This window comes from Staphylococcus sp. HMSC034C12 (assembly GCF_001835895.1).
Classification (GTDB): domain Bacteria; phylum Bacillota; class Bacilli; order Staphylococcales; family Staphylococcaceae; genus Staphylococcus; species Staphylococcus hominis.
Genome location: NZ_KV826330.1, coordinates 58,225 through 102,503 on the forward strand (window position 1 = coordinate 58,225; position 44,279 = coordinate 102,503).

Genomic DNA, 44,279 nt, shown 5'->3' on the forward strand with positions numbered 1-44,279 from the left:
TCCATGTAGATGAGTATCAAGATACAAATAAAGCACAATATACACTTGTTAAATTACTTGCAAGTAAATTTAAAAATTTATGTGTTGTAGGTGATTCTGATCAATCAATATATGGATGGCGTGGTGCAGATATTCAAAATATATTATCTTTCGAGGAAGACTATCCTGAAGCAAAGACCATTTTCCTAGAACAAAATTATCGATCAACAAAAACCATTTTAACAGCTGCAAATGAAGTGATTAAACATAATACTGAACGGAAGCCTAAAGGGTTATGGACTGCAAATAATGGTGGAGAAAAGATTAAATATTATGAAGCGATGACTGAACGTGACGAAGCAGAATATGTAGTTCGTGAAATTATTAAACATCGTAAGTCTGAAAAAGACTATAATGATATGGCAATTTTGTATCGAACAAATGCACAATCACGTGTGTTAGAAGAAACATTTATGAAATCAAATATTCCTTATACGATGGTTGGAGGCCAAAAGTTCTATGATCGTAAAGAAATCAAAGATCTATTAAGTTATTTAAGAATAGTGGCAAATAGTAATGATGATATTAGTCTTCAAAGAATTATTAATGTTCCTAAAAGAGGGATAGGACCATCATCAGTTGATAAAATTCAACGATATGCACTAGATAACAATATTAGTATGTTTGATGCATTAGGAGAAGTGGATTTTATAGGGCTCTCTAAAAAAGTGACTCAAGAATGTATACAATTTTATGAAATGGTTCAAAACTTAATTAAAGAACAAGAATTTTTAGAAATTAGTGAGATTGTTGAGGAAATACTTGAAAAATCAGGATATCGTCAAATGTTAGAACATGAACAAACAATTGAATCACGTAGTCGTCTTGAAAATATTGATGAATTTATGTCTGTACCTAAAGACTATGAAAAAGATACACCTTTAGAAGAACAATCATTGATTAACTTTTTAACTGATTTATCACTTGTCGCAGATATTGATGAAGCACAAATTGATAGTGGTGTAACGTTAATGACCATGCATTCTGCAAAGGGATTAGAGTTCCCAATTGTATTCTTAATGGGTATGGAAGAATCACTTTTCCCTCATATTAGAGCAATTAAAAGTGATGACGAACATGAGATGGAAGAAGAAAGACGAATTTGTTATGTAGCCATCACACGTGCAGAAGAAGTGTTATATATTACACATGCAACTTCTCGTATGTTATTTGGACGTTCACAAGCAAATCTACCATCACGCTTCTTAAAAGAAATTCCTGAAGAATTATTAGAAACACCAGCAAAATCAAAACGACAAACAATCACTTCTAAGTCAACTACATCGTCAAAACGTGGTTTTAGTAAACGTACGACTTCTACTAAAAAACAAGTATCTGCTTCAGATTGGAAGGTAGGAGATAAAGTGACACATAAATCATGGGGCGAAGGTATGGTGAGTAATGTAAGTGAAAAAAATGGCTCTGTTGAATTAGATATTATATTTAAATCTGAAGGTCCTAAGCGTTTATTAGCTCAATTTGCGCCTATCGAAAAAAAGGAGGATTAGTAAATGGATAACATTCAAAATCGTGTCAATGAACTGCATGATTTATTAAATCAATATAGTTACGAATATTATGTAAAAGATAATCCTTCTGTACCTGATAGTGAATATGACAAATTATTACGTGAATTAATTGACATTGAAAATGCACATCCTGAACTAAAAACTGACGATTCTCCAACAGTTAGGGTTGGTGGAGAAGCTCAATCATCATTTGAAAAAGTAAATCACGAAACACCTATGCTTAGTTTAGGTAATGCTTTTAATGAAGAAGAACTAAGACGTTTTGATGAACGTATTCGAGAACATATTGGTAAAGTGGAATATATGTGTGAGCTAAAAATTGATGGTTTAGCAGTTTCTTTAAAGTATGAAGATGGACGATTTGTGCAGGGATTAACGCGAGGAGATGGTACCACAGGAGAAGATATTACAGAAAATCTACGTACTATTCATGCGATTCCTCTTAAAATTAAAGAACCTTTAAATGTCGAAGTTCGTGGAGAAGCATATATGCCACGTCGTTCCTTTATGAGATTGAATGATGAGAGAGAAAAAAATGAAGAACAACCATTTGCTAATCCACGTAATGCAGCAGCAGGTTCTTTAAGACAATTAGATCCTAAATTAGCTGCTAAACGTAAACTAAGTGTCTTTTTATATAGTGTAAATGATTTTACAGATTTTAACGCTACTACTCAAAGTGATGCATTAGATGAATTAGATCGTTTAGGTTTTAAAACTAATCATGAACGTGCACGCGTAGAAGATATAGAGGGTGTACTAGAATATATTAAAAAGTGGACTAAACAACGTGAACAGTTATCTTATGATATTGATGGAATTGTTATTAAAGTGAATGATCTTGATCAACAAGACGAAATGGGATTTACTCAAAAATCTCCACGTTGGGCAATAGCTTATAAGTTTCCAGCCGAAGAAGTTGTCACAGAACTTAAAGATATTGAATTAAGTATAGGACGTACTGGCGTCGTTACACCGACAGCCATTTTAGAACCTATTCGTGTTGCGGGTACTACAGTTTCAAGAGCATCGCTTCATAATGAAGATTTGATTAAAGAACGTGATATTAGAATCGGTGATAGCGTTATAGTGAAAAAAGCTGGAGATATTATTCCTGAAGTCGTAAGAAGTATTATTGACCGTCGTCCAAATGATGCAAAACCATACCGTATGCCAACGCATTGTCCAAGTTGTGGTCATGAATTAGTGCGTATTGAAGGAGAGGTTGCGCTTAGATGTATCAATCCAAAATGCCAAGCTCAACTTGTGGAAGGATTGATTCATTTTGTTTCTCGACAAGCGATGAATATAGACGGACTAGGAAATAAAATTATTCAGCAACTGTATCATCATCAACTTATTAAAGATGTAGGTGACATTTTCTATTTAAATAAAGAAGATTTATTGCCTTTAGAACGAATGGGTACAAAAAAAGTAGAAAACTTATTAAGCGCTATTGAACATGCAAAACAAAATTCTTTAGAACATTTATTATTTGGTTTAGGTATACGACATCTTGGCGCCAAAGCAAGTCAAATTTTAGCAGAGAAATTTGAAACCATGGATCGTTTACTTAAAGTGACAGAAGAAGAACTGATAGCGATTCATGATATTGGAGATAAATTAGCACAATCTGTAGTAACGTATCTAGATAATGAGGATATTAAAGCACTTATTGAAAAATTAAAAGATAAAAATGTCAACATGACATATAAAGGTGTTAAATCCTCTGAAATTGAAGGACATCCAGAATTTCAAAATAAGACTATTGTTCTTACTGGAAAATTACAACAAATGACACGTAAAGAAGCAACAACATGGTTAGAAATGCAAGGTGCTAAAGTAACAAGTAGTGTAACTAAAAGTACAGATTTAGTAATAGCTGGTGAAGATGCTGGCTCAAAATTGTCTAAAGCTGAACAATTTGATACAGAAATATGGTCCGAATCACAATTTATTGAAAAACAAAATGAAATATCAGAATAGAGGAGAACGTAATGAAGCGGTTATTATTATTAGTTATAACGTCGCTTATGATATTGACAGCGTGTGGCAATGGGAATGATAAAAATAGTCAGTCAAATAATAAGCAACAAGAACAAAATTCAAATAATGTAAAAACAGTTGCCACTGATCAAGAAGTTCAAGGAGATAATTATCGTACAATCTTACCATTTAAAGAAAGCCAAGCTCGTGGAGTATTACAAGATAATATGGCTAATAGCTATAACGGTGAAGATTTCGAAAATGGTTTATTACATCTAAGTAAGTCTGTATTTCCAACTGATAATTTTTTATATCAAGATGGGCAGTATTTAGACAAAAATACAGTTAACGCATATTTAAATCCCAAGTATTCTAAAGACGAAATTGATAATATGAGTGAAAGTGAAAAGGAATCAAAAAAAGCTACTGAAAATTTAGGTCTTAATCCATCACATGATGGAGAAACTAAACCAGAAAAAATAGCAGAAAGTTCTCCTGCTTATTTATCTAATATCTTAGAACAAGATTTTTATGATACAAATGATACAAAAGGAAAAACAATTAAAGGCATAACAATTGGTCTTGCTATGAATAGTGTCTATTATTATCAAAAAGAAAAAGATGGAGAAACATATAGCAAATCGCTAGATAATAAAGAAATTGAAAAACAAGGTAAAGCAATGGCTCAAGAGTTACTTACACGCCTTAGAGCAAATAAAGATTTGAAAAATATTCCAATTCACTTTGCAATATATGTTCAATCGAGTCAAGATGCAATTACGCCAGGACACTTTATTGCTAATACTACTGTTGATGACAAACAAACTAAAATTAATAAATGGAATAAAATTGATGAGATTTCAGCACTTTTACCTTCAACAGAAGCAGAAAAATATGACAAAAATCTAAATAATAATTTTAAGCAATTTAATGATGATCTTCAATCTTATTTCTCTAATTTTACTCAAGCAATTGGAAAAGTGAAATTTGTAGATAAGAAACCTAATAAACTAGTGATTGATTTGCCAATCGATTACTATGGTCAAGCTGAAACAATAGGAATTACACAATATGTAACAGAACAAGCTAAGAAATATTTTGATAATATAGATAGTTACGAAATTCGTATAAAAGATGGTAACAATTCAAGAGCACTTATTAGTAAAACAAAAGATGATAAAGACCCACAAGTCCATATTTATAGTAATTAATCAAAAAGAGGTTGTGACACGTCGTGTCACAGCCTCTTTTTAATATTCAATAAATTAATTTATTTTTCGCGAACAATGGTTTTAACTTGATTTAACTGTTGTTCAATAGAATAATTTGATTTATAGGTGAAGATGCTAACAAGGTATGTAACGATTACACTACTAATAAAACCAGGTATAATTTCATACATACCAAATAGTTCATTAATATTAGCAAGTGGTTTAACCCAGACAATCCAAATAATGACTACGAGAGCTCCAGCAATCATACCACTTATCGCACCCGCACGTGTTAGTTTTTTCCAATATAAAGAAAAAAGAACAAGTGGACTAAACGCTGCACCAAAACCAGCCCAAGCATTTCCGACTAGGTTTAATATAGTGTCATTAGGAGACCAAGCAATAGCAAGAGCTACAATGGCTACAGCTAACACAGATAATCTGCCTACAAGTACAAATTCTTTTTGATGTGACTGAGCATGTTCTTCACCGCGAATGAGCTTATAGAAATCTTCTGTAAGTGAGCTTGAAGTCACTAATAATTGTGAAGAAATTGTACTCATAATAGCAGCTAGAATGGCAGCAAGTAAGAATCCACCTACTAAAGGATGGAAAAGAACTTGGCTCATTATAATAAATAATGTTTCTGGATCGTCCATTTTAATGTGATTTTTCGAAATAAAAGCAATTCCAGTTAACCCTACACCCACAGCTCCAAGTAAACCTACAATCATCCAACTTATTCCTAAGCGTCGTGCTTTAGGTAAAAGTTTGTGAGATTTAATAGACATAAATCGTACAATAATATGAGGCTGACCAAAATAACCTAATCCCCATGCAAATAATGAAATCATACCTAAAAAAGTAGTGCCTCTAAATAAATCCATATTAGTTGGTTTCATTTCAGCTACTTGATGGAATGTATCCCATCCACTAAGTTGCATCAAAGCAACTATTGGTACCATTACCATTGCGATAAGCATAATAACCCCTTGGAAAAAGTCAGTAATAGAAACAGCTAAATATCCTCCGAAAAAGGTATATAAAATGACAATAATTGCGACTGAAATAAGTCCCCAATGATAATTTAATCCAAATGCGCTTTCGAATAATTTACCTCCAGAAACGAAGCCAGAGTGCGTATATAAAGTGAAAAAAATAACAATAATAAGACCAGAAATAATTTTAATGATATTATGTTTATCATTAAGACGATTTTTGAAAAAATCAGGGAGCGTAATTGCATCTCCAGCAACTTCTGTATATACTCTAAGCCTTGGTGCAACAACTAGATAGTTAACATAGGCACCAATAGTTAAACCAATCGTAATCCATATTGCCGATAAACCTGTGCTATAAACTGACCCTGGAAGTCCCATAATCATCCAACCACTCATATCTGAAGCACCGGCTGATAAAGCAGTAATATATGGGCCTATATTTCTCCCACCTAACATATACTCACTTAAATTGCCGGTTGCCTGTTTATAACCATAGTAACCAATCACTAGCAGAATAATAAAATAGATTGCAATCATAATATAAGTCTGCCAGCTTGTGTTAGCATGAGTACCTAAATTTGCACCTAATACAAACATTGTAATTACCCCCTTTAAAACTTTTAAATTTATGTTTTTCAACAACATTGTACTGAAAAAAGAAGTGACGATTTTTAAATTAGTTACATGTAATATTATACAATGATATTTATAGATTAGAGAAGTAAAATTTTATCTATAAATAACAGTCTATTTCAATGTAATGATAAGTGTTAACGAGAATTATAGTATAGATAAAAAATAATTCATTTTATTATATAACGTTAATATTAATAAATTATTAATAGAAATTAATGTATATTTATAGATAACTATATAAATGAGTTACATAAGAAAGTTATTTTAATACTTAACTTTGCTAAGAATAGTTAATACACTGAGTATAATAAATATTTAGATTTTTAACTGAAAATTTGATACAATTTTATGATGAATGAGTAATAAGGAGGCTTTTTTAATAATGACTAAAGTTACACGCGAAGAAGTTGAACATATAGCACATTTAGCAAGACTTCAAATTTCTCCTGAAGAAACTGAAGAAATGGCTAATACACTTGAAAGTATCTTAGATTTTGCAAAGCAAAATGATTCAGCAGATACTGAAGGTGTGGAACCAACATATCATGTCTTAGATTTACAAAATGTGTTACGTGATGATAAAGCAATCGAGGGTATTCCTCAAGAACTTGCATTAAAAAATGCGAAAGAAACAGAAGACGGTCAATTTAAAGTACCAGCTATCATGAATGAGGAGGACGCTTAAGATGAGTATTCGTTATGAATCTGTTGAAACACTTTCAGAAATGATTAAGAGTAAAAAAATTAAACCTTCTGAAGTAGTTAAAGATATTTATGATGCTATTGAAGAAACAGATCCAACAATTAAATCATTTTTAGCTTTGGATAAAGAAAATGCAATTAAAAAAGCTAAAGAATTAGATGAGTTACAAGCTAAAGATCAATTTGAAGGTAAATTATTTGGAATCCCAATGGGAATTAAAGATAATATTATCACTAAAGATGTCGAAACAACTTGTGCAAGTAAAATGTTAGAAGGTTTTGTACCGATTTATGAATCAACAGTGATGAATAAATTACATCAAGAAAATGCAGTGTTAATCGGCAAATTAAATATGGATGAATTTGCAATGGGTGGTTCTACAGAAACATCTTATTTCAAAAAAACTGTCAATCCATTTGATCATCAAGCAGTTCCAGGAGGATCTTCTGGAGGTTCAGCTGCAGCAGTAGCAGCAGGACTAGTACCATTTAGTTTAGGGTCTGATACTGGTGGATCAATCAGACAACCAGCTGCATATTGTGGTGTAGTAGGTATGAAACCTACATATGGTCGTGTATCACGTTTTGGTTTAGTTGCTTTTGCATCTTCATTAGATCAAATTGGGCCAATTACTCGTAATGTTAAAGATAATGCGATGGTATTAGAAGCAATTGCAGGTGCAGACAAAAATGACTCTACAAGTGCACCGGTTGAAGACGTTGATTTTACTTCAGAAATTGGTAAAGATATCAAAGGTCTTAAAATTGCACTTCCTAAAGAATACTTAGGAGAAGGTGTTAGTGAGGAAGTAAAAACCTCTGTAAAACAAGCAGTAGAAACATTAAAGTCACTTGGTGCAGAAGTTGATGAAGTGTCATTACCAAACACTAAATATGGTATTCCTTCTTATTATGTAATTGCATCATCTGAAGCATCTGCAAACTTAGCACGTTTCGATGGTATTCGTTATGGCTACCATTCAAAAGAAGCGCAAACATTAGAAGAATTATACAAAATGTCTCGTTCTGAAGGCTTTGGAGACGAAGTTAAACGTCGTATCTTCTTAGGTACATTCGCATTAAGTTCTGGTTATTATGATGCATTTTATAATAAATCTCAAAAAGTTAGAACATTAATTAAAAATGACTTCGATAAAGTATTCGACAATTATGATGTTGTTGTAGGACCTACAGCTCCAACAACAGCGTTTAATTTAGGCGAAGAAATTGATGATCCTTTAACAATGTATGCAAATGACTTATTAACTACGCCTGTTAACTTAGCTGGTTTACCTGGCATTTCTGTGCCATGTGGCCAATCAAACGGACGTCCAATCGGTTTACAATTTATTGGTAAACCATTTGATGAGAAAACATTATATCGTGTGGCATATCAATATGAAACACAATTTAACTTACACGACGCATACGAAAAATTATAAGGAGTGGAAATAATGCATTTTGAAACAGTTATCGGACTTGAAGTTCACGTTGAATTAAAAACAGACTCAAAAATGTTCTCTCCATCACCAGCGCATTTTGGGGCTGAACCTAACTCAAACACTAATGTTATTGATTTAGCTTATCCGGGTGTCTTACCTGTTGTAAATAGAAGAGCAGTAGATTGGGCGATGCGTGCGTCAATGGCTCTAAACATGGACATTGCTACAAATTCTAAATTTGATCGCAAGAACTATTTTTATCCAGATAATCCGAAAGCATATCAAATTTCTCAATTTGATCAACCAATCGGTGAAAATGGATATATTGATATTGAAGTTGATGGTGAAACGAAACGTATTGGTATTACTCGTCTTCATATGGAAGAAGATGCAGGTAAATCAACTCATAAAGATGGTTACTCTTTAGTAGACTTAAACCGTCAAGGTACACCATTAATAGAGATTGTATCTGAACCAGATATTCGTTCTCCTAAAGAAGCATATGCTTATTTAGAAAAATTACGTTCAATTATCCAATATACTGGTGTATCTGATTGTAAAATGGAAGAAGGTTCACTACGTTGTGACGCTAATATTTCATTACGTCCTTACGGTCAAAAAGAATTCGGTACTAAAACTGAATTGAAAAATCTAAACTCATTTAACTATGTTAGAAAAGGTTTAGAATACGAAGAAAAACGTCAAGAAGAAGAATTATTAAACGGTGGTACGATTGGTCAAGAAACACGTCGTTTTGATGAATCAACTGGTAAAACTATTTTAATGCGTGTTAAAGAAGGTTCTGATGATTATCGTTACTTCCCAGAACCAGATATTGTACCTTTATATGTCGATGATGAGTGGAAAGAACGTGTGCGACAAACCATTCCAGAATTGCCTGACGAACGTAAAGCTAAATATGTTAATGAATTAGGCTTACCTGAATATGATGCACATGTATTAACCCTTACTAAAGAAATGTCTGATTTCTTTGAAGGTGCGATTGAACATGGCGCAGATGTTAAACTAACATCTAACTGGTTGATGGGTGGCGTTAATGAATATCTTAATAAAAATCAAGTAGATTTAGAAGATACAAAATTAACTCCTGAAAATCTTGCTGGAATGATTAAGCTTATTGAAGATGGAACAATGAGTAGTAAAATTGCCAAAAAAGTATTCCCAGAATTAGCTGAAAATGGTGGAGATGCTAAACAAATTATGGAAGATAAAGGTTTAGTTCAAATCTCAGATGAAGCTACACTATTAAAATTTGTTAATGAAGCTTTAGATAATAATCCACAATCTGTTGAAGATTATAAAAATGGTAAAGGCAAAGCTATGGGCTTCTTAGTGGGTCAAATTATGAAAGCTTCAAAAGGTCAAGCTAATCCTCAAAAAGTTAATCAATTATTAAAACAAGAATTGGATAAAAGATAATAGCTCATCTCATATGAGGTATTAAATATAAGTTTAAGATAAACTGTTCACAAAGCGTTTGAGATTGTGAACAGTTTTTTATTCATATTTCTAGAGAAAAGGATATTGGATTTCATTAGGATAGATAAGCAAAGTATTTAGTTTGTTCCTAGTGTCAAAAGAATGAAATATTCTTTACTTCGGTTAGTTTCTTACAACATTTGTACAACAAAATGATACCTACAAAAATTTAAAAGAATGGGTATAAATACTTTTAACTCATTCATAAATCATTTAATATAGTGTTATGTAATAAAAAGTAGAGGGATAACTTATGAGAAAACGAGCAAGAATCATTTATAATCCAACTTCTGGAAAGGAGCTATTTAAACGTACTTTACCAGATGTTTTAATAAAGTTAGAACGTGCAGGTTATGAAACAAGTGCTTATGCAACTGAACGAGAAGGAGATGCTACACTTGAAGCGGAACGTGCACTTGAACAAAACTATGATATTATTATAGCCGCTGGCGGTGATGGCACTTTAAATGAAGTTGTAAATGGAATTGCTGAACAACCCAATAGACCTAAATTAGGTATTATACCTATGGGTACAGTGAATGATTTTGGACGAGCTTTACATTTACCAAATGATATTATGGGTGCAGTAGATGTTATTATTAAAGGTCATACGACAAAAGTAGATATTGGAAAAATGAATAACCGATATTTTATAAATTTAGCTGCTGGAGGTAAGCTCACGCAAGTATCCTATGAAACACCTAGTCGCTTAAAATCTATTGTTGGACCTTTTGCATATTATATAAAAGGTTTCGAAATGTTGCCGCAAATGAAGGCAGTCGATTTGAGAATTGAATATGATAATGAGGTATTCCAAGGGGAAGCACTATTATTCTTACTAGGGCTTACCAATTCAATGGCAGGCTTTGAAAAACTTGTACCTGATGCTAAGTTAGATGATGGGTATTATACTTTAATTATCGTTGAGAAAGCAAACTTAGCTGAATTAGGCCATATCATGACATTAGCTTCTAGAGGTGAACATACCAAACATCCTAAAGTAATATATAAAAAAGCAAAATCAATTAATATTTCATCATTTACAGATATGCAATTAAATGTAGATGGAGAATATGGTGGTAAATTACCTGCAAACTTTTTAAATTTAAAACAGCATATTGAAGTTTGTACTCCTAAAGATATTTATAATGATGAGATATCTGAAAATCATTAAAGTATTTAAGAATTAAACGAATTAGGGAAAATGAAATAAGAAGTTAAAAAGAGGTTATCTATAATTTCTAGTTTGAAAAGGTAAGAAGTTATACGTACCTCTTTTTCATATGGAGTGAAAAATAATAGTGATGATTAATAAAAATGATGTAATAAAAGGAAAAGTGATAGATTTAACGCATGAAGGACATGGTGTGATTAAATTAGATCGTTATCCTATTTTTGTTCCTAATGTGTTAATTGATGAAGAAGTAGAGTTTAAGGTAATTAAAGTAAAGAAAAACTTTGCTATTGGTAAACTATTAAAAGTACTAAAACAAAGTGAGCAAAGAGTAACACCTCCTTGTATATATTATGAGAAATGTGGAGGATGCCAGTTACAACATATGTCTTATGAATCTCAGCTAAAAATGAAAAAACAACAAGTTGTTAATTTATTTCATAAAAAGGCGAAATTAGAGGAAACAGTGATTCACGATACTATTGGTATGAATCATCCATGGCGATATAGAAATAAATCCCAGCTTCCTGTAGGTAAAGATAAAAATAATAAAACGATAATGGGATATTACCGTCAAAGAAGTCATGACATCATTGATATGGATAGTTGCTTAATTCAAGATGAAAAACAACAAGAACTAATGAATGATATAAAACAGTGGTTAAATGAATTGAATGTAAGCATTTATAATGAAAAAAATAAAAAAGGGTTATTACGTCATGTAGTCATTCGAACAAGTCATTATACAAATGAAATTATGGTTATATTTGTAACAAATGGTTCTAAATTTAAAGAAGCTGAAACGCTAGTACATAGACTAACAGAGGTATATCCTGACATAACAAGTATTAAGCAAAATATTAATAATTCACATTCAAATGTCATAATGGGTAAGCAATCGATGACTTTATATGGAAAAGATAAAATTACAGACAAGTTAAGTGAAACTATTTTTGAAATTAGTGATCAATCGTTTTATCAAATTAATTCTGTTCAAACAGAAAAATTATATCAGAAAGCTATTGACTATGCTCAATTAAGTGGAAATGAAATTGTTTTAGATACATATTGTGGTATAGGAACGATTGGGCTTTACATGGCACCAGTGGCTAAACATGTATATGGTGTCGAAATTGTGCCATCAGCTATTGAAGATGCCAAGCAAAATGCTTTAATTAATCATTTTGATAATACAACGTTCGAATGTGGTAAAGCAGAAGAAGTGATAATTGAATGGAAACAAAAAGGAATAGAACCTGATGTTATCATGGTCGATCCTCCACGAAAAGGATGCGATCAAGTCTTTATAGAAACATTATTAGAGTTAGCCCCTAAGCGCATTATCTATATTTCATGTAATCCTTCAACACAACAAAGAGATGCTCAACTTTTAGCTAATCTATATCATTTAAAAGAAATAACACCAGTCGATATGTTTCCACATACAACACATATTGAAACTGTGGCCTTATTCGAAAGAAAAACAGTGTAATTAAATTAAAGTAAATGAGGAGAAGTTTATTAAAATAAGATTACAAAGGGTTTAAGTTATTTATAATCGCTTTCATTCTAACACTTCTACATGTATACTATGAAAGAGTTTTAGTGAAATGAGTGGAGGTTGACAGATGCACAAAATTGATTTATCACACAATCGAATCAAAATATCAAAATTACTTACCATTCAAGTTGTTATGATGTTATTTGCAATTTTATTTACATATAAGTGGGCAGTTAATTATGTTGATATTATTGAACAACGTTTTTTGACAAATGTCATTTATGGAATACTTGGTTTTATTGGAGTATTAATTATTCACGAATTAATACATAAATGTTTATTTTTTATCTTTTCTAAAGGACAGAAACCACAATTTAAATATAAAAATGGAATTTTGCTCATTTATTTGTCATCTAAATACTTTAATAAATGGCAATTTTGTGCAGTCATGCTTGCACCATTAGTAATCATTACAATAGGGTTAATGATTTCATTTTACCACTTTGCTTACTCTTCTATTATATTTATATCAAGCATACACATCGGATATTGTTTGATTGATATATATCTAGCAGGTATAACAATTATTAACAAATTTAAATATATTCGTTCTACTGATGAAGGTATCTTTATGTATCATCATTTGCCTATATCTATAAATAATGACTATGAATAAACATCTGCATAAGTCTTAATATTATTATAAATGCATTTATAAAGTGTTTTCTTTTAGGGTGCAGTATAATAGTATTGAGGCTTATTTTATTTAAAAAGGAGTGAGACAATGACAGAAAGGAGAATCGTTCATATTGATATGGATTGTTTCTACGCTCAGGTAGAAATGAGAGATAATCCTAAATTACAAGGAAAACCTGTCATTGTAGGTGGAAAAGCAAGTCATCGAGGAGTCGTTTCAACCGCTTCATATGAAGCACGTAAATATGGTGTTCATTCAGCAATGCCTATGTCGCAAGCACATAAACTATGTCCAAATGGGTACTATGTTAGAGCAAGATTTGATGTATATCGTGAAGTTTCAAGTAAGATAATGGAAATTTTTAAACAGTATACTGAAATTGTAGAACCTTTAGCACTAGATGAAGCGTATTTAGATATTACTCATTTAGTTAAACCTCATCGATCAGCATCAAAAATTGCTTCAAACATACGTAAAGATATCTTCAATAAAACAGGTTTAACGTCTTCTGCTGGTGTTTCTTATAATAAATATTTAGCTAAATTAGCTAGTGGAATGAATAAGCCTAATGGAATGATGGTTATTCATTATCAGAATGTGCATGACATACTAATGAACTTAGATATAGGTGATTTTCCAGGCGTTGGAAAAGCTTCTAAAAAAATCATGCATGAACATGATATTTATACTGGTAAAGATTTATATAGCAAATCGGAATTTGAATTGATTCGCTGGTTTGGAAAAAAAGGACGAGGACTTTATCAAAAAGCAAGAGGCATTGATGATAGTGAAGTAAAAGCAAGTAGGATTCGTAAGTCAGTAGGAACCGAACGTACTTTTTCAACAGATATTAATGATGATAAAGAGATTCTACAAAAAATATGGGAACTTTCTCGTAAAACATCTGAACGATTAACTCAATTGCAAAAATCTGGCACAACAGTTACTGTCAAAATTAAAACGCATCGCTTTGAAACTTATTCTAAACAAAGAAGTTTGAGAGAAGCGGTAAGTAAAGACATTGATATTTATAATATAGCTTATGATTTATATCATGAATTAAAAGACCCTGATGTACCTATCAGATTAATTGGGGTTACAGTAGGTCATCTAGAGCAATCAACATATCAAAATATGACCATTTATGATTTCATTTAAAGATAGAAATAGATAAGATGTTTTAAATTATCTATTTCTATCTTTTAAATTTTTACCATGAAATTGAAGCACACTTTGTAAGCTATCATAGTGTTTTAATAATCTATAAGTAATCATTGCGCAAGCTTTTGCGTCATTCAGGGCATCATGATGGCTATGAAAATTTAAGTTGTAATGGTTCATTAGATGTTTTAATCCATATCGATAAGCTTTGATCGTACGTCTAGCAAGTTGATATGAGCAGAAATAGGTAAGTGAGGGAACAGCTATGTTTAAATGTTTTAAGCTTTGATGTAATACACCCATATCAAAAGCAGCATTATGTGCCACTACGGGTAATTGATTTATAAATTGCAACATATATGGAAAGACTTCTTTAAAATCTGGCGCACCTTTAACATCCTCAGGATGAATACCATGAACATGAATATTTGTTTCCGAAAAATAGTCATGAGGATTAACAAGCGTGTAAAACGTTTCGACTATTTCGTTATCTACTACTTTTACCATGCCAACAGAACAAATACTTGTTCTTTTTTTATTTGCAGTTTCAAAATCCAAAGCTATAAATGAATTTTTAAGCATTCTATATTCCTTTCTAAATATTTAAAATGAATTATTCACAGTTTAACAGAAAGTACGATTTAAATATAAATAATTGCTTTTTTCATAATCTATAGATAACAGAGTAAAAAATAGATACGGAATTTAAAGTGAAAAAGTTATAATTAGAAGTGTATTGTGTTACTTTTAATTGAGAATATTTTTTGTTACTTTAGATACATGATATAATTACTCGAGTGAATTATGCGAGGAGGAAAGACATGAGACAATGGACAGCAACACACTTGGCTAAACTAGCACGCAAGATAAGTATCGCAGCAGGAAAAAAAGGAACTGATTTACCAGGTCAAATTGCTCGCAAAGTAGATCAAAATATTTTACGAAAGTTAGCTTCACAAGTTGATGATATTGTTTTTATCAGTGGAACAAATGGTAAAACAACAACTTCCAATTTGATTGGGCACACTTTAAAAGCAAATAATATTGAAATTATACATAATAATGAAGGTGCTAACATGGCTGCTGGAATTACTTCGGCATTCATCATGAAAAATGTAAAAGATATTAAAGTAGCGGTCATTGAAATTGATGAGGGTTCAATTCCAAAAGTATTAAAAGAAGTTACACCTTCAATGATGGTATTTACTAATTTCTTTCGTGACCAAATGGATCGATTTGGTGAAATTGATATTATGGTTAATAATATTGCAAAATCAATTAGTAATAAAGGGATTAAATTAATTTTAAATGCCGATGATCCATTTGTAAGTCGTTTGAAAATAGCGAGTGATACAATTGTATATTACGGAATGAAAGCCCATGCACATGAATTTGAACAAAGTACTATGAATGAAAGTAAATATTGTCCGAATTGTGGTAGATTATTAACTTATGATTATACCCATTATAATCAATTAGGACATTATCATTGTGAATGTGGATTTAAGCGTGAAACACCTAAATATGAAGTTTCACAATTTGAGGTGCAACCATTTATTGATATGGATGTGAACGATGCGCACTTTGAAATGAAAATTGCTGGTGATTTTAATGCTTTTAATGCACTTGCTGCATATTCAGTATTAAAAGAGTTAGGCTTAAATAATGATGCAATTCGTAAAGGATTTAAAACATACACTTCAAATAATGGTCGAATGCAATACTTTAAGCGTGGTCAAAAAGAAGCAATGATTAATTTAGCTAAAAATCCTGCTGGCATGAATGTGAGTCTATCAGTCGGAGATCAACTTAAAGAAAAAAAAGTATATGTTATCAGTCTGAATGATAATGCTGCTGATGGCAGAGATACATCTTGGATTTACGATGCGGATTTTGAAAAGTTACGTAATCAAAATATAGAAAAAATTATTGTAACGGGTACAAGAGCAGAAGAATTACAACTTAGACTGAAATTAGCTGAAGTAGATGTTCCAATTATTTTAGAGAAAGATATTTATAAAGCTACAGCTTTAACTATGAATTATGCAGGCTTTACAGTAGCGATTCCAAATTATACATCACTTTCACCTATGTTAGAACAACTTAATCGCTCATTTGCAGGAGGACGTTAGATATGTACGAATTAACAGTTTTTCATTTTATGTCGGACAAATTAAATTTATATAGTGATATAGGAAATATTATTGCTTTAAAACAGAGAGCAAAAAAACGCAATATTAATTTAAAAGTTATCGAAATTAATGAAACTGAGGGAGTTACATTAGAAAATTGCGATATTTTCTTTATTGGTGGGGGTAGTGATAGAGAACAAAGTATCGCTACTAAAGAGTTAAGTAAAATTAAAACTATATTAAAAGATGCAATAGAAGATGGAATGCCAGGTTTAACCATTTGTGGTGGATATCAATTTTTAGGTACTAAATATATTACTCCTGATGGTACAGAGTTAGAAGGACTTGGAATTTTAGACTTTTATACAAAGTCAAAAACAGATCGTTTAACAGGAGATATCGTAATTAAAAGTGATACATTTGGAACAATAGTAGGTTTTGAAAATCACGGTGGTCGTACATATCATAACTTTGATACATTAGGTCATGTAGTAACCGGGTATGGTAATAATGATGATGATAAAAAAGAAGGTATACATTATAAAAACTTATTAGGAACTTACCTACATGGGCCTATATTACCGAAAAATCATGAACTTACTGATTATTTATTAGAGAAGGCATGTGAACGTAAAGGAATTCCATTTACACCAAAACAATTAGATAACACTGAAGAAGAAGCGGCGAAATATGTTATTATTGAACGTTCAGAAAAAGAATAAAAACGTTGGATGACTTGAATTATTTCAATTCATCCAACGTTTTTTTATGCTTTAACAAATCGATTATCTAGTAAATTGTAGATAAGTAAAATTTCATAAATAACGTGACTCTTAATTTGATTCTTATCGAATTCTTCTAGTATTTTGACTGAAGATTTTAAAGTAGATATAGATTTAGATTCTCTTTTAAAAACTCCATCTAAAGGGATATTGTTGATACTATTACTAATTTTTATAATTGCCATTTTTTCCTCAGTAGTAAAACAAATATTTACGTTTTTTGGTAAATAAATAATATTTGATAAATGTGTAGCAAGAAGTCTATCAATATATGCTCTATTTGACATATCTTTTAATTGTTTCCATTTATCTTCGTTATTTTTATGATAGCGTAATTCATCTCGTTGATAATTCATTAAAGTATCTGTTTTTTTATTCATATTAGATAAGGTTGCTAATGATGTATTACTATTATCTGAATCAAATTTTCCTAATAATAATTCATGACATCTAGAAGCGAATAGTTCATACAAATTATTTTCTGAATGAATTAAGTTCTCTTCGATTTGATGATAATATTTAGGCGGTAATACGAAAAAATTTACTAATCCAGCAGTTACTAGACCAATTAAAGCTGTTAAGAGTCTTGAGAAAAAATTAAAAAGATAGGCTTCATGAATACCAGGTATCATAGCAACTGAAGTTAATACTGCAACAGTTGTACCAACTTGGAGATTTAATTTTGTACACGCTAAAATAGTAAAAATAGCACTAAAGGTGTAAGTAAATGGAGATTGATCGCCGAAGATATAAGTAAAAATAACTGCAAACAATGCACCTATGACGGTAGCAGGAAGTCGACGATAACCTTTTCGTAAAGAAGCTTTAGCAGTTGGTTCAATCGAAACAATTGCTGTTAAAATTGCAAATATAGGAGTTAAGTTTAATAGTAAACAAAATAAAGTTGTTAGAAAAGTAGCTAGCCCCGTTTTTATTGTTCTAGCGCCTATAATATGTTTATACCATTGATTCATATTGTTAAATCCTCTCAAAGAACGAACGTGATGATTATAATGTTAGAATAAGTTTAATATCAAGTTTGATGTAGTGAGACATCAAGTCAGTAGATATTACATTTCTTATTTAGTATATCAAAAAATTTTTGGTATAATAAGGTGGAATATTTTTTAAAAAGGAACGGGATAATATGATTGTAAAAACAGATGAAGAATTACAAGCGTTAAAAGAAATAGGATATATATGTGCAAAAGTGCGAGATACAATGCAAGAAGCAACTAAACCTGGGATTACTACAAAAGAATTAGACAATATCGCTAAAGAATTATTTGAAGAACATGGTGCAATCTCAGCACCTATTCATGATGAAAAATTCCCAGGTCAAACTTGTATTAGTGTTAATGAAGAAGTCGCTCATGGAATACCTGGTAAACGTATTATTCGTGAAGGGGACTTAGTTAATATAGATGTTTCAGCATTAAAAAATGGATATTATGCAGATACTGGCATTTCTTTTGTAGTAGGAGAAGCGGATAACCCTTTAAAACAAAAAGTATGTGATGTAGCACTTGAAGCATTTGATGCAGCAATGGCTAAAGTAAAACCAGGTACAAAACTAAGTAATATTGGTAAAGCGGTACATGCTACAGCACGTAAAAATGATTTAACTGTTATTAAAAATTTAACAGGTCATGGTGTAGGACAATCTTTACATGAAGCGCCAAGTCATGTTATGAATTATTATGATCCTAAAGATAAGACGCTTTTAAAAGAAGGCGTAGTCATTGCAGTAGAACCTTTTATTTCATCTAAAGCAACATTTGTTACTGAAGGCAAAAATGACTGGGCATTTGAAACTAAAGATAAAAGCTTTGTGGCCCAAATTGAGCATACTGTCATTGTTACGAAAGATGGTCCGATGTTAACAACAAAAATTGATTAAGAAAAATGAAGTTGAAAAGAAGTCATTTTGATGTCGTCGTCCCATACTGATAATGATTCCCCAACATAGAGATGTTCCATAAAGAACGTCTCTATGTTGGGATTCAGCGTCTCTGATGATGTTGAAAAAACTTGTGATAAAATGTATTTTCAAGAATTGTTAGTATATTAAAAAGAGTCCGGAACATAAAGTTTCTGGATAAGTGAAAAAAGACAATTTCTATGCCTAAGACAACAATGATGTCTTAGGCTTTTTTATGACCAACGTTGTTCTACTTTGCCAAATTTCCAAATAAGAGTGGACATAAAACATGTAATCAAAAATAAAGCTACCAAAATATAGCTTAATTAGTCAAAGTGAATCGACTGAACAATATTACAAAATACTCATTTTACTGAAACACCTAAAAGAACAGACTTTAAAAACACAACACCAAATAATAAATAGTTAGTATCAGCGATAAATGAAAAACTAAATTCGAACATGTGAAGTAAAATAATGTTTAAAATATATGGACACCATCTTAAATCACTCTTCTTAATGGTATTCAACTCATATCCTTATTTTTAAATTAAAATTAATCGTACTTAAGTATGAGAAGAAAATGGTTCCTAGGACTATATTAAGTAAGATTTCACTCATTTATAATAAAGTTTAGTAAACAACGAGGTGGTTCTATGAATTATTTAGATTTATATTTACAACACTTTTTAAAAATAATTATAAAAAATAATATTAATGATTATCGTTCATTATTAGATGATAAGCTTCAGAGTATGGAACGATATATAAAATATTTAAAAAATAAAAAAGAAAAAATCAATACTTTAATTGACAGTTTATCTGCTACACTAGAGAATAAGTATATTGATATGATAAATATGTACAATATAAAGAATGCTCAGGAAGTTCATAATAATGAAATAGATTTATTAAAACAACGATTAGATAAATTTGAAGCATATTATGCCAAAATTGAAGCTAATATTCATCGTTGTACGAAAGAATGTATTGCTGCAGAAGAACAATATTCAATAATTGAACAAATGAGTTATGTAGCTTAATTAAAATCAGGAGGCGACACATTGACACGTAAATATATATCTACTGAATTATTAATTATTTTTACAGCGCTAATGATTATCGCTAACTTTTATTACATCTTTTTTGAAAAAATTGGATATTTATTTATTTTATTATTAGGATGTATATTAATTTATGTAGGGTACCTTTACTTTCATAAAGTAAGAGGGTTATTGGCGTTTTGGATAGGAGCACTACTCATAGCGTTTACCTTGTTATCCAACAAATATACGATTATTATTTTATTTATATTTTTAGTAATAATCATTATTAGATACTTAGTTTTTAAATTTAAACCTTTGAAGATTGTGGCCTCGGAAGAAGAAGTGACCTCTCCTCAATTTATTAAACAACGTTGGCTAGGTGAACAACGTACTCCAGTATATGTATATAAATGGGAAGATGTGCAAATTCAACATGGGGTTGGAGATATTCATATTGATATGACAAAAGCAGCAAACATCAAAGAAAATAATACAATTGTAGTTAGACATATTTTAGGTAAAGTACAACTGATTGTTCCAGTTAATTATAATATTAATCTTCACATGGCATCATTTTATGGTACCGCTTATATAAATGGAGAAGCATATAAAGTAGAAAATAATCATGTCCAAGTAGAAGAAAAACCGAAAGAAGAAAATTATAGTGTAAATATATATGTATCAACATTTATTGGTGATGTTGAGGTGATTTATCGATGAATCACTATTTAAGAGCAATAGGATCCATGCTTATTTTAGTGTATAGCATGCTAACTGCGTTTTTATTTATAGATAAAGTTTTTGTAAATATTATATATTTTCAAGGAATGTTCTATACTCAAATATTTGGTATACCTGTGTTTCTATTTCTTAATTTAGTGATTATTTTACTTTGTATTATCGTTGGCTCTGTATTAGCTTATAAAATAAATCAGCAAAATGATTGGATAAAGAATCAAATTGAACACGCCATTGAAGGTGAAACGGTAGGGATTAATGATAAAAACATAGAACTATATAATGAAACAATTGATATTTATCAAATGTTAGTGCCTTTAAATCAAGAATTACAGCGATTAAGAATCAAAACTCAAAATTTAACAAATGAAAACTACAATATGAATGACATTAAAGTAAAAAAAATTATAGAAGATGAGCGTCAGCGTTTAGCAAGGGAATTACACGATTCAGTAAGTCAACAACTTTTCGCAGCAAGTATGATGTTATCAGCGATAAAAGAAACAGAACTAGAACCACCCCTTAACCAACAAATTCCAGTACTTGAGAAAATGATACAAGAATCTCAATTAGAGATGCGAGCGCTGTTACTACATTTGCGACCTTTAGGACTCAAGGATAAATCATTAGGGGAAGGTATTAAAGATTTAGTCATTGATTTACAAAAGAAAGTACCTATGAAAGTCATTTATGATATACAAGATTTTAAAGTGCCTAAAGGAATTGAAGATCATCTATTTCGCATTACACAAGAGGCAATTTCAAATACATTAAGACATTCTGATGGAACTAAAGTGACAGTCGAATTATTTAATCATCAAGATTATTTATTATTAAGAATTCAAGATAATGGTAAAGGCTTTAACGTAGATGAAAAAGTAGAACAAAGTTATGGATTGAAAAATATGAGAGAACGTGCATTAGAAATAGGTGCAACGTTTCATATCGTATCTCTACCAGATTCAGGAACTAGAATAGAGGTAAAAGCACCTTTAACGAAAGAGGAGGGTTAATATGACGATTAAAGTATTATTTGTAGACGATCATGAAATGGTTAGAATTGGTATTTCAAGTTATTTATCTACTCAATCTGATATTGAAGTAGTAGGAGAAGGATCATCAGGAAAAGAGGCAATTGAAAAAGCACATACGTTAAATCCTGATTTAATTTTAATGGATTTGTTAATGAATGATATGGACGGTGTAGAAGCGACGACACAAATAAAAAAAGATTTGCCTCATATCAAAGTAGTCATGTTAACAAGTTTTATAGAAGATAAAGAAGTATATAGAGCACTTGATGCAGGGGTTGATAGTTATATATTAAAAACGACAAGTGCCAGTGATATTGCAGAAGCAGTTAGAAAAACATATCGTGGAGAATCTGTATTCGAGCCAGAAGTTTTAGTAAAAATGAGAAATAGAATGAAGAAGAAAGCAGAATTATATGAAATGCTCACTGAACGTGAAATGGAAATATTGTTATTAATTGCTAAAGGCTATTCTAATCAAGAAATTGCCAGTGCTTCACATATTACAATTAAAACAGTAAAAACACATGTGAGTAATATTTTAAGTAAACTAGAGGTACAAGATAGAACACAAGCGGTTATTTATGCATTCCAACATAATTTAATTCAATAATAAAAAGCTCCTTATAAAGAAGTCAAAAAATGACTATCTCATAAGGAGGTTTTTCGTTAAAAGTTTTCTTTTCTATAGCTATTTATCTTTATCAAATTTATCTTTAATTTTATCAACAAAAGAGTCTTGTTCACTATGTTTATCATTGGGTGTAGGATCTACATCATAATTTTTTTCATATTTGGATGATGCTGTAGAATCGTATTCATATTTTGTATTCTCATTGTAATGATTTTCATTATTATCATCATGTTTTAAGGCAGCTTCTTCAGGTGTAGAACCTTTAATGACATGTCTTTGATGAATAATTGCATTAATTTCAGCACCAATAATGATAATGAAACATGTAATGTAAATCCATAGTAATAAAATGATGATTCCAGCAAGACTACCATATGTTTTAGAATAGTTGCCAAAGTTAGATAAATACCAACCAAATGCAAATGATCCTAATAACCATACAATAGAAGTAAAGATTGCACCAGGATAAACAGATTTAAACTTAGTTTTAACGTTAGGTGCTACTGAATATAATGTTAAGAATAAAATAATAATAACGATAAGTGGTAACAATATACGCACTAAATCAAATATCCAAGCGACTTGTTGATCTAAACCTAACGGACCAAATAGATGATCTTTAATAAAATTACCAAATGTAGGTAACGTTAGAGCGATAGCTAATACAATAGCCATAACAATTGTAAACAAAATACTTAATAATTTAAGAACAATAGGATTACGAGCATCTTCAACATCATAAGCAACATTAAATGAATTCATAATTGCTGTCATACCATTTGATGCTGACCAAATAGCTAAAATCAAACCGACTGATAATAAACTACCACTAGAGTTACTTGTAATATCTTTAAAAATTTTAGTAACAACATCAGCAGTCTCAGCAGGAGCATTTTGACTAACTAAGTCTTTAATTTGCTGAGGATCAATTTGGAATAATGGTAATAAAGTTAATAAAAAGATTAACATTGGGAATAAAGCTAATACAAAGTGATACGTCATTTGAGCCGCTAAACCTGAAGCATCATCTTTACCAATACGATAAACAAGATAAGATAAAAAATTAGAATTTTTAGTATATTTTGCAGGTTTATTTAATCTAGAAACGAAAAAAACTTGTTTATCTTTTTTAGGCTTTTTTGATTGAAATTCCTGAGGTTCTACGTATGTACGATCAACCTTTATTTTCTCTTTATTTTCTGTCTCTTTTTCCTTAATAGAGTTAAGGTACTTAGAGTTTGATTGATTTTTTTTTGACATAGGCGTCTCCTTAAAAATTAATTCTAAAATAAAGGCAAAACTACCTAAGTAAAAAGGAATTTTGCCTTTATTTTCTGTCAATTATATTTGATTAGCTAAGACGATTGTTTTTACGATTTACAAATGTATCTTTAGCATCTTTAATTGATTTTTCTAATTCTGGATTATTACGACGAATTTCTTCGATTGTATCTTTCCAATACAATACTTCATTTTTAATTGAAGTAATTTTAGAAGGTTTACGAGAACGATTACCTTCTTTAATGTCTTTAAATGATTGTACTAATGCATTACGTGTTGATTTATCTGCTAAAGTAGCAGCTCCACCAACGATAGCACCAATAATAATACCTGGAACAAATTTGTTTTCCATTTTAGTTACCCCTCTTTCAAATTAGCATCTTTTACGATGAAATCTATTAAATTGTCACAAGATGATTGTACCATGTCATATACACCATCAAAATTATTTGTGTAATAAGGATCAGGCACATCAGTCTCTTCCATGTTACTAAATTCTAGCAATTTGAACAATTGACCTTTAAGATTTGGATTGATTGATTTAATATTATCCACATTACTTTGGTCCATAGCGATAATATAATCAAAATCATCATCAGGTTCAAATAATTCACTAACAATACCATCAAAAGGTATATGGTGTTGTTTCAGAATTTTTTGAGTACCTTGATGAGGAGGTTCACCTAAATTCCAACGTCCAGTACCCCTAGAATGTACAATAACATCAGAAATACCGCGTTCTTTTAATCGTTGACGCATGATTGCTTCAGCCATTGTAGAACGGCAAATATTTCCAAGACATACAAAAGCTACATCTACCATCTTGTACTCCTCCAAACTTTAATATATAAACTATTTTATAGTTATTTTTAACATTTATAAAGCCATAATTTTACTAATTTCTATAAAAGTTTAATAAATTTTTATACTTTGATAAAATATGATAATAAAGAGGTGAAACAAATGGCACAGAATAATGAACAAATGATTAAAAATATTCGAAAAAAATTAAATATTGTAAATCAATCTTTAATTAATCCAGAAAAATTTAAAGATACAGATACAAAGGATATTAAAGACATTCATGATTTTGTTATGTCTAAAGATTCATTTTCACCAAGTGAAATTACAGCAATTGCTGATGAATTAGGTAATTTACGTCACGAGTAAGGAGAATTTAAATGGTCAATCAAGATTATCAAGACAAATTAAAACAATATGCAGAATTATTAGTAAAAGTAGGTATGAACGTTCAACAAAATCAACCTGTATTTATAAGAACTTCTGTAGAAACTATAGAATTAACGCGCTTAATTGTCGAAGTAGCCTATCAAGAAGGCGCTTCAGATGTAAGAGTGGTATATTCAGATCCTATTTTAGAACGTTTAAAATATGAAAATGAATCTGTTGATTATTTTGAAAACCATGCTGTTAAAGCTTATGATGTTGAAGAGCGTATGGATTATGCTCATAGAGGAGCAGCGAATTTAGCGCTTATTTCCGGTGATCCAGACTTATTAAATGGCATTGATTCAGAAAAATTAAAAGCATCTCAGTTTAATTATGGACAAGCATTCAAAGGGTATATGGAAGGTAGCCAAAAGAATGCATTTCCATGGGTAGTAGCTGCATTTCCATCTAAAGCATGGGCAAAACGTGTATATCCTAATTTGCCTGAAGAAGAAGCATACAGCCAATTTATCGATGAAGTATTTGAAATTGTACGTGTGGATGGAAATGACCCAATCACAAATTGGGAGCAACATGTGAAATCTCTAAGTGTACATGCAAATAAACTTCAAGAAAAAAATTATAAAGCATTACATTATATGTCTGAAGGCACTGATTTAACAGTAGGGCTACCAAAAGGACATATTTGGGAAGATGCAACGAGCTATGTAAATGGAAATCAACAACCATTTATTGCAAACATCCCAACGGAAGAAGTATTTACTGCACCAGATAGAAATCATGTAGATGGCTATGTAACTAATAAATTACCATTAAGTTATAATGGTAATATTATTGATGGATTCACTTTAACATTTAAAAATGGTGAAATTATCGATGTTAAAGCAGAAAAAGGTGAAGAAGTTTTAAAAGATTTAATTAGCACAGATGAAGGTTCTAAGCGATTAGGAGAAGTTGCTCTAGTTCCAGATGATTCGCCAATTTCAAATCGTAATACCATTTTTTATAATACTTTATTTGATGAAAATGCATCTTGTCATCTTGCTATTGGTTCAGCCTACGGGTTTAATATTAAAGGCGGTACAGAAATGTCTACTGAAGAAAAAATAGCAAGTGGATTAAATGATTCTAATGTTCATGTGGACTTTATGATTGGAAGTTCAGATCTAACGATTTATGGTATTTTAGAAGACGGCTCTAAAGAATTAGTTTTCGAAAATGGGAATTGGGCACAATAACTCATTTAAATTAGGAATAGGAGAAATAAAGTATGTCAAATTCTCAAGTTAATAAAAAATCTATGTCTGAATCAAAAAGTATTAAAACACGACAAGTATTTCCTCAAGATACCAATCATCACCATACAATGTTTGGTGGATCATTGATGGCTAATATTGATGAAATAGCTGCAATTACAGCTATGAAACATGCGAATGCACAAGTGGTTACTGCTTCTACTGACTCGGTGGATTTTTTAAGACCTATAAAAACAGGGGATATTACGTCTTATGAAGCAATGGTAAGTTACGCAGGGGCAAGTTCAATGGAAATTTGTGTGCAAATTATTATTGAAGATGTGCTAAATAAGGAAAGACATTTAGCAGCATTGAGCTTTTTAACATTTGTTGCCCTAGATGAAAATGGAAAACCAACACGTATTCCTAAAGTGTACCCTGAAACTAAAATAGAAAAGTGGTTCTATGAAGGAGCACCAAAACGTGTTCAACGAAGAAAAGAACGACGTGAAGAAAGTAAAAAAACCATTGAATTTTTATCTGAAGCACAGCACATAGAAGATATTTAAGATTTATAATAAAAGTCAATACATATGATATAAATTATATGTATTGACTTTAAATTATACGAAAGGGTTTTAGGGCCTTGTTTTTTAAAAATATTTCAATGTAAAATTACATATAAATACAAAGTATTTTGGTGAGACTCTTGAGGCAATAGGATAAGTTAAAGACTACAGGCTGAAGCTGTGCCCTAAGAAAGCGAGTCAACAATACGCAGTATTGTAAATAAAATAGCCAGTAAATGAGTTTACAATAAACTCATTTACTGGCTATTTTGCTTGGAATTATGTCTTAGTTTCTTTTAATTTTATTGAAAACTATGTTCAGTGTGCATTGTGATTTCATTTTCTCTAAAGTTTGTATTTGGATAATACATATTTTTAACTAATACATTTGGTCCTAAGCATTGGAAAGCTTCACAATGACAATTTAGAGATTTTGCTAAATCTGTTGATAACCAGGCATTAAATACATCTGTGAGCTTATCATGTTTAATATTAGAAATTGTTCCGTTTTCATCACCAAAATCTGTTACAATAACGTCTCCACTAAATACATTTACATTTAAGCGACTACGACCATCTGGGTCATTTCGAACAGTAACATTTTTTTCATTTCTTAATCGTTCAAGTAAAAGTTGGTCATTTTCATCGTTTATGCAAGGGTAGATTGGGAGAGTACCAAATAACATCCAAGTATTTTTATCACGAATGTCTAATAAATGATGAATAGCTTGCTTCATGTCTTTTAATGATAATACATTGAGTTGACTTGCAAAATCTGCTGGATACATAGGATGAACTTCATGACGACTACACTTCATATCATTAACAATTTCTTTATGTATGTTTTCTAAATGTGGTAGGGTATTTTGATTTAACATTGTTTCTGCTGAAACAAACATCCCTTGGTCAGATAATGTACTAGCATTATCTAGCATTTGTTCATATAATTTTAACTTTGCTTTTAAAGGAGGTTGTTTTTTCATTGCGCCAAAGCCCACCTCTGCAAATTCTTGGATGGTACCCCAATTATGAGAAATGTGCATGACATCAATATACTCAGCAATTTCTAGATATCGATCTTGAGGTAACGTTAAATTAGAATTCATTTGCACATATATGCCTCTTTGATGCGCATATTTTAATAATGGTTTAACAACATTATTTATAGATTTCTTTGAAAACATAGGTTCTCCACCTGTAATCGACATAGTACGTAAATTGGGAATTTCATCTAAACGTTGATAAATAAGATTCATAGGTAATGGATCAGGATCTTTTGTTTGTAATGTATAACCAACTGCACAGTGACTACATCTCATATTACATAAATTTGTTGTGGTAAATTCTACATTACTCAAAGTGAGTTGATCGAATTGTTTAATATCATTATAAGCTTCCCACGGATCATTATAAATTGAGATTGCTTGTTTAATTTTTGATGTTGTCATTATAAAAACTCCTAAACTTTTAAAACATTCTTCTTTATAAAATTACAATAAATATTATTAGAATTATATCTCTTTTTGTCAAATTTTGTTAGGATAGTTATGAATAAAAGCTAAAAATATTATATATAAGGAGTTAAATTCCGATGGATGAAAAACAAACTATTGAACAAATTAAAACAAGATTGTCTAAATTTTTAGAAGATATTGACCACGTTAATCCTGATGAAGTAAGTGTAAAAGATATTGATGAATGGATTGGATTATTAGATCAATTAGAAGAAAAAGTTAAGTTAGTTTCTAAGTAATTGTGGAGTATGAAAAAGTTTTTAACTAAATTTAATATTTATGTTTAAACCATCTTAAATTTGTCTATAATTAAATATAATAAAACGAAAGAAAAGGTGATTTTGGTTATGACTAAAAAAGTAGCAATTATTTTAGCTGATGAATTTGAAGATATAGAATTAACAAGTCCTAAAGAAGCATTAGAAGAAGCAGGATTTGAAACTGAAGTTATTGGAGATACTGCGAACGCTGAAGTTGTTGGGAAACATGGCGAAAAAGTTACAGTAAATGTAAGTATTGCTGATGCTAAACCAGAAAATTATGATGCAATATTAATTCCTGGTGGTTTCTCTCCAGATAATTTACGTGGAGATGCAGAAGGACGTTATGGAACATTTGCAAAATACTTTACTAAAAATGATGTTCCAACATTTGCTATTTGTCACGGACCTCAAGTTTTAATTGATACTGATGATTTAAATGGTCGCACTTTAACTGCAGTATTAAATGTTCGTAAAGATTTATCAAATGCAGGTGCCAATGTTGTTGATGAATCAGTAGTAGTTGATAATAATATTGTAACAAGTCGTGTACCTGATGATTTAGATGATTTCAATAGAGAAATCGTTAAAAAATTAAATGATTAATTTAAAATAACTTTTTGAAAGTTATATTTGAGCCTGAGACATGTGTAATTGTCTCAGGCATTTTTAATGTGTTGATAGTCGATGATTGAATTACAATGTAACTGTATTCTGGATAGGCTCCAATGAAACTGAGAATGTATCATTACAAGTCGTGTCAATTCATAAGCGTCTGATTGATTTGTTTTCCTTGTTTTCTAGAAATGGAGAAAATACGTTTTAAATGTTACTTTTAAAAATTCATATATTTATGAACTTAATATCGTTTTTTAAATCCGCTTATCCATCTTTAAAAAATCCTTCTCTATCTTCTTCAAAGTAACTTGAAAATTTGAGCGATATAAAAACCAATGATACACCTTGAGACTGATTTTTGATTGTTTATATAGATAAAAATAATACTTACTGTTAAACTCTCAATTATAGAGTGACCTTTAAGTAAAGGAGCAATCCCATGAAAAGAAGACAAAGAGATAACTATCCAAAAGAGAAAACAACTTATTATCAAAATGAGCCTTATTATAATACCTATTATCAACCTGTGGGTTCACCACCGAAAAAGAAGAAAAGTAAACGGCTCTTTCTAAGAATGTTTATTATATTTCTGATTATATTTGCTTTGTTTACTGGATTAATGTATTTTTTATCATCTAGAGCGAATGTCGATGATTTACAAACGATTGAAAATAAGAGTAATTTTGTATCATCAGACAATATGCCGAATTATGTTAAGGGCGCATTTATATCTATGGAAGATGAACGTTTTTCTAAACATCATGGATTCGATATCAAAGGGACAACACGTGCATTATTTTCAACGATTGGTGAACGTGAGGTACAAGGCGGGAGCACCATTACTCAACAAACTGTAAAAAATTATTATTACAATAATGAACGTTCATTTACACGTAAACTAAAAGAATTATTTGTCGCGCATAAAGTTGAACAGCAATACAGTAAAAATCAGATATTAAGTTTTTATTTGAATAATATTTACTATGGTAATAATCAATATGATATTGAAAGTGCAGCAAATTACTATTTTGGTGCAACTACAAATCAAAATAATAGTAGTTATCCGATTATTACTGTATTACAAAGTGCAATGCTAGCAAGTAAAGTTAATGCCCCAAGTGTATATGATATTAATAACGTATCAAATAATTTCAAGAATCGAATTAAAGTGAATTTAGAAAAAATGAGACAACAGAATTATATTTCTGACAGTCAATATCAAGAAGCCTTATCGCAACTTAATAATTATTAATATAGTAATATAACAATTTAATTAAATATAAACTAAGAGTGAGAATGAGAATAAATAAACTTCCATTTCGCTCTTTTTTAATATCAAATACTATATGTGTTAGATTTTCTGTTATAAAATAAATATATTATTAAAATACAATTTTTAATTAGTATGAGGAGAATAATGATGCCGAAAATTACTAAAATAGAAGTTCAAAAAAATAATAAAGAACGATTTAATCTCTTTCTTGACGAAGCATTTGAAATGGGAATTGATATAGATACACTCGTTAAATTCAATTTGAAAAAGAATCAAATGATAGATGCTGCAGAAATGGAAAAAATTCAAAAATACGAACACTATCGTCTAGGAGTTAATATGGCAATACAATATTTATCATATAAAAAACGAACTGAAAAAGAAGTTAGTGATTATTTGAAAAAGAATGATATTAATGAAATGGCAGTACAAAAAGTGATTGAATATTGTTATAAAGAGCAATATATTAATCATGAAGATTATGCTGAAAGTTTAAAAAATACAATGATCAACACAACAGATAAAGGACCTAAAGTATTTAAACAAAAACTATACCAAGTTGGAGTAGAACCTAATATTATAGATAGATATGTTAAACGATATGAAGAAGAGCAACCTATAGAATCTATCATTCATGTTGCTAAAAAAATAATGAAAACTAAAAAAGGTCCTGTTGTTAAAGTAAAGCAAAAAGTAATGCATAGCTTAATCCAAAAAGGATATACAATAGAAACTGCACAATATGTACTTAATGAGTTAGACTTTGCTCAAGACGAAGAAGTGCTAGATGACTTATTACAAAAGGATTTAGAAAAAGTTTATAATAAACAACGTCGTAAATATGATGGTAATACATTAAAAATGAAAACAATAGAAGCACTTATGAGAAAAGGATATAATTATGATAAAATAAAAATTAAATTAGCAGAAAGTGGTATTTTAGATGAGTGACAAAAGATTAAGTGAAATGTCTGAACAGGAATTGAGACATGAAATACAATTATGTAAAGAAAAAATGCGTAAAGCTGAAATGAATGGCATAATGAATGAATATGATGTTTATGAAAGTAAAGTCATTGTAGCTGAGAGTTATTTAGTCGATCGTTCTAAAATTAATATAGGCAGAATGTATAAATTAAATGATGGTAGTGAACAATACTTTAAAGTTGAACGTTTAAAAGGGGTTTTTGCTTGGGGTTATAGAATAAATAGTACGAATCCTGAAGAGGGTTTACCCATTGCATTATTAAAAATTTAGAAGGATGTAACACAAATGGGAAGTTCAATCGTTTTAAAATTATTAAATGTTACACAATACTATAGAAACCAAAAGAATAGAAAGTGGTATTTGCCGTTTGGATATGGCGCGGAAGACATAGAATTAAATAAAATAACTTTACACATTTATCAAGGAGAAGCTCTTGCACTCATAGGAGAACCTGGTTCATCCAAAACATTGATTGGAAGAATTATGGCACAAGATATTGCACCTGATAGAGGGAAAGTTGTACAATCAGCAAGTATTTATTATGGAGATATAAAAAACAAACATTTATTAAATATGTCTGTTAAAAGTTATATTGAAGAAACACAATGCTTATTTAATTACGAGACGTCTTCACATATTGTCGATCAAATTATTAAATATGCGCATTTAGATGATAATTCTTCGATTCAAGTGAATAAACTTAGTCACTCTGAGTATGCGCAATTGATTTTAAGTGTTGCAAGAGTTTGTAAAACAGAAATTATTATTTTAAGTCATATTCTCGAATATCTTGATGAAGCTTTTTTAAATAAGGCGAAACAACTTTCAAAAGACTATGTGTCTAATGACTTATCAATTATATTTGTAGACGATGATATTTCTAAAATATCTCAAGTAAGTAACTATGTTACATGGATTTCTCACGGACAAGTGCGTATGGAAGGGTCTTTAAATGACGTTTTACCAGTATTTAATGATCATGAAAGAGATAGATTAAGTATCGAAGATGAAGAAACACTTAAGAATTTTGATTTGGATTGGAAGAAAAGTAGAAGTAGATTGCCGGAAATGAGTTATAACTTTAAAAGAGTCGAACGATACAAACATGTTAAAGTTCCGGATTTTATAGTTAAATTTTGGACGCTTTTAGTTTCAACGTTAATCGTCTTAGTGTTACTTGGCGCACTGGTAGTGAATAATATAGGGAAAATTGAAATTCCTATCAACGAATCTCAGAAGAAAGTTCAAAATCAAGACACGGATTCTTTTGAAAATAAATTGTCTTATGGAATTGTTCTACATGATGAAGTGACATTATCAAATCATCAAGATATTGAAATGCCAAAATATTCTTTTGTGACGATTACTGGAGAAAGTGCTTCAAAATACCGCTTAATTGTCGATGATGATACATATGAAGTAGGTAAGAACAAAATTTATTATTTTAATCCTGCTGCATTATATGAAACGCATAAATTTAGTACTTTAGCGCCTTATATGAAGTCAAACTACAGTAAGTATGTTGATTATTTTAATACTCAATTACATAAACCACATAAGCAAGTGAAAAAGACGCTTGTTCCTGAAAAAGATCAACGATTTGTGGTGCCTATTACACAACAACCTATTAAAATGTTATTTAATGATGAGGATAAGTTAACTGGTTTTGTATTTCCTATAGTAGATAAATCAAAATTAGAGCGTAAATTTAATATTAAAAGTAATGTATGGATTTCAAAATTAAATAATGGATATTTAATTGCAGATATGAAAAATAGTAAATGGATTTATATCGAATTGTAGGTGTAAACATGATAGATAAGTTAATATTATATTTTAAACATTTTCCATCTCTTTTACATTTGGCTAAAGCAAAAGTAAAAGAGACTTGGAAATATGATGTGATTTTATTTTTAATACAATTAATTATCATTAGTATCATAATTGGAGTGATGTATTTATTTAATACAGAAGAAATTGAAAAGGCCCAATGGATATATCGAATGATTGCGTTCTATACTTTTGTAACCATTGCTTATATTATATATAAATCATTCAAATTATATAAGTATGATTATCTTATTGCTAAATCATTTCAACTCACACCTATTATTACGCCCATCCTTAATGCACTGATAGGGGCTATCATCATCTGTGTTTTATCATTGATTACATCAATCTTTAAGCCAGTAAACCTTGAAACATCGGTGATATCTTTTGTTTATTTTATACTAATGTCGATTATATTTATTGTTTTTATTTCAATAACATTAGGTTTATTGACTTTAATAAGTAAAAAAGTATTTAAATTTTATGTGGTAGCAACAATGGTGTTATTCTTTTTAGTACCTATCATTTTTATACCTAACAATAAGGCAAATATGATTGATCAAATATTAAAAATTAATCCATTATATTATTTGATTGACGGATTATCATCTTCAATTGTTTTTGGAGCTGTAAATATGTACAATATTGTGTATCATATTTATTTTATTGCTTTTTTAGTATTAATTGGAGTTATCAATTTTATTTTAACTCGACTTGTTGCCCATAAGAAATATGAATATATTTAATATATGAGTGAATCGTTATAAATAACATATATTTTTTATAATTTTATAATAATAACCCCTAAATGACTGTCAATAAGTCATCTAGGGGTTGTTTAAATTATAGTTAAAGTTAATAGATTAATGAGAGTACAATTTTTTTTGAAGTTTTTCTTCTGTAAATACCCATCCAATATAGGAATGGTCAATTTTTTGATCTTGAGTAAGATGTGCAATTGCTGCAAAAGAATAATGTCCTTTATTTAGATAACGTAAATCTATCAATCTTATCTCAGTTGTTTGATCATCAAGTTTACGTATTTGCCAACGATAGATAGAAGAGAATTTTAAAAACGTTCTTATTTCAGGATTACTTTTTATTTGCCATAAAAGTGTATCAGATGAGAATTGTTGACGTTTTACTTTATCACTAAACGTTATATTACGACCATAAGCTCTACCTACATAATCATAGCTTTCAGTTTGAATAGCTACACGCCATTCCATAAATTTCATAGTAGGTGCAACAAAAATTTTCACAGGATGATGTTCATCATGAATGAGTATCAACGCTTGAGATTTGATTATTGATTGCATTTTAAATCTAACGATATAATAAATAATTAAAACGCCAATAATTGGAAAGAACACTAGATATGGATGAATGCCTAATAACCATAGCGTGATTCCAATACATAATATTAAAAAAATAATTGGATCGAATGTATTGATTACACCGAGTTGTATCCACTTATTTGATATAGGTCTAAGTGCTTGTGTACCATATGAATTAAAGATATCTACAAAAACATGTAAAAAGACCGCTAACTGAGCCCACATCCATATATGAGTCACATCTACATGTGGAAAGATAACGTATATTATAAAAGCAAGTAATATTGGCCATAAAATCGTAAAGGGTATGGAATGTGTAATACCACGATGATGTGAAATATAAGTTGCATTATTTTTTAATTTTAAAACCGTATCGCCATCAGGTATTAAAGAACCCGCAATTAAAGTTGTTGCAGTAGCTGTCATAGAATGTGACATTGCTGGGTCTTGTGTAGCTAAAGCAGTTAGTCCAATGCCGATAGCAATATGAGTGGCTGTATCCATAAAAGTTCACTCTTTTCATCTTGATTTAATATATATTATAATCTAAAAATTAGAATAACAAAATTAAGATACTTATCAAATATTAGAAAGTATTATAACTTATAAATTTTTTTATGTAAGAGAAAGGATAATTTAATGTTAAATGAAACGACATTTAAAAATAATATTGTGACATGGTTTGAGAAAAATCAACGAGAAATGCCTTGGAGAGAAACAACTAATCCATATTATATATGGCTAAGTGAAGTTATGCTTCAACAAACACAAGTTAAAACGGTCATTGATTATTACAATAAATTTATTCATCGATTTCCTACAGTTAAAGCGTTAAGTGAAGCAGAAGAAGATGAAGTATTAAAGTATTGGGAAGGTCTTGGATATTATAGCCGTGCCCGCAATTTTCATACAGCAATTAAAGAAGTACATCATAATTATAATGGTGAAGTGCCATCATCCCCTAAAGTTTTTGGTGAATTAAAGGGAGTAGGTCCATATACTCAAGCAGCTGTAATGAGTATTGCTTTTAATCGCCCTTTAGCTACTGTAGATGGAAATGTGTTTAGAGTATGGACTCGACTTAATAATGACTATCGTGATATCAAATTACAATCTACTAGAAAATCATTTGAAAAAGAGCTTCAACCTTTTGTACAAGAAGAAGCGGGTACGTTTAATCAATCAATGATGGAATTAGGTGCAACAATATGTACACCTAAGAATCCGTTATGCCTATTTTGTCCAGTGCAGGAAAATTGTGAAGCATTTCGAAAAGGAACTACGTTAGAGTTACCTATCAAGACTAAAAAGCAAGCTAAGAAAATAATTAATCAGGAGGTTTTTTTAGTCAGAAATCAGAAAGGTCAATATCTGATTGAAAAACGTCAAGAAAAGCTACTTAATGGTATGTGGCAATTTCCGATGTTTGAAAGTCCTAATGGGATTCAAAAACTAGAATATAAGTTAAACCAGTCATTAACTTTAGCTGAGAACGCAATATTTCAATTAAAGCATCAATTTACACATAAAACTTGGAATTTAAATGTTTATAGTGTGATTGAAGATATAAATATTGAATCAGCACAATTACCAGACTTTATGGAATGGTTTGATTTAGAAAATCGAGACGATTATTCTTTTCCAGTATCAATGAGTAAAATATATGAGTTTATTGTTGGTAAATAGAAAAACATATTATCTCTCTATATCTCTTTAAAGAAGTTTAAAAAAATATGGTATAATTCGAATTGTAAAAACTTTAAAAGGTGGTGTGGAGTATGGTTAAAGAATCCATACCTAAAGAAGGCGAAAATATAAAAATCCAAAGCTATAAACATGATGGAAATATTCATAGAGTATGGTCTGAAACAACGATTTTAAAAGGAACAGATCACGTCATCATTGGTGGGAATGATCATACCTTAGTAACTGAAAGTGATGGACGTACATGGATTACTAGAGAGCCTGCAATCGTGTACTTTCATTCTGAGTATTGGTTTAATGTAATTTGCATGTTTAGAGAAGATGGTATTTACTATTACTGTAATTTATCTTCGCCTTTTGTATGTGATGAAGAAGCTTTAAAATATATTGATTATGATTTAGATATTAAAGTTTATCCAAATGGTAAATATCATTTATTAGATGAGGATGAATATGAACAACATATGAAACAAATGAATTATCCTCATGAAATAGACGTAATACTAAGAAGAAATGTAGACATTTTACAACAATGGATAGAACAGAAAAAAGGTCCTTTTGCTCCTGACTTTATAAAAGTTTGGAAACAAAGATATAAAAAAATTCGTAATTACTAAGCATAATTGAGGCAAATAGTAATTAATTAGTTTATAGTACTTGAGTAATAAATAAGAGGTTGAAACTACTTGCCTATTCTTAAATAAATGAGTTTATGAATAGAGGGTTCAACCTCTATTCATTTTTTGATAATAAAATTAAGGAGGAGTCAGTGTGATTCGACGATATTTAGAATTTGTCAAACCATATAAATATCGTATTTTCGCAACGATTATTATTGGAATTATAAAATTTGGTATTCCAATGTTAATTCCATTATTAATTAAATATGCGATTGATGGTGTCATTAATAATGGTACATTAACTACCAATGAAAAATTCCATCATCTTGCTATAGCGATAGGTATTACTCTATTTATATTTTTAATTGTGCGCCCGCCAATTGAATACCTTCGACAATATTTAGCACAATGGACGAGTAATAAAATTTTATATGATATTCGTAAGCAATTGTATGACCATTTACAAGCTTTAAGTGCTCGATTTTATGCAAATAATCAAGTGGGACAAGTTATATCGAGAGTAATTAATGACGTAGAACAAACGAAAGACTTTATTTTAACTGGGTTAATGAATATTTGGTTAGACTGTGTAACGATTATTATTGCGCTTTCTATTATGTTCTTCTTAGATATTAAATTAACACTTGCAGCAATTATTATTTTTCCTTTTTATATCTTTACAGTATATTTTTTCTTTGGACGTTTAAGAAAATTAACACGTAAACGTTCACAAGCATTAGCGGAAGTACAAGGATTTTTACATGAACGTGTTCAAGGTATGTCTGTAATAAAAAGCTTTGCAATTGAAGATAATGAAGCGAAAAACTTTGATAAAAAAATAAAAACTTTTTAAGTAGAGCGTTTCAACATACTTCATGGAATGCCTATTCATTTGCAGCTATTAATACAGTCACAGATTTAGGTCCTATCATTGTTATTGGAGTAGGGTCATATTTAGCAATCACTGGTTCAATTACAGTAGGTACCTTAGCAGCTTTTGTAGGATATTTAGAACAATTATTCGGACCATTAAGACGTTTAGTTTCTTCATTCACAACTTTAACGCAAAGTTTCGCCTCTATGGATCGTATTTTTCAATTAATGGATGAAGACTATGACATTAAAAATAAAAAAGGTGCACAACCTATTGAAATAAAAGAAGGACATATTGAATTAAAAAATGTAAGCTTTAAATATAATGAAGATGAATCTTTAGTTTTAAAAAATATAAATTTAAATATAAACAAAGGTGAAACAGTAGCATTCGTCGGTATGAGCGGGGGAGGTAAATCTACGCTTATTAATCTTATTCCACGTTTTTATGATGTAAGTGAAGGTGAAATTTTGATCGATAGTCATAATATTAAAGATTATTTAACAGGAAGCTTGAGAAATCAAATTGGACTTGTTCAACAAGACAATATTTTATTTTCTGATACTGTAAGAGAGAATATTTTATTAGGACGTCCTGATGCTACTGAAGAAGAAATAATCGAAGCAGCTAAAATGGCAAATGCGCACGACTTTATTATGAATTTACCGAATGGCTATGATACTGAAGTTGGAGAACGTGGCGTAAAATTATCTGGTGGCCAAAAGCAACGTTTATCTATTGCGCGTATTTTCTTAAATAATCCACCTATATTAATTTTAGATGAAGCGACAAGTGCACTTGATTTAGAAAGTGAAGCAATTATTCAAGACGCATTAGATGTTTTAAGTAAAGATAGAACTACACTTATTGTAGCTCATAGATTATCAACAATCACACACGCAGATAAAATTATTGTTATGCAGCATGGCCAAATCGTTGAAACGGGTACACATAAAGAGCTGATTGCTAAAAAAGGTGAATATGAACATTTGTATAGCATTCAAGATTTATAACTAAATAATGAATACTAAAAAAGACAAACTCAACTTTGATAGTTAAGTTTGTCTTTTTTAGTATTGATATTTAATTTTTATAAATCAAAGTCTTCATCTTGAATTTCAATATCTGTGTCATTACGATGATACGTAAAGAAACTTAATCTTAGTCTATCTAAATGCTCTAAATAATATCGATATTCTTCAATAGCTGCGATAATTTGCATGATATTCGAATATGAATATTCTACTTGATATGGATTTTGAATTAATTGATATTGAAAAGCATCCATAAGATTTTTCTTTTGAGGATTTAAAATTTGATTATCAAAATCATCTACATTATAACGCGCCTTTTTTGATAAACTTTTTAAAATTTGTTCATGATAGGCTGTTAATGAATCTAACTCTAATTTAATTTGAAATAATAAATTATGATTCGTATTATGCAAATCATTTTGATATCTAGCCATACGATTTAATACTTCGTAAGCTTGTCGAGTTGTTCCAACGACCTCTTTAAATAATATCTTTTTACGATTTTGTTGGAAAGCAGCTTTTCTTGTAAACGTACGTTCTTCGTGATAATAGTTATAGATTTGTTCTAATTTTATGATGCGAGATTCTAACTGTTCACCATCTTCTTTTATCTGATGATATTCAGAAGTATCATTAATCACAAGTTTAAACCATATAAATATGTCGGAAGAAATATTAACCGCATTATGATAAATTTTAGTTTCGAATTTTGGAGGTAAGAATACTAGGTTTACAAGTGAAGCACTTAAAACTCCAATCATTACTAAAATAAATCTAAATGTAGCTGCAAGATAAAACGATCCTGTATGTTGCCCCATAATGATTAACGCAGTGACACCTGCTAATGTTGCTACATGCGCCAAGTTTAATTTGTATAAAATGGCGATTAATAGAATGACTGTGATACCCATAATCACAATGTTTTTACCAAAAATGGTTACCATAATCACTGCTAATATAGCACCGATTAAATTACCTGTAGCTTGTTCAGATATCGTTTTCATTGAACGATATATATTAGGTTGCATTGCAAAAATAGCACTTATTCCTGCTACAGATTTCAAACCAACATTATCAGGTAAAAAAGAAGCGATAAAAAGGGCGAGAATGATAGCAATTCCAGTTTTAAGTATACGTGCGCCTAATTTCAAATACAACGCTCCTTTAAATAACAAGTTTATAGTTTAATGTATTTTTAAATTAGTATACACTCAACAAATAAAACTATACAAGTATACGCATATATAAAAACCCAAGAATGTATATTTACGATATGACATTCTTAGGTCCGTTAAATTTTAAATATTATTTCATTTGACTGAAGGCATAGTCAGCCGCTTCTAATGTTCGATCAATATCTTCTTCAGTGTGTTCAGTAGTTAAGAACCATGCTTCAAATTTAGAAGGTGCTAAATTAATACCTTGGTTAAGCATAAGTTTAAAGAATTTTGCAAATGCCTCACCATCAGAATTTTCTACTTGTTCGTAGTGTGTTACTTTTTCATCTGTAAAATAGAGTGTTAGCGATCCATAAATACGATTAATTGTTGCAGTAATATGATGTTTTTCGATAAGTTTATTTAAACCATCTTCTAAACGTTTACCCAAATTATCTAATTTCTCATATACACCATCTTGCTCTAAAACTTCAAGTAATGCAATACCTGCTCTCATTGAAAGTGGGTTACCTGCCATTGTTCCTGCTTGGTATGCTGGGCCTAATGGAGCAACATGTTCCATGATATCTTGACGGCCACCGTAGCCACCGATTGGTAATCCACCACCAACAATTTTACCAAATGCTGTTAAATCTGGATAAACATTTAATAAATCTTGTGCAGCGCCATAATGGAAGCGGAAAGCAGTGATGACTTCATCGTAAATCACTAAAGCCCCATGTTCATGAGTGATGTTGTTAACTTCTTCTAAAAAGCCTGGTTGAGGTTTTACCATACCAAAGTTACCTACAATAGGTTCTACTAATACAGCCGCTACTTCATCTCCCCAATGTGACATGGCTTCTTTATAAGATTCAATGTCATTGAAAGGTACAGTAATGACTTCTCTAGCGACACTTTCAGGTACACCAGCTGAATCCGGAGAACCTAATTGAGAAGGTCCGCTCCCTGCAGCAACTAATACTAAATCAGAATGGCCATGATAAGACCCCGCAAATTTAATAATCTTATTTCTTTTAGTATAAGCTCTAGCAACTCGAATTGTAGTCATTACTGCTTCTGTTCCAGAATTAACAAAACGAATTTTTTCTAATGAAGGAATAGCTGCTCGTAATTTTTTACTAAAATCAATTTCAAGTTCAGTCGGTGTACCATATAACACACCTTTAGCCGCTTGATCTTGGATAGCTTCAGTAATATGAGGATGAGCATGACCAGTGATTATAGGACCATATGCTTGTAAATAATCAATGTACTTATTTCCATCGACATCGTAAAGATAAGCGCCATGACCTTCACGCATAACTACGGGAGCACCTCCGCCAACAGCTTTATAAGAGCGTGAAGGAGAATTAACTCCACCTAAAATATATTCATTTGATAACTTTTGAAGACGTTCACTTTCAGTGAAATTCATAGAGTATCAACCTTTCTTATTTAATAATATTCATTACTATCGTAACATAATAATTATAATATGAAGAAATGAGTGATACGATGTTAAAAATAGGAGATCTTTTTCCAAAATTTGAATTAGAGAATCAAAATGGTGAATTAATTACTAATGAAAAAATTATGGGAGAAAAAACAATATTATATTTCTACCCACGAGATAACACACCAACGTGTACAACAGAAGCATGTGACTTTAGAGATAATATACAATACTTTAATGATATGAAAGTTAAAGTTTATGGTATTAGCGGGGATTCTAGAAAAAAACACGAAAACTTTATTAATAAGCATCATTTGAATTTTGATTTGTTAGTTGATGATGAATTTAAGTTATCGAAGGCAGTAGGAATATATCGTTTGAAGAAAAGTTTTGGAAAAGAAAATATGGGAATAGTGAGAACAACGTTTGTAATAGATGAAGCGGGATATATTACAAATATCATTGAAAAAGTAAAAGTTAAAACACAAATAGATGAATTAAAACAAATGCTGGAGTGAGATAAATGAAAATCGTAAGCTTGAAACGTTTAGGTAATATAGAAAATGAATTAATAGAAAAGTATCCTGATATTTCATTTTTGTTTTATGATAAAGCAGATAATATTCCAGATAATGAAAAAAAAGAACTCGAGGTATTGATAGGGTATGACGGGGAGATTAATGAAAGATTTATAAAGTCTTGCCCGAATTTAAAGTGGATTGCATGGTATGCAACAGGCGTAAACAATCTACCATTAGAGTATATTAAGAATAAAGGAATTATTTTAACCAATACTAGAGGAATACAATCAAAGCAACTTTCAGAATATATACTAACTTTTATATTAGATGATCATAAAAAAATGAAAACATCATTTATTAATCAACAAAAGCATATTTATGATAGTACTTTGACAGGTAAACGTTTAAAGGATGAAACAATTTTATTTTTAGGTACTGGAGCTATTGCTCAAGATACTGTAAAGTTATTGACACCTTTCGAATTGAAAATAATAGGTGTAAGTAAAACAGGAAAACAAAAAGAAGGATTTAATCAAACATATGAGATAAATGAATTAGACGAACTATTAGGAGAAGCGGATATAATAATTAATACGTTACCAGAAACCAAAGAAACATATCATTTATTAAACAAACATCACTTCCAATTAATGAAGGAAGATACCTTATTTATTAATGTAGGAAGAGGAACTATAGTAGAAGAAGACGATTTAATTGAAATACTTAAAGAAAAAGTAATACGTCATGCTTACTTGGATGTATTCGAAAATGAACCACTAGAATCAGAACATCCACTTTATGATTTAGATAACGTGACAATTACTGCACATATAACTGGTAATGATAAAGAAAATAAAAAGGAAGCAACGAAAATATTTGAAAGAAATCTATCTCATTTTCTCAATAAAGAAGAAATAAGTGAGAACGTAGTAGACTTAAAAGATGGCTATTAATATAAAACTTATGGAATAATTGACAATGCCGTATGAAAGTAGTTATATTATTAATAAGATAATAATAATTATAAAGTAGAAAGATGGTGAAAATGATGAGTGCAGAAATAGAATCAATTGAACATGAGCTTGAACAAGCTATAATAGCATTAAGAAAGTCAGGCGTTCGTATCACGCCTCAAAGACAAGCTATTGTTAGATTTTTAATTAGCTCACATACACATCCTACAGCGGATGAAATTTATCAAGCACTTTCACCTGATTTTCCTAATATAAGTGTTGCGACAATTTACAACAATTTAAGAGTATTTAAGAAGATAGGTATTGTAAAAGAATTGACTTATGGAGATGCATCAAGTAGGTTCGACTTTAATACTCATAATCATTATCATGTTATTTGTGAACGATGCGGTAAAATAGTAGATTTCCACTATCCTCAATTGGATGAAATTGAACAATTAGCTCAACACGTTACAAACTTTGACGTAACACATCATCGAATGGAAATTTATGGATTGTGTGAAGAATGTAAAAATAAAGAATAAAGTTAGGCAATGACTTTAATGTCATTGCTTTTTTTGTTTATAAGTAATCAAAGAATTTAAAAGATAAATATTAAATAAAAAATACCATAGAGTTTTAGTATAAAAAATACTCATTAAAGATAATGAATACATTTAGTGTGAAATATTAAACAATTTTATATTATAAAATTCATTGACGTTCAATAATAAACTTGCTATTATATAAAAGTCGTCAAAAACAAAAGATATTGTTTGAAAACGCAAAGTAAATTAGTTTAAAACAATGTTAAGAAAGTGTAATTTTGACTATTGATTATAAAAACAATTTATTATAAGATATTATTTGTTGAAATATTAATTAACTTCAAGAAAAGAAAAATTAAAAAAGTTCTTGACAAAAATAATTAGTATTTGATACAATTAATAAATGTAATTGTTAAAACGAACATTGAAAACTGAATGACAATATGTCAACGT

General features: G+C 30.2%; 42 protein-coding genes and 2 pseudogenes. 33 read left to right on the forward strand and 11 right to left on the reverse strand.

All coding sequences use genetic code 11. From position 1 onward, the window contains the following. From HMPREF2629_RS06425 to HMPREF2629_RS06435, 3 genes are all read left to right on the forward strand, one after another. Positions 1 to 1,547, forward strand: a 1,547-nt coding sequence (locus HMPREF2629_RS06425) for a 3'-5' exonuclease (protein WP_070519338.1), incomplete at its 5' end; no start/stop codon positions are given. Between the two features lie 3 nt (positions 1,548 to 1,550). After that, positions 1,551 to 3,554 carry an NAD-dependent DNA ligase LigA gene (ligA, locus tag HMPREF2629_RS06430; protein WP_049379619.1) on the forward strand — a complete coding sequence of 668 codons (2,004 nt, stop codon included), beginning with the start codon at positions 1,551 to 1,553 and terminating at the stop codon, positions 3,552 to 3,554. An 11-nt stretch (positions 3,555 to 3,565) separates the two neighbouring features. Continuing rightward, complete coding sequence (locus HMPREF2629_RS06435) at positions 3,566 to 4,765, forward strand: CamS family sex pheromone protein (RefSeq protein WP_017175243.1); 1,200 nt, start codon at positions 3,566 to 3,568, stop codon at positions 4,763 to 4,765. Between the two features lie 59 nt (positions 4,766 to 4,824). Here the strand turns inward: HMPREF2629_RS06435 and putP are convergent, their stop codons facing one another. Then, the gene (putP, locus tag HMPREF2629_RS06440) at positions 4,825 to 6,363 is read right to left on the reverse strand and encodes a sodium/proline symporter PutP (RefSeq protein WP_049379620.1); all 1,539 of its coding nucleotides are present in this window, start codon (positions 6,361 to 6,363) and stop codon (positions 4,825 to 4,827) included. Between the two features lie 421 nt (positions 6,364 to 6,784). Here putP and gatC point away from each other — a divergent pair, with 421 nt between their 5' ends. The 7 genes from gatC (at position 6,785) to dinB (ending at position 14,576) form a co-directional block, all read left to right on the forward strand. Next, positions 6,785 to 7,087, forward strand: coding sequence for an Asp-tRNA(Asn)/Glu-tRNA(Gln) amidotransferase subunit GatC (gene gatC, locus HMPREF2629_RS06445; protein WP_002450027.1), 303 nt, complete (start codon positions 6,785 to 6,787; stop codon positions 7,085 to 7,087). 1 nt (position 7,088) lies between these two features. Further along, positions 7,089 to 8,546 carry an Asp-tRNA(Asn)/Glu-tRNA(Gln) amidotransferase subunit GatA gene (gatA, locus tag HMPREF2629_RS06450; protein ID WP_061544441.1) on the forward strand — a complete coding sequence of 486 codons (1,458 nt, stop codon included), beginning with the start codon at positions 7,089 to 7,091 and terminating at the stop codon, positions 8,544 to 8,546. Between the two features lie 12 nt (positions 8,547 to 8,558). Continuing rightward, positions 8,559 to 9,986 carry an Asp-tRNA(Asn)/Glu-tRNA(Gln) amidotransferase subunit GatB gene (gene gatB / locus HMPREF2629_RS06455; RefSeq protein WP_017175240.1) on the forward strand — a complete coding sequence of 476 codons (1,428 nt, stop codon included), beginning with the start codon at positions 8,559 to 8,561 and terminating at the stop codon, positions 9,984 to 9,986. Positions 9,987 to 10,299: 313 nt separating this feature from the next. Then, the gene (locus tag HMPREF2629_RS06460) at positions 10,300 to 11,220 is read left to right on the forward strand and encodes a diacylglycerol kinase (protein WP_017175239.1); all 921 of its coding nucleotides are present in this window, start codon (positions 10,300 to 10,302) and stop codon (positions 11,218 to 11,220) included. A 130-nt stretch (positions 11,221 to 11,350) separates the two neighbouring features. Continuing rightward, positions 11,351 to 12,712, forward strand: coding sequence for a 23S rRNA (uracil(1939)-C(5))-methyltransferase RlmD (gene rlmD / locus HMPREF2629_RS06465; protein WP_070813228.1), 1,362 nt, complete (start codon positions 11,351 to 11,353; stop codon positions 12,710 to 12,712). 136 nt (positions 12,713 to 12,848) lie between these two features. Further along, the gene (locus tag HMPREF2629_RS06470) at positions 12,849 to 13,397 is read left to right on the forward strand and encodes a DUF3267 domain-containing protein (RefSeq protein WP_017175237.1); all 549 of its coding nucleotides are present in this window, start codon (positions 12,849 to 12,851) and stop codon (positions 13,395 to 13,397) included. A gap of 108 nt (positions 13,398 to 13,505) precedes the next feature. Continuing rightward, positions 13,506 to 14,576, forward strand: coding sequence for a DNA polymerase IV (gene dinB, locus HMPREF2629_RS06475; RefSeq protein WP_017175236.1), 1,071 nt, complete (start codon positions 13,506 to 13,508; stop codon positions 14,574 to 14,576). 27 nt (positions 14,577 to 14,603) lie between these two features. Here dinB and HMPREF2629_RS06480 read toward each other — a convergent pair whose 3' ends face one another. Further along, complete coding sequence (locus HMPREF2629_RS06480) at positions 14,604 to 15,161, reverse strand: 3'-5' exonuclease (protein WP_054105540.1); 558 nt, start codon at positions 15,159 to 15,161, stop codon at positions 14,604 to 14,606. 239 nt (positions 15,162 to 15,400) lie between these two features. Here HMPREF2629_RS06480 and HMPREF2629_RS06485 point away from each other — a divergent pair, with 239 nt between their 5' ends. Together HMPREF2629_RS06485 and HMPREF2629_RS06490 are read left to right on the forward strand one after the other, a co-directional pair. Beyond that, a complete protein-coding gene (locus tag HMPREF2629_RS06485; protein ID WP_049415628.1) occupies positions 15,401 to 16,711 on the forward strand; it encodes a lipid II isoglutaminyl synthase subunit MurT in 1,311 nt (436 codons plus the stop codon). A 2-nt stretch (positions 16,712 to 16,713) separates the two neighbouring features. Next, positions 16,714 to 17,433, forward strand: coding sequence for a lipid II isoglutaminyl synthase subunit GatD (locus tag HMPREF2629_RS06490; protein ID WP_017175233.1), 720 nt, complete (start codon positions 16,714 to 16,716; stop codon positions 17,431 to 17,433). A gap of 44 nt (positions 17,434 to 17,477) precedes the next feature. Here the strand turns inward: HMPREF2629_RS06490 and HMPREF2629_RS06495 are convergent, their stop codons facing one another. After that, positions 17,478 to 18,467, reverse strand: coding sequence for an FUSC family protein (locus tag HMPREF2629_RS06495; RefSeq protein ID WP_070813217.1), 990 nt, complete (start codon positions 18,465 to 18,467; stop codon positions 17,478 to 17,480). 173 nt (positions 18,468 to 18,640) lie between these two features. Here HMPREF2629_RS06495 and map point away from each other — a divergent pair, with 173 nt between their 5' ends. Next, the gene (map, locus tag HMPREF2629_RS06500; RefSeq protein WP_049382583.1) at positions 18,641 to 19,393 is read left to right on the forward strand and encodes a type I methionyl aminopeptidase; all 753 of its coding nucleotides are present in this window, start codon (positions 18,641 to 18,643) and stop codon (positions 19,391 to 19,393) included. Positions 19,394 to 19,647: 254 nt separating this feature from the next. Here map and HMPREF2629_RS11295 read toward each other — a convergent pair. After that, positions 19,648 to 19,740 (reverse strand): annotated as a pseudogene (locus HMPREF2629_RS11295) (hypothetical protein); the annotation flags it as partial. A gap of 330 nt (positions 19,741 to 20,070) precedes the next feature. Between HMPREF2629_RS11295 and HMPREF2629_RS06505 the strand changes: the two are divergent. Genes HMPREF2629_RS06505 through vraR form a run of 4 tightly spaced genes read left to right on the forward strand, consistent with a single transcriptional unit; the run spans position 20,071 to position 22,842 of the window. After that, entirely contained in the window at positions 20,071 to 20,457 is a 387-nt protein-coding gene (locus HMPREF2629_RS06505; RefSeq protein WP_070813218.1) for a hypothetical protein, read from the forward strand. Positions 20,458 to 20,478: 21 nt separating this feature from the next. Beyond that, positions 20,479 to 21,180 (forward strand): cell wall-active antibiotics response protein VraT, encoded by a 702-nt coding sequence (gene liaF / locus HMPREF2629_RS06510; RefSeq protein WP_017175229.1) that lies wholly within the window; start codon positions 20,479 to 20,481, stop codon positions 21,178 to 21,180. Next, positions 21,177 to 22,211 carry a sensor histidine kinase VraS gene (locus HMPREF2629_RS06515; protein WP_017175228.1) on the forward strand — a complete coding sequence of 345 codons (1,035 nt, stop codon included), beginning with the start codon at positions 21,177 to 21,179 and terminating at the stop codon, positions 22,209 to 22,211. The genes liaF and HMPREF2629_RS06515 overlap by 4 nt, the downstream gene beginning before the upstream one ends. A 1-nt stretch (position 22,212) precedes the next feature. Beyond that, entirely contained in the window at positions 22,213 to 22,842 is a 630-nt protein-coding gene (vraR, locus tag HMPREF2629_RS06520; RefSeq protein WP_002450048.1) for a response regulator transcription factor VraR, read from the forward strand. 78 nt (positions 22,843 to 22,920) lie between these two features. Here vraR and HMPREF2629_RS06525 read toward each other — a convergent pair whose 3' ends face one another. From HMPREF2629_RS06525 to HMPREF2629_RS06535, 3 genes are all read right to left on the reverse strand, one after another. Beyond that, positions 22,921 to 24,123 (reverse strand): YihY/virulence factor BrkB family protein, encoded by a 1,203-nt coding sequence (locus HMPREF2629_RS06525; protein WP_061815718.1) that lies wholly within the window; start codon positions 24,121 to 24,123, stop codon positions 22,921 to 22,923. Positions 24,124 to 24,214: 91 nt separating this feature from the next. After that, positions 24,215 to 24,496, reverse strand: coding sequence for a hypothetical protein (locus HMPREF2629_RS06530; RefSeq protein WP_002450075.1), 282 nt, complete (start codon positions 24,494 to 24,496; stop codon positions 24,215 to 24,217). A 5-nt stretch (positions 24,497 to 24,501) separates the two neighbouring features. Further along, the gene (locus HMPREF2629_RS06535) at positions 24,502 to 24,966 is read right to left on the reverse strand and encodes a low molecular weight protein-tyrosine-phosphatase (protein ID WP_070813219.1); all 465 of its coding nucleotides are present in this window, start codon (positions 24,964 to 24,966) and stop codon (positions 24,502 to 24,504) included. Between the two features lie 141 nt (positions 24,967 to 25,107). Between HMPREF2629_RS06535 and HMPREF2629_RS06540 the strand changes: the two genes are divergently transcribed. The 3 genes from HMPREF2629_RS06540 to HMPREF2629_RS06550 are packed head-to-tail and all read left to right on the forward strand — an operon-like array spanning position 25,108 to position 27,139. After that, positions 25,108 to 25,314: a DUF1128 domain-containing protein gene (locus tag HMPREF2629_RS06540; RefSeq protein WP_002450082.1), complete on the forward strand. Its 207-nt coding sequence runs from the start codon at positions 25,108 to 25,110 to the stop codon at positions 25,312 to 25,314. Positions 25,315 to 25,325: 11 nt separating this feature from the next. Further along, positions 25,326 to 26,573, forward strand: a complete 1,248-nt coding sequence (locus HMPREF2629_RS06545; RefSeq protein ID WP_070813220.1) for an aminopeptidase — start codon at positions 25,326 to 25,328, stop codon at positions 26,571 to 26,573. Between the two features lie 32 nt (positions 26,574 to 26,605). After that, entirely contained in the window at positions 26,606 to 27,139 is a 534-nt protein-coding gene (locus tag HMPREF2629_RS06550; protein ID WP_070813221.1) for an acyl-CoA thioesterase, read from the forward strand. 302 nt (positions 27,140 to 27,441) lie between these two features. Here the strand turns inward: HMPREF2629_RS06550 and yfkAB are convergent, their stop codons facing one another. Further along, positions 27,442 to 28,587, reverse strand: a complete 1,146-nt coding sequence (gene yfkAB, locus HMPREF2629_RS06555) for a radical SAM/CxCxxxxC motif protein YfkAB (RefSeq protein WP_070813222.1) — start codon at positions 28,585 to 28,587, stop codon at positions 27,442 to 27,444. Positions 28,588 to 28,730: 143 nt separating this feature from the next. Between yfkAB and HMPREF2629_RS11035 the strand changes: the two genes are divergently transcribed. From HMPREF2629_RS11035 to HMPREF2629_RS06585, 7 genes are all read left to right on the forward strand, one after another. Then, complete coding sequence (locus tag HMPREF2629_RS11035; RefSeq protein WP_002450046.1) at positions 28,731 to 28,892, forward strand: SE1561 family protein; 162 nt, start codon at positions 28,731 to 28,733, stop codon at positions 28,890 to 28,892. Positions 28,893 to 29,000: 108 nt separating this feature from the next. Then, positions 29,001 to 29,519 (forward strand): type 1 glutamine amidotransferase domain-containing protein, encoded by a 519-nt coding sequence (locus HMPREF2629_RS06560; RefSeq protein ID WP_017175222.1) that lies wholly within the window; start codon positions 29,001 to 29,003, stop codon positions 29,517 to 29,519. 451 nt (positions 29,520 to 29,970) lie between these two features. Beyond that, positions 29,971 to 30,783, forward strand: coding sequence for a monofunctional peptidoglycan glycosyltransferase SgtB (gene sgtB / locus HMPREF2629_RS06565; protein ID WP_017175221.1), 813 nt, complete (start codon positions 29,971 to 29,973; stop codon positions 30,781 to 30,783). A 168-nt stretch (positions 30,784 to 30,951) separates the two neighbouring features. Beyond that, positions 30,952 to 31,755 (forward strand): recombination regulator RecX, encoded by an 804-nt coding sequence (gene recX / locus HMPREF2629_RS06570; protein WP_070813223.1) that lies wholly within the window; start codon positions 30,952 to 30,954, stop codon positions 31,753 to 31,755. Then, the gene (locus HMPREF2629_RS06575) at positions 31,748 to 32,062 is read left to right on the forward strand and encodes a YfhH family protein (RefSeq protein ID WP_002455132.1); all 315 of its coding nucleotides are present in this window, start codon (positions 31,748 to 31,750) and stop codon (positions 32,060 to 32,062) included. Before recX ends, HMPREF2629_RS06575 begins: the two co-directional genes overlap by 8 nt. A gap of 15 nt (positions 32,063 to 32,077) precedes the next feature. After that, entirely contained in the window at positions 32,078 to 33,595 is a 1,518-nt protein-coding gene (locus HMPREF2629_RS06580; protein ID WP_070813224.1) for an ATP-binding cassette domain-containing protein, read from the forward strand. Between the two features lie 8 nt (positions 33,596 to 33,603). Next, a complete protein-coding gene (locus HMPREF2629_RS06585; protein ID WP_070813229.1) occupies positions 33,604 to 34,368 on the forward strand; it encodes a teichoic acid transporter in 765 nt (254 codons plus the stop codon). A 117-nt stretch (positions 34,369 to 34,485) separates the two neighbouring features. On the opposite strand, the gene HMPREF2629_RS06590 is transcribed toward HMPREF2629_RS06585, so the two are convergent. After that, positions 34,486 to 35,463 carry a metal-dependent hydrolase gene (locus HMPREF2629_RS06590; RefSeq protein WP_070813225.1) on the reverse strand — a complete coding sequence of 326 codons (978 nt, stop codon included), beginning with the start codon at positions 35,461 to 35,463 and terminating at the stop codon, positions 34,486 to 34,488. Positions 35,464 to 35,598: 135 nt separating this feature from the next. On the opposite strand from HMPREF2629_RS06590, the gene mutY reads away from it, so the two are divergent. From mutY to HMPREF2629_RS06605, 3 genes and pseudogenes are all read left to right on the forward strand, one after another. After that, positions 35,599 to 36,645 carry an A/G-specific adenine glycosylase gene (gene mutY, locus HMPREF2629_RS06595; RefSeq protein ID WP_048761628.1) on the forward strand — a complete coding sequence of 349 codons (1,047 nt, stop codon included), beginning with the start codon at positions 35,599 to 35,601 and terminating at the stop codon, positions 36,643 to 36,645. A gap of 92 nt (positions 36,646 to 36,737) precedes the next feature. After that, positions 36,738 to 37,280: a nucleoside tri-diphosphate phosphatase gene (locus HMPREF2629_RS06600; RefSeq protein WP_017175215.1), complete on the forward strand. Its 543-nt coding sequence runs from the start codon at positions 36,738 to 36,740 to the stop codon at positions 37,278 to 37,280. A gap of 154 nt (positions 37,281 to 37,434) precedes the next feature. Beyond that, positions 37,435 to 39,170: pseudogene (locus HMPREF2629_RS06605) on the forward strand (ABC transporter ATP-binding protein). Between the two features lie 77 nt (positions 39,171 to 39,247). Here HMPREF2629_RS06605 and HMPREF2629_RS06610 read toward each other — a convergent pair. Beyond that, positions 39,248 to 40,342, reverse strand: coding sequence for an FUSC family protein (locus tag HMPREF2629_RS06610; protein ID WP_017175213.1), 1,095 nt, complete (start codon positions 40,340 to 40,342; stop codon positions 39,248 to 39,250). A gap of 154 nt (positions 40,343 to 40,496) precedes the next feature. Beyond that, complete coding sequence (locus HMPREF2629_RS06615) at positions 40,497 to 41,786, reverse strand: glutamate-1-semialdehyde 2,1-aminomutase (RefSeq protein WP_017175212.1); 1,290 nt, start codon at positions 41,784 to 41,786, stop codon at positions 40,497 to 40,499. An 80-nt stretch (positions 41,787 to 41,866) separates the two neighbouring features. Here HMPREF2629_RS06615 and HMPREF2629_RS06620 point away from each other — a divergent pair, with 80 nt between their 5' ends. The 3 genes from HMPREF2629_RS06620 to perR all read left to right on the forward strand — a co-directional run bounded on the left by HMPREF2629_RS06620 (position 41,867) and on the right by perR (position 43,823). After that, on the forward strand, positions 41,867 to 42,322 hold the full coding sequence (locus tag HMPREF2629_RS06620; RefSeq protein WP_017175211.1) for a peroxiredoxin: 456 nt from the start codon (positions 41,867 to 41,869) through the stop codon (positions 42,320 to 42,322). 5 nt (positions 42,323 to 42,327) lie between these two features. Then, positions 42,328 to 43,278 carry a phosphoglycerate dehydrogenase gene (locus HMPREF2629_RS06625; protein WP_070813226.1) on the forward strand — a complete coding sequence of 317 codons (951 nt, stop codon included), beginning with the start codon at positions 42,328 to 42,330 and terminating at the stop codon, positions 43,276 to 43,278. 95 nt (positions 43,279 to 43,373) lie between these two features. Next, positions 43,374 to 43,823: a peroxide-responsive transcriptional repressor PerR gene (gene perR, locus HMPREF2629_RS06630; RefSeq protein ID WP_017175209.1), complete on the forward strand. Its 450-nt coding sequence runs from the start codon at positions 43,374 to 43,376 to the stop codon at positions 43,821 to 43,823. The last annotated feature ends 456 nt before the right edge of the window (positions 43,824 to 44,279 follow it).

Coding starts and splice junctions, on each gene's coding strand:
- ligA (WP_049379619.1), top strand. CDS start 1,551: ATGGATAACATTCAAAATCGTGTCAATGAACTGCATGATTTATTAAAT.
- HMPREF2629_RS06435 (WP_017175243.1), top strand. CDS start 3,566: ATGAAGCGGTTATTATTATTAGTTATAACGTCGCTTATGATATTGACA.
- putP (WP_049379620.1), bottom strand. CDS start 6,363: ATGTTTGTATTAGGTGCAAATTTAGGTACTCATGCTAACACAAGCTGG.
- gatC (WP_002450027.1), top strand. CDS start 6,785: ATGACTAAAGTTACACGCGAAGAAGTTGAACATATAGCACATTTAGCA.
- gatA (WP_061544441.1), top strand. CDS start 7,089: ATGAGTATTCGTTATGAATCTGTTGAAACACTTTCAGAAATGATTAAG.
- gatB (WP_017175240.1), top strand. CDS start 8,559: ATGCATTTTGAAACAGTTATCGGACTTGAAGTTCACGTTGAATTAAAA.
- HMPREF2629_RS06460 (WP_017175239.1), top strand. CDS start 10,300: ATGAGAAAACGAGCAAGAATCATTTATAATCCAACTTCTGGAAAGGAG.
- rlmD (WP_070813228.1), top strand. CDS start 11,351: ATGATTAATAAAAATGATGTAATAAAAGGAAAAGTGATAGATTTAACG.
- HMPREF2629_RS06470 (WP_017175237.1), top strand. CDS start 12,849: ATGCACAAAATTGATTTATCACACAATCGAATCAAAATATCAAAATTA.
- dinB (WP_017175236.1), top strand. CDS start 13,506: ATGACAGAAAGGAGAATCGTTCATATTGATATGGATTGTTTCTACGCT.
- HMPREF2629_RS06480 (WP_054105540.1), bottom strand. CDS start 15,161: ATGCTTAAAAATTCATTTATAGCTTTGGATTTTGAAACTGCAAATAAA.
- HMPREF2629_RS06485 (WP_049415628.1), top strand. CDS start 15,401: ATGAGACAATGGACAGCAACACACTTGGCTAAACTAGCACGCAAGATA.
- HMPREF2629_RS06490 (WP_017175233.1), top strand. CDS start 16,714: ATGTACGAATTAACAGTTTTTCATTTTATGTCGGACAAATTAAATTTA.
- HMPREF2629_RS06495 (WP_070813217.1), bottom strand. CDS start 18,467: ATGAATCAATGGTATAAACATATTATAGGCGCTAGAACAATAAAAACG.
- map (WP_049382583.1), top strand. CDS start 18,641: ATGATTGTAAAAACAGATGAAGAATTACAAGCGTTAAAAGAAATAGGA.
- HMPREF2629_RS06505 (WP_070813218.1), top strand. CDS start 20,071: ATGAATTATTTAGATTTATATTTACAACACTTTTTAAAAATAATTATA.
- HMPREF2629_RS06515 (WP_017175228.1), top strand. CDS start 21,177: ATGAATCACTATTTAAGAGCAATAGGATCCATGCTTATTTTAGTGTAT.
- vraR (WP_002450048.1), top strand. CDS start 22,213: ATGACGATTAAAGTATTATTTGTAGACGATCATGAAATGGTTAGAATT.
- HMPREF2629_RS06525 (WP_061815718.1), bottom strand. CDS start 24,123: ATGTCAAAAAAAAATCAATCAAACTCTAAGTACCTTAACTCTATTAAG.
- HMPREF2629_RS06530 (WP_002450075.1), bottom strand. CDS start 24,496: ATGGAAAACAAATTTGTTCCAGGTATTATTATTGGTGCTATCGTTGGT.
- HMPREF2629_RS06535 (WP_070813219.1), bottom strand. CDS start 24,966: ATGGTAGATGTAGCTTTTGTATGTCTTGGAAATATTTGCCGTTCTACA.
- HMPREF2629_RS06540 (WP_002450082.1), top strand. CDS start 25,108: ATGGCACAGAATAATGAACAAATGATTAAAAATATTCGAAAAAAATTA.
- HMPREF2629_RS06545 (WP_070813220.1), top strand. CDS start 25,326: ATGGTCAATCAAGATTATCAAGACAAATTAAAACAATATGCAGAATTA.
- HMPREF2629_RS06550 (WP_070813221.1), top strand. CDS start 26,606: ATGTCAAATTCTCAAGTTAATAAAAAATCTATGTCTGAATCAAAAAGT.
- yfkAB (WP_070813222.1), bottom strand. CDS start 28,587: ATGACAACATCAAAAATTAAACAAGCAATCTCAATTTATAATGATCCG.
- HMPREF2629_RS11035 (WP_002450046.1), top strand. CDS start 28,731: ATGGATGAAAAACAAACTATTGAACAAATTAAAACAAGATTGTCTAAA.
- HMPREF2629_RS06560 (WP_017175222.1), top strand. CDS start 29,001: ATGACTAAAAAAGTAGCAATTATTTTAGCTGATGAATTTGAAGATATA.
- sgtB (WP_017175221.1), top strand. CDS start 29,971: ATGAAAAGAAGACAAAGAGATAACTATCCAAAAGAGAAAACAACTTAT.
- recX (WP_070813223.1), top strand. CDS start 30,952: ATGCCGAAAATTACTAAAATAGAAGTTCAAAAAAATAATAAAGAACGA.
- HMPREF2629_RS06575 (WP_002455132.1), top strand. CDS start 31,748: ATGAGTGACAAAAGATTAAGTGAAATGTCTGAACAGGAATTGAGACAT.
- HMPREF2629_RS06580 (WP_070813224.1), top strand. CDS start 32,078: ATGGGAAGTTCAATCGTTTTAAAATTATTAAATGTTACACAATACTAT.
- HMPREF2629_RS06585 (WP_070813229.1), top strand. CDS start 33,604: ATGATAGATAAGTTAATATTATATTTTAAACATTTTCCATCTCTTTTA.
- HMPREF2629_RS06590 (WP_070813225.1), bottom strand. CDS start 35,463: ATGGATACAGCCACTCATATTGCTATCGGCATTGGACTAACTGCTTTA.
- mutY (WP_048761628.1), top strand. CDS start 35,599: ATGTTAAATGAAACGACATTTAAAAATAATATTGTGACATGGTTTGAG.
- HMPREF2629_RS06600 (WP_017175215.1), top strand. CDS start 36,738: ATGGTTAAAGAATCCATACCTAAAGAAGGCGAAAATATAAAAATCCAA.
- HMPREF2629_RS06615 (WP_017175212.1), bottom strand. CDS start 41,786: ATGAATTTCACTGAAAGTGAACGTCTTCAAAAGTTATCAAATGAATAT.
- HMPREF2629_RS06620 (WP_017175211.1), top strand. CDS start 41,867: ATGTTAAAAATAGGAGATCTTTTTCCAAAATTTGAATTAGAGAATCAA.
- HMPREF2629_RS06625 (WP_070813226.1), top strand. CDS start 42,328: ATGAAAATCGTAAGCTTGAAACGTTTAGGTAATATAGAAAATGAATTA.
- perR (WP_017175209.1), top strand. CDS start 43,374: ATGAGTGCAGAAATAGAATCAATTGAACATGAGCTTGAACAAGCTATA.